This is a genomic window from Sphingomonas sp. SFZ2018-12, from assembly GCF_022496715.1.
In the GTDB taxonomy this organism is placed as follows: Bacteria; Pseudomonadota; Alphaproteobacteria; order Sphingomonadales; family Sphingomonadaceae; genus Sphingomonas.
In genome coordinates this window covers 342267-398337 of sequence record NZ_WTFM01000001.1, presented here as the reverse complement: position 1 = coordinate 398337, position 56071 = coordinate 342267, and the positions used below count along the sequence as shown (strand labels likewise).

The window sequence follows — 56071 nt, the reverse complement described above, 5'->3', positions numbered from 1 at the left end:
GTCCACTCATCCTCTGGAGTCCAATCCTCTGTTGGCTCACAGTCGGCTTCGATGTTGCGATAAACGTCGACCAAACATGGGTTCGCCTCGAAGCATGGCACCCCATCCTTGGGACGGATGTGCACGTTCAGCGGCCAACGGTCGCGCGTCCGCTCAAACAGTTTAATTTTCTCAAGTGCCATCGAAGCGAATGAACATCAAAATGCTTTGTCTGGAAAGGGGTCGCAAGCCGCCTCTCCGCTTTTGATCTACCGACGCCCAGAAGCGGCCATCAACCCGCCAACTCAGGCACCCCCTACCCCACCAGCCAGCGGCGCAGCACGAACGCCACCGCGCCCAGCACCGCGACGCTCGCCCCCCAGATCGCCGCGAGCCACGCCAGCCGCCGCCAAAGCGGCTGGCGGTCGGCGGGAAGCTCGGGCAGGCGGGGCATCTCAGTGATAGCCCTCGACGCCCACCTTGCCGCGGAACACCCAATAGGCCCAGCCGGTATAGGCCAGGATCAGCGGGATCAGCACGGCGGCGCCGACCAGCATGAACCACTGGCTGGCCGCGGGCGCGGCGGCGTCGACGATCGTGACGCTTTCGGGGATGATGTAGGGGAACATGCTGATGCCCAGCCCGATGAAGCTCATCAGGAACAGGGCGAGCGCGAGCAGAAAGGGCCGCACCTCACGCCGCTTCTTGAGCGAGCGATAGAGGGCGAAGGCGGTGATGCCGACCAGCAGCGGCACCTGCGACGTCGCCAGGATCGCCGGAAACTCCAGCCACTTGGCGCGATAGTCGTAATTGAGGCCCAGCGTCATCAGGCTGACCAGCGCGATCGCGACCAGGGTCAGCACGCCTGCCCGCCCCGCCAGCCGAAACGCATGATCCTGCGTCCCACCATCGGTTTTCCAGATGAGCCAGGTCGCCCCCAGCAGCGCATAGCCCGCGACCAGGCTTGCCCCCGTCAGCAGGCTGAACGGGCTGAGCCAGTCGAGCCAGCCGCCGGCATAGGCGCGGTCGGCGACCTTGATCCCCTGAAGCAACGCGCCCAGTGCCACGCCTTGCGAGAATGCCGCCATAATCGACCCGCCGGTGAACGCGGCGTCCCACGCCTTGCGGTGGGCCGGGTCACGCCAGCGGAACTCGAAGGCGACGCCGCGAAAAATGAGCGCGAGCAGCATCGCGATGATCGGCGGATAGAGCGCGGGCAGCACGATCGCATAGGCGAGCGGAAAGGCGGCGAACAGCCCGCCGCCGCCGAGCACCAGCCAGGTTTCGTTGCCGTCCCATACCGGCGCGATCGCGTTCATCGCCTTGTCGCGCTCATCGCCGACCTCGAACACCGGGAACAGGATGCCGATGCCCAGGTCGAAGCCGTCCATGACGACATAAGCGAACACGGCAAAGGCGATCAGGAACGCCCACACCATCGCCAGCGTCGGATCGACGGTCATTCCGCCGGCTCCAGCTGGCCGACCTGGCGCCCCTGGGCCGGGCCGGGGGTGATGCCGGCGGTGCGGATCGGCCCCTCCTCATCGATGCGGGGTTCGTGCAGCTGCACGCCCTTGCCCATCAGCTTCAGGATATACCAGGTGCCAAAGCCAAACACCGCGAAATAGACGATGACGAAGGCGACCAGCGACGCACCGACCGCGGGGGCAGCGAGCGGGGACGCGCTCTGCGCGGTCGTCAGGAAACCATAGACGGTATAGGGCTGGCGGCCGACCTCGGTTGTCACCCACCCCGCGATCACCGCGACGAAGCCCGACGGCCCCATCACGATCGCCGCGCGATGCAGCAGCGGCCAGTCGAACAGCTTGCCGCGTGCACGGGCGAGCAGGCTCCACAACCCGAGGCCAAGCATCGCGAAACCGATGCCGACCATGATGCGGAACGACCAGAACAGGATCGCCACCGGCGGCTCCTTGTCATCCGGCACCGTGTCCAGCCCGGCGAGCGGCGCATCGAGTTCGTGCTTGAGGATCAGCGACGATGCCTTGGGCACCTCGATCGCATAATCGATGCGCTTCTCGGCCGGATCGGGGATGCCGAACAGGATCAGCGGCGCGCCGTCTGGGTGGCTGTCATAATGCCCCTCCATCGCCATGATCTTCGCGGGCTGATGCTCCAGCGTGTTGAGGCCGTGCAGGTCGCCGGCGAAGATCTGGATCGGCGCGACGATCGCCGCCATCCACATCGCCATCGAGAACATGACGCGCGCCGCCTCGCGCGAGCGGGGCAGCTCGGGATGCTCACGCACCTCGACCGGATCGTCGCCATCGACGTCCGGCCTGTCCTCGCCCCGGCGCAGCTTGAGCAAATGCCACGCCCCGACCGCGCCCACCACGAGCGCGGTGGTGAGGTAGGCGGCAATGACCGTATGGACCAGCCGATAGGGAAAGCTGGGGTTGAAGATGATCTCGATCCAGCTGCCGGCGGGGACGAACTGGCCGACATCGTTGATCGCGAAGCCGGTGGGCGTGTGCATCCAGCTGTTGACGCTCAGGATCCAGAAGGCGGAGATGAAGGTCCCGATCGCGACCATGCAGGTGGCCGCGAAGTGCAGCTTGCGCCCGACCCGCTCCATGCCGAACAGCATGACGCCGAGGAATCCCGCCTCGAGGAAGAAGGCGGTGAGCACCTCATACGCCATCAACGGCCCGATCACCGGCCCGGCCTTGTCGGAAAACACCGACCAGTTGGTGCCGAACTGGTAGGACATGACGATGCCGGACACGACGCCCATCGCGAATGCGACGGCAAAGATCTTCACCCAGAATTTGAACAGGTCGAAATAGACCTGCCTGCCGGTGCGCAGCCACAGCCCCTCCAGCACCATCAGATAGCTGGCAAGCCCGATCGAAAAGGCCGGGAAGATGAAGTGGAAACTGACCGTGAACGCGAACTGGATTCGCGCCAGCACCACGGGATCGAAACCGTCAAACATCGCGCACTCCGCACGTCCAAACGGCGTTTCCGGCTCCTCTGCCGATCGGGCGTGACGACGCTGTCGGCCGCATCACCATGAACGGCATATAGGCACGCGCGGCCCTGATTGCGACGCCGACTTTAGGCCACGGTGCGCAACCGCCGCCATCCTGCTGTCGGTGGCCACACCCCACGCGCCTATCGCCGTCCGCCAGTCGCCGGCGCGCTCGATCATCGCCGTGATTGCCGCCGCGGCGGACCGGTCGATCACGCATTGCCGCGCTGCAGGCGCAGCCGCCCTCTCATCACGCGCAACGCATGGCCGATTTCCAGCAGCAGCGGATGGCGGACGATCCTGAGCGCCACGATCCACGCGAGCAGGGTCAAGAGCGCGATCTGGGCCAGTACCGCGAGCGGCACATCCGCGCGCCATCCGCTGATCGACATGATCGCGACCATGGGGATGAGCGTCCCCAACGCAATCAAGAGGTTGCGCCCGATCACCCGGCCGATCTCGGCTGCCGTCACGCCGGTCAGCCGGCACATGTGCGGCAGGTACAGCGCCGCCGCGACGGTGGATTCGATCGCACGCCCGAGCGCAGCAGCCTCCAGGCTGATCAGGCAACCCGCGGAAATCAGCACCAGCCCGAGCAGGGATCGAAACCCTTCATAGCGTGCCTGACGCGCGAGTTCGTCGCGAAGGGTGAACAGCTCATAGCTCATCGCGAACAACATCGTGACGGCCTGCGCGACCATCAGGATCGTCAGCACCGGTGCCGCGGCGAGCCAGCGCGGACCGAAGGCATGCTGGATGATGGGCCCCGCCAGCGCCGCGACCGTCAGCAGAAAAGGCCACATGATCGCCAGCAGCATGTCGAGGCCGCGCAGATAGGTCGCGCGAAGCTCGCCGGTCGAGCGGTTGTCATGCGCCAGCTTCGCGAACAGCACGCGTGCGGCAACGCCGAAGATGTTGCTGTAGATCGCGGTGTAGAGCGTGCTGGCGCGCGTGAAGATGCCCAGCGCCGCCAGCCCCATGACCCGGCCCATGACCAGCTCGGTCATCCGCATCGACAGGACCGAGACGCCGCCGATCGACATGACGCGAAGGCCGAAGGGCACGATCCGTCGCCAGTCGTGAAGCCCCGGCCGCATCATCAGATGGCCCGGCAGCGCCAGGTTCATGCCGACCGCACCGATCAGCGCATAGGCGATCGCACCATAGGCCGCGCTCAGATAGCTGGCGCCGAGCAACACCGAGACGATCGTGACCGTCGTCGACCCGATGGCGCGGAGCATCAGCACGATCGACACCGGCTTGAATCGCATTTCGCGCTGCAACAGGGCCGCTGGCAGGAATTCGAAGATGCCGATCAACGGCACGATCGCCAGCAGTTTGAGGACGTCGGCGACACCGGCCTCGGTGAACAGCGCCGCACCCGCGAAGCTGGCCAGATAGGTAACGACCGCCAGCAACAATGCGAGGAGCGCGTTGACCGTGAAGACCGACGACAGGGTCGGATCGGTCAGTTCGATCTCGCGGGTCACGAAATGGCCAAGACCAAAGGCGGCAACGATCTGAAGGATGCCGGTGGTCGCAAGTCCGACCGCATAAATCCCCATCTCACGCGGCGTCAGCGTCCGCGCGAGCACGACCATGGCCACGACCATCGCGATGACGGACAGCGACTGCCCGCACAGGGACCAGACCAGGGATCGTCGGACGGACATTGTCACCACTCAAAAAATGCGGGCGTCCAACCGGTGACGCTTTCGCCGCGACGGCATCGCGACCTGCCGTCGCGCATGACGGTCCTCGGGTCGCGGGCAAGTCGCCTCATCCGCCCTTAGATTGCGGGGGGTAAATGGACAAGGGCGCGTGGCCGATCGGCCCTGCGGTTGCCCGGCGCGGCACGCTCGTCTATGCGCCGCCCATCCCCGGCGCGCGGCCGCGCGCGCAGCACAGCCCCGGATCTCACCCGCGATGAATCCCGCCTCCCCCGCCCCCGCCGACCTGCCGAATGCAGGCGTCGACACGCCGTTTGCACGGTTGCTCGCGCGGTTGCCGCGACGGTTGCGCGGACCCGGCTATGCGCTGCTGCGTCGCCCGGCCCTGCGCGCGATCGCTGCCGACCGCTCGACCCGGCCCCTCGCGCTTCTCGCCACCCACGACCTGAGCCGCAGCGGCGCACCGCGCACCGTGCTGGAAATTGCCGCGCCGCTCCTCGAACAGGGATATCGCGTCATCGTGTTCAGCATGGCCGAAGGGCCGATGCGCGGGGCGTTCGAGGAACTGGGCATCCCGGTGCTGATCGATCCCACGCCGGGTGCGACATCGGCCTATCTGCGCGACCTGGCCGATCGCGCGACGATCGCACTGTGCAACACCGTCGTTACGGCGGGCTTCGTCGCCGCCTGGGGCGACCGCGTCCCGACGATCTGGTATCTGCACGAACTCAGCCTGCTCAAGGACCTGATCGATCGCGGCCGGCTGCGCCTGCCCTTCGCGCGTGCCGCGCGGGTCTGGTCCGGGAGCGAGATCAGCGCGGCGATCGCGCGTGCGGGCAGAGCCGATGTCAGCGTCTTCCCCTATGGCATGGCGCCGATCGGCGAAGCGCCGCCGCCGCGCACCGACGGACGGCTGAGGATCGGGGTGTTCGGATCGGTCGAAGCGCGCAAGGGCCAGGACCTGCTCGCCGACGGCCTCGAATTGCTGAACCCGGTGCAGCTTGCCGAGCTCGACGTCCGCGTCTTCGGCCGCGTGCTCGATCCCGCGTTCGCCCGGCCGGTGCTCGCGCGCGCCAAGGCACAGGGCCTGTTCGACTATGGTGGCGAGCTCGATGCCGCGAGCTGTCATCGCGCCATGCTCGACGTCGACGCGGTTCTGGTCTGCTCGCGTGAGGATACGCTGCCGCTCGTATCACTCGATGCGCTGGGCTGCGGCCGCGTGCTCATGCTGCTGCCCGGCGTCGGCACCCGCAACTGGATCACCGACAATGTCAGCGGATTGATCGCCGCGGATGCCAGCGGACCGGCGGTGGCCGAACTGCTTTCGCGCGCGCTCGCCACCCGCGCGCGGCTGCCCGAAATCGCCGCGGCCGGCCGCGACGTGTTCGACCGGCATTTTTCCCAGGCCGAGTTCCGGCAGCGGCTGCTCGCCGAGATCGCCGAGCTGACCGGCGGCGCCGGATCGGCCTAGCCGCCGATCAGGCCGTCGCGCGGGTCAGCGCACGCCCGGGGGCGGGCCGCCGGGACCGCCGGGGCCGCCCGGAATGCCCTGTTGCTGGAGCTGCTGCTGCATCTGCATCTGACGAACGACCGCCTCGGGCACGAAGTCGATCATCTCGACATCGAAGATCAGCAGCGAGTTGGCCGGCATGGCCTCGCGCCCGGTTTGCGGGTCGGTACGCGCCTCCGCGCCATAGGCCAGCTCGGGCTTGATCCAGAAGCGGAACTTGGCGCCCTTCGGCATCAGCTTCAGCCCCTCGCCGAAACCGGGAACGACCTGCGCCGGCGACATCGGGGTCGGCTGGCGGCTGGCGTCAAAGGTCTCGCCGTTGCGAAACGTGCCGGTGTAGTTGATCAGCGTCAGGTCGGTGTCGGTCGGGGTCGGCCCCTCGCCCGGCTCGATCACGCGATATTGCAGGCCGCTCGCGGTCTCGACGACGCCCGGTTGGCCACGATTCCACGCCAGGAACTGTTCGTTGGTGCCGCGCGTCGCGACCACACTCGCGGTCCCCTGCCACGCCAGCGCCACCCCCGACAGGATGGCGGCCGCGATGCCGATCCACAGCCAGACGAGATAGCGTCGCTTGGTCGGTGCGATGGGGACGGCAGTGATCGACATGGAGGTTTCCCGATTTGGTGACGGTGCGTCGCGGCGGGCAAATTGCGCGAATTGCCGCGAAGGGCAAGGGCGTCGACGCCCGACCGCATCAAAAACGCGCAAGAAAAAGGGAGCGACACGATGATCGTGCCCCTCCCTGTTTCGATACTCAGGTCATCGATCGATCGATTTGCGCGACATCTGTGCCGCGAAAACCGCAAATCCGATCAACGGACGCCGTCGCGCTCCGCACGCTTGCGGTCCATCTTGCGCGCCCGGCGGATCGCGGCCGCACGCTCGCGCGCGCGCTTCTCGCTCGGCTTCTCATAGTGACGACGGAGCTTCATCTCGCGATAAACGCCTTCACGCTGCAGCTTCTTCTTGAGCGCCCGCAGCGCCTGGTCGACGTTATTGTCGCGCACGATGATTTGCATAAAGCCGTCGGACTCCGAATTTGTTCTCAACAGAGAATCTGGTTCTCAATAGAATAGGGTTCGCCGGAACGCGGGTTCGCGACGTTATCGCCGCCCCTAACAGCGTTGCATGTCGATTTCAAGCGATTCCGCCCACAGGCGGCACGCCGATCAGCGGCGGCGCTCGACCACCCATTTCCGCTTGGCCAGACGGCGCATCGGCACCCCGCAATGGGCGCACCGGCTGACATACTGGTCGCCATCGGGGACGGCGCGCGCCGCATCGCGCTCATGACGGCCCTGAACGCAACCCACCAAACCGACAACGCGACTGATCATCACAACGACCGCTCGAACAATCTACAAGGTGGCGCCCGCTAGCCGATCGGCGCGCGCTTGCAAAGTGCATCGTTGCGCCGCCCGCCAAGTCGGGCCAGAAAGGGGCGCAATCCATGGTCACCCCCGTCGATCCCCCTGTCGCGCCGGCCGCACCTTCCGCCAGGCCGCGCTGGTGGCGACATCTTTACATCCAGGTATTGGTCGCGATCGCGGCCGGGGCGATCGTCGGCCATTTCTGGCCGGATTTCGGTACCGCGCTCAAGCCGCTGGGCGATGCGTTCATCAAGCTGGTCAAGATGATCATCGCACCCGTCATCTTCCTGACGCTGGTCACCGGCATAGCGGCGATCCGCGACCTGGCCGAAGTCGGGCGCGTCGCCGGCAAGGCATTTGCCTATTTCATCACCGTCTCGACGCTGGCGCTGGTCGTCGGGCTGATCGTCGCCAACACGGTCCGGCCCGGTGCCGGGCTGAACGTCGATCCCGCGACGCTCGATCCCGCCGCGACCGCCGACTATTCGGCCAAGGCGCACGAGACCACGCTGACCGGATTTCTGCTCGACATCATTCCGACCACGCTGGTCAGCCCGTTCACGGGCGGCAACATCCTCCAGGTCCTGCTGGTATCGATCCTGTTCGGCGTCGCGTTCGTGCTGGTCGGCGATCGCGGCCAGCCCGTGCTCGACCTGCTCGAGCGGTTGAGCGCGGTCGTATTCCGGATCGTCGGGTTGTTGATGCGGCTGGCACCGATCGGCGCATTCGGGGCGATCGCCTTCACCATCGGCCAGTACGGCCTTGAAAGCCTGGTCGGCCTGGGCAAGCTGGTCGCGACCTTCTATGCGACGTCCCTTCTGTTCGTGCTGCTGGTGCTGGGCGCGATCGCACGTGCGGCCGGTTTCTCGATCCTCCGGCTCATCCGCTATCTGCGCGCCGAGCTGCTGCTGGTGCTCGGCACCTCCTCGTCGGAGGCGGCGCTGCCGGCGCTGATCGGCAAGATGGAGGACGCCGGCTGCGCCAAGGCGGTCGTCGGCCTGGTCGTCCCGACCGGCTACTCCTTCAACCTCGACGGCACCAACATCTACATGACGCTGGCCGCGCTGTTCATCGCACAGGCGACCGGCGTCGAACTGAGCCTGGGCGACCAGCTGCTGCTGCTCGGCGTCGCGATGCTGAGTTCCAAGGGCGCGGCCGGCGTGACCGGGGCGGGCTTCATCACGCTCGCCGCCACGCTGTCGATCGTGCCGTCGGTGCCCGTCGCCGGCATGGCGCTGATCCTGGGCGTCGACCGCTTCATGAGCGAATGCCGCAGCCTGACCAACTTCATCGGCAACGCGGTCGCGACCGTCGTCGTCGCGCGCTGGGAGGGCCAGCTCGACCGGGCGCAGCTGGATCGCGCGCTTGCACGGTCGACATGAGCGGTGCGGCCCCGGCGCGGTCGACACGGCTACGTTCGATCATCGGCGGATCGGCGGGCAACCTCGTCGAATGGTATGACTGGTACGCCTATGCGGCGTTCACCCTTTACTTCGCGCCGCATTTCTTTCCCGCCGCCGATCCGACGGTGGAGCTGCTCCAGGCGGCCGGGGTTTTCGCGCTCGGTTTCCTAATGCGGCCGATCGGCGGCTGGCTGATGGGCGTCTATTCCGACCGCCACGGCCGCAAGGCCGGGCTGACCCTTTCGGTCACGCTGATGTGCGCCGGATCGCTGTTGATCGCGGTGACGCCGGGCTATGCAACGATCGGCATCGCGGCGCCCGCTTTGCTGCTGCTCGCGCGGCTGATGCAGGGGCTGTCGGTTGGCGGCGAATATGGCGCGAGCGCGACCTATCTGTCCGAGATGGCGGGCGAGAAGCGACGGGGATTCTTCGCCAGCTTCCAGTATGTCACCTTGATCGCGGGGCAGCTGCTCGCCTTGGGCGTGCTCCTGATCCTCCAGCGCGTCATGGCCGCCGACGCGCTCGAAGCCTGGGGCTGGCGCATCCCGTTTGCGATCGGCGGGCTGCTCGCGATCAGCGTGTTCTGGCTGCGGCGCGGACTGGCTGAAACCGAAAGCTTTCGCAATGCCGACCCCGCAGCGACACGGCGCTCGGGTTTCGTCGCCCTGCTGCGCGAACATCCGCGTGAGACGTCGACGGTGATGCTGCTGACGGCCGGCGGCACGCTCGCCTTCTACGCCTATTCGATCTACATGCAGAAATTCCTGGTCAACACGTCGGGCTTCTCGAAACCGACCGCATCGGCGATCAGCGCGGGCAGCCTCTTCGGCTTCATGCTGCTCCAGCCGATCGTCGGCGCGCTGTCGGACCGGGTCGGGCGCAAGCCGCTGATGGTGGCCTTCGGGGTGCTCGGCGTCGCCTTCACCTGGCCGATCTTCACCACGCTGGAAACGGTCCGCGATCCCTGGCTCGCCTTTGCGATCGTGATGGGCGCGCTCGTCATCGTCAGCGGTTACAGCGCGATCAGCGGCGTGGTGAAGGCGGAGATGTACCCGGCGCACATCCGCACGCTCGGCGTGGCGCTGCCCTATGCCGTGGCCAACGCGGTGTTCGGCGGGACTGCGGAATATTTCGCGCTATGGCTGAAGAACGCCGGGTGGGAGCGCGGCTTCTACCTCTATGTCACGGTGATGATCGGCGTCTCGCTGATCGTCTATCTGCGCATGCGCGACACCCGCCGCCACAGCCTGATCGTCGAGGACTAGAGCAGCATCCCGTCGCCGCCGCGCGTCGCGATGATCCGGCCGATCGCCTCGAACAGCGCATCCATCGCGACCGGCTTGAACAGCACCTCGTCGGCGCCGACCTCCAGGCAGCGTTCGCGCAGGTCGACCGCCGCATCCGCGGTCACCACGATCACCGGCACATGTGCCTTGGCGTCGGCGCGGGCGCGGATGCGGCGGATCGCCTCCATCCCGTCCATGCCGGGCATGCGCAGGTCGACGAGCACGACGTCGAACGCCTCCTCGTCGATGCGCTGCAGTCCTTCTTCGGCCAGCGACGCCTCGACCATCGTCGCACCCGCGACGTCGAGCATGTCGCGGACGACCCGCCGATTCATCGGATCGTCCTCAATGAACAAAATGTTCACGACCCTTGCTCCGATCGTGACGGCCAGGCGGTTTTGCGCTTCATCTTGCCTCTCCCCCTACGCCTCACGCCGCCTGCGGCACAAGGGGAGAAGGGGTCGCGTCGGTCGCTGCGCGCTCAAACAGCGCTGCGACGAGCGCGCGCGCCGCGATCGGTTTGGCGAGGAAAAGGTCGATCCCTGCCGCGTCGGCGGCGATACGATCCGCCTCATCCGGCGCCGCCCACAGGATCGCCGTGCGTGCACCCTGTGTCGAGGCGACGGACGCAAGACGTTGCATTGCCGGAACAACCTCACCCGACTGTGCCAGCGTCGCCTGATCGATCAGCACGAGCGCGAGACGGCGTGAGGCGAGCATGGCGAGGGCTTCGTCTGGATCGCTCGCCAGGATGACCGACCCTGCATGGGGCTCGAGCAGCGCCTTGAGCGTGTTGCGCGCGATCGGGTTGCGATCGACGATCAGGAGGCCGGAATCGCCGTCCGGCACGCTTGCGGTCGGGGCGACCGCATCGATTCGCGGCAGCCGCACGATGAAGGTCGAGCCCACTCCGGGCGTGCTTTCGACGTGGATCGACCCGCCGAGCGCGACCGCCAGGTTGCGGCAGATCGCCAGCCCCAGCCCGGTGCCGCCGAACCGCCGGGTCGTGCCCGCGTCGACCTGTCGGAACGATTCGAAGATCATCGCCTGCTTTTCGGCTGGAATACCGATCCCGGTGTCGCTGACGCGAATCTCGATCCAGCGTGCGTCGTCGGTATCGAGCTGCGCCACCGCCAGGGTGATGCCGCCCGCCTCGGTAAACTTGATCGCATTGGACAGGAGGTTGAACGCGATCTGGCGCAGGCGCGCTGGATCGGATTCGATCCAGCCCGGCGCCTCGGCAAGCGCGAGCGTGAAGTCCAGCCCCCGCGCCTCGGCCTGTTCGCGCCACATGCGAGACACGTCGGTCAGCGTCGCGACCAGGTCGACGGGCATTTGTTCGACCGTTAGGTTGCCGGTCTCCATCTTGGCGACATCCAGGATGTCGTCGACCAGCGCGCGCATCGTCACGCCGGCGCCATGGACCACGCCGATCCGGTCGCGCATTTCGTGGCCCAGCCGCGGATCGGCCAGCATCACCTGGGTCATACCGAGGATGCCGTTGAGCGGGGTGCGGATTTCGTGGCTGGTCGTCGCCAGGAACTCGGTCTTCGCCGCGAGGGCCTTTTCGAGCGCGAGATTGCTGGCGGCCAGCCCGGTGTTCGCGGCCCGGACCTCGTTGCGGCTGCGGCGAAGCTTGACGACGCCGAAGCTGAGCAACGCGATCACGACCGTGACGGCTGCGGCGATCGCGGCGAACAGGATCCATTGCAGCCGCGCGCGCGCACGCTCGAAATCGATGCTGCGCTTGAGTTCTTCCGCCTTGAGCTGAGCGATGCGCAGCTCCTGGTTCTGGAAATCGAAGCGTGCCGACATCAGCGCCGAGCCGGTCGATGCGGCGACGCGAGTCGCCTCGTCGTTCAGCCGCTTGGCGGCTTCGAGATGCTGGAGCGCCAAACGCGTCTCGCCCGCACGCGCAAAAATGTCATGCGCGAGCGCGTGCGCCTCCGCAAAAGGCGCGTCGGTCGCGGTGATGTCGACCCCGCTGAAGCTCTCCGCGATCAGGCGTCGCGCAACGCCGAGGTCGCCACGCGCCAGCGCGGCCTGGGCACGCAGCGCCAGCGAATTGTGGCTGGTCCCGCCGGTCAGGGCGACTTCTTCACGAATCACCTTTTCGGCGCGGGCGATCTCGCCCGATTCGAGCAGGTTGCGGGCAACGTTGCGCAATACCTGGGATTCGATGCCCACGCTGCCCAGCGTGCGCGCGAGCGCCAGTGCCGACTGATATTCGCGATCTGCTTCGGCGAACTTCTCGACCTGTCGTAGGACGTTGCCGCGGTTATTATGTGCGGCAATGCGAACCGCCGGGTCGCCGGCATAGATTTCGGCCGATTGCTGATAGTAGCGCGCCGCCCGGTCGAAATCCCGCGCCTCGCGATAGAGCCAGGCGATGCCCTGCAGGCTGATCGCCTGACTGCGTTTGTCGTCTATCGATCGGAAAACGGTGAAGGCCCGCTGATAGCTCTGCAAAGCTTCGGCCGGCTGCGAGCCGGCAATTTGAATGGCAGCGAGGGAAAGCAGCAGCTTGCCGCGAAGAGATAGGTCGAGGGGATTTTCATTGACCCTTTTCAAACCGCTCTCGATTCTAACGCGCGCCCTTTCCGTCTGGTCGAGGCGGATCAGGGCCTCGCCTTGCAGCCAATCGACAACGATCGCGATGCGCTCGTTCGACCCGCCCTTGCGTCCCAGGAACTTTCGCTCAATCCCACGCGCGATCTCAAGCGCTTTGGCCGGATCGGCAAACATCGCCGCTTCGGCCTCATGGACGGCGGCGTCGATTTCGGGAGGTGCTCCGCTGTGCTCCGCCGAGACTGGTGACGATAGCAGAGCGACCGACGCGCAAAGCCCCAGCCACCAGACCGGTTTGATAACTCGAAGGCTGAAAGCGTTCATCACCCCGGTGGTGCCAGAATGCGGTTAACCACTGGCTAAAATCGGCGGTATCAGGAACTGGAAAGCTTTCGGCGAAAGGTGGGTCGCGGGCGCTGGATCGGGGGCAGGTGGCGGTCCTCGCGCAGATAGGTGAGGAATGCCGCCATCTCGATCGGACGGCTGAGCAGATAGCCCTGGACCATGTCGCAACCCATCACCGACAGCAGTGCGAGCGTCGCCGACGTTTCGACCCCCTCGGCGGTGACTTCCATCTCGAGCGCATGCGCGAGGTCGATGGTCGAACGAACGATCAACGGGTCACGATTGCTGCTGGTCAGCTGCGTGATGAACAGCTTGTCGATCTTCAGCTCGCCTGCGGGCAGCCGCTTCAGATAGGCGAGCGACGACAATCCGGCCCCGTAATCGTCGATCGCCAGCGCCACGCCGATATCGGCAAAAAGCTTGAGGTGCGCGATCGCCGTGTCGGGATCGCGAATGACCGCCGTTTCGGTGATCTCGAAACCCAGCTTCGCATTCGACCCCCGGATCAGATCGCGGGCCTGATCGACGAAGCGACGGTCGCCCAGCAGCGTACCCGAGATGTTGACGAAGACCGGGATCGCGAATCCGGCGTCCGCCAGGACATGATACTCCCGGATTGCCTCTTCCAACGTCCACAAAGTCAACGCGGTGATCTGTCCGGCCTGCTCCGCGAGCGGAATGAAATCGCCCGGCAGGATCAGGCCCCGCAACGGATGGCGCCAGCGGATCAGCGCCTCGGCACTGACCACCTGCTCGCGCCGGACATTGATCTTCGGCTGGAATTGCAGGAACATTTCGCCGCGCCGGATTGCGGCGTTCAGATCATGGAGAAGCGCGAGCGGGTCCTCCTCCCCCTCCTGCCGGAGGTCGCGCAGCGCCACCATGCCGTCGCCCGCTTGCCGAATCGCAGCTTCGGCAAATTCGATCATTCGGATCGGATCGCTTGCGCCGCGTTCGGCCATCGCCGCGCCGACGCGCACCTGCACCGCACAGAGTTCATCGCCGACCAGGATCGGCGACGCCAGCTTCTGGCGAAGCCGGTCAAGCAGCGTCGCGACGTCCGCGTTGCTCGCCGCCGACCCCGTGACCTCGATGCAATCGCGCCCGAGCGTCCGGGCGCGCAGCGATGAACTGAACGCGGCGGCCTCCACCGCCAGCTGCTCGGCCACGCGTTCGGCGCGCATGACACCAATCGCGCGACGCAACATCGCGTAATCGGCAATGCGCACGATCGCATAGAATTGGATCGCCCCCTCGGGCGTGTCCGCACGGCTGTCCGCGCGCGCGATAGATTTCACCGACGCGGCGGAGCGCCGGGCGACGACGCGGTCGGCGCCGGGCGATGTCGACTTGCCAGGCTTCGGCTTTGCGCGGGCGTCGTTCGCCACGGCAAGGCTCTGGGCTTCGGCAGACGCCGTGCGCGCAAGGTCGGCAGCTTTGCTCATTCATCCTTGCCCTAGCGTCCCAGTCTTGAACGAACGGTTAAACTGGCCCGCATCCGTCCCGAAATCGGCCCGAATTACGTTTGTTCCATGCTTAATTTTTTGTTAAGAAAGACATGGCGCTTCACGCGCAAATCGGAGAATGACAATGTTCGCTTTCTTTTCACTCGCGTTCCGCGACACGTACGGCGAAGAAATTCGTCCGTTCTGACGAACGCAGTCCGGGTCGGGCTGACGAAGTGCCGACCCGGACGTTTCGGTGATGTTGACGGGGTGACGTCAAGGGCTCAAGCCTTTGAGCTACCGTTTCTTTTGCTTGAAAGCGGAGGCATGCGTCGGCGGCGGCTAAAGCAGATCTGCACGGCCGCGCAGCAATTCCTTCTTTCATGATCGGGGCGCCGGGGCCACCTGCTCGCATATGGCGCTTGTCGATCTCAAACTGGATTCCACGCCGGCGAATCGGCGCTTGACCCACCTCCAGCAGCTGGAGGCGGAGAGCATTCACATCCTGCGCGAAGTGGTTGCCGAGGCCGAACGGCCCGTGATGCTCTATTCGATCGGCAAGGATTCGGCGGTGATGCTGCATCTGGCGCGAAAGGCGTTCTATCCCGCGCCGCCGCCCTTCCCGCTCCTTCACGTCGACACCACCTGGAAATTCCGCGCGATGTACGCGCTGCGCGAAAAAGCGGCGGCGGACGCGGGGATGGAACTGCTCGTCCACCAGAATCCGGAGGCCAAGGCGCGCGGCATCAACCCGTTCGACCATGGCGGGCTGCACACCGACATGTGGAAGACGGAGGGGCTCAAACAGGCGCTGGTCAAATACGGCTTTGACGCGGCATTCGGCGGCGCGCGGCGCGACGAGGAGAAGAGCCGCGCCAAGGAACGCGTCTTCAGCTTTCGCACCGCCAACCACCGCTGGGACCCCAAGGCGCAGCGTCCTGAACTGTGGCGCCTCTATAATGCCCGCAAGGCGCGCGGCGAATCGATCCGCGTCTTCCCGCTGTCCAACTGGACCGAACTCGACATCTGGCAGTACATCCTGGCCGAGAATATCGAGATCGTGCCGCTCTACTTTGCCGCGCCGCGCCCGACAGTGGTTCGCGACGGCATGATCCTGATGGTCGACGACGACCGCTTCCGCCTCGCTCCCGGGGAAGTGCCGGTCGAACGCTCGGTCCGCTTCCGCACGCTCGGCTGCTACCCGCTGACCGGCGCGGTCGAAAGCACCGCCGATACGCTGACCGCCGTGATCCGCGAAACGCTGCTCGCCACGACGTCGGAACGTCAGGGCCGTGCGATCGACCATGACCAGGCCGCCAGCATGGAGAAGAAGAAGCAGGAGGGGTATTTCTGATGGCGACGGCCCCCGCCTACGCCCCCGACGCGATGATCGCGGAGGACATCGACGCCTATCTGGCCGCGCATCAGCAAAAGTCGCTGCTGCGTTTCATCACCTGCGGGTCGGTCGATGACGGCAAGTCGACGCTGATCGGCCGCCTGCTCTACGACAGCAAGATGATCTTCGACGACCAGCTCGCCGCGCTGGAAGCCGATTCCGCCCGGGTGGGCACGCAGGGCGCGAACATCGATTTCGCGCTGCTCGTCGACGGGCTGGCCGCCGAGCGCGAACAGGGCATCACCATCGATGTCGCCTATCGCTTCTTCACAACCGAACGCCGCAAATTCATCGTCGCCGATACGCCGGGGCACGAACAATATACCCGCAACATGGTGACGGGTGCGTCGACCGCGGACCTCGCCGTCATCCTGATCGATGCGCGCAAGGGCGTGCTCACCCAGACGCGGCGGCACAGCTTCCTCGCGCACCTGATCGGCATCCGCCACATCGTGCTGGCGGTGAACAAGATGGATCTGGTCGGCTACGATCCGTCGCGCTTCGACGCGATCGTTGCCGATTATCGGGCATTCGCAGCCTCCATCGGCATCGCCGATTTCACCGCGATCCCGATTTCCGGGCTGGCGGGCGACAATATCGCGGCGGCGTCGGACGCCATGCCTTGGTATCGCGGGCCGACGCTGATCGAGCATCTCGAGCAGGTGGAGGTCGACAGCGAAAGCGCCGCGGCCCGGCCGTTCCGGATGCCGGTGCAATGGGTCAATCGCCCCGATCTCGACTTTCGCGGCTTTGCCGGGATGATCGCCGGCGGCCGTGTGCGGCCCGGCGATCCGGTCCGCATCCTCCCTTCGGGACGCGAGACGCGGATCGCGCGCATCGTCGGCTTCGACGGCGACCTGGATATCGCGGTCACAGGCCAGTCGGTGACGCTGACGCTCGCCGACGAGGTCGATTGTTCGCGTGGCGACGTCATCGCCGCGGCCGATGATGCGCCCCAGCTGGCCGACCAGTTCATGACGCGGATCGTCTGGCTCGATGCCGAACCGCTGCTGCCCGGGCGGTCCTATTGGATGAAGATCGGCACGCGGATGCTGAGCGCCACCGTCCAGCCGCCGCGTGCGGTCATCGACGTGAACACCATGGCCGAGCTGTCGGCGGCGACGCTCAGCCTCAACGACATCGGCATCGCGGAGGTCTTTGTCGACCGCAACATCGCATTCGAGACCTATCGCGACAATCGCGACCTGGGCGGGTTCATTCTGATCGACCGGATCACCAACGCGACCGTCGCCGCCGGGATGATCGACTTCGCGCTGCGCCGCAGCCAGAATATCCACTGGCAGTCGATCGAGGTGACGGGCGAGGCGCGCGCCGCCATGAAGCACCAAAGCGCGCGCGTGCTGTGGTTCACCGGGCTGTCGGGTTCGGGCAAATCGACCATCGCCAACCTGGTCGAAAAGAAGCTCCACGCGCTCGGCAAGCACAGCTACCTGCTCGACGGCGACAATATCCGCCATGGGCTCAACCGCGACCTGGGCTTCACCGACGCAGACCGGATCGAGAATATCCGCCGCGTCGGCGAAGTCGCCAAGCTGATGGCCGATGCCGGGCTGATCGTGCTGACCGCCTTCATCTCGCCCTTCCGGGCCGAACGCGACCTGGTGCGCGCGATGCTGCCGGCCGGCGCGTTCATCGAAATCTTCGTCGACACGCCGATCGAGGTGGCAGAGGGCCGCGATCCCAAGGGGCTCTATCGCAAGGCGCGCGCGGGCGAGATTGCCCATTTCACCGGTATCGACAGCCCCTATGAAAGGCCCGAAGCGGCGGAGATCGTCATCGATACCACCCGCCAGAGCGCGGAGGAGGCCGCCCAGCAGATCGTCGATTCGATCATCGGCATCTGGAGCCCGGTGATTTGACCGCTGGCGCGCAAAGCGACGTCGCCCTTGCACGGGATATCGCCGAACGGGCGGGCGCACTGCTGATGGACCTGCGGCGGACGTCGGGACTGGCGGGTCCGGCGCTCGGCGCGGCGGGTGACCGCGCCGCCGACGACCTGATCCACCAGCTGCTCGCCGGCGCGCGCCCCGACGACGCGATCCTGTCGGAAGAACGCGTTTGCGATCGGTCCCGGCTCGACCGCAGCCGGGTCTGGATCGTCGATCCGCTCGACGGCACCCGCGAATATGCCGAGGGGCGCGACGATTGGGCGGTGCACGTCGCACTGGCGATCGAGGGTCGCCCCGCAATCGGCGCGGTGGCGCTCCCCGCGCTCGGCCGCGTCTTCGCCAGCGATCCGCCGTTTCCCCTGCCCGAACCCGCCCCGCGCCGCCGCATGGTCGTCAGCCGCACGCGTCCGGCCGATGCATGCGGCCCGCTGTGCCAGGCGCTCGATGCGGAGACGATCCCGATGGGATCGGCGGGAGCGAAGGCGATGGCGATCCTGATGGGCTCCGCCGATATCTATTTCCATTCGGGCGGGCAGTATGAATGGGACAATTGCGCCCCTGCCGCGGTCGCAATGGCGGCGGGTCTGCACGTCTCGCGCATCGACGGGTCGCCGATCCGCTACAATCAGCCCGAGCCGTCCGTCCCTGACTTCCTGATCTGTCATCGCGCGGATGCCGACCGGATTCTTCGCCTGATCGCCGCGTGATTGCGCGATCGAACTCGACAGGCGGTTGATCCGTTCATATCGCGCACGCCAAGGTGCGAAACGTCGGAGACATGAGATGAGCACACGCGCGATGACGACCCGGCTGGTCGAAAAGCCATGGGGACGCCACCGGCTCTGGCCCGGCTTTGCCGATCCGGCGCCCGACCGCGAACCGGTCGGCGAGGCCTGGTTTCAGGACCCCGAAGGGGGGAATTTCGAGCTTCTGGTCAAATATCTCTTCACCAGCGAACGGCTGTCGGTCCAGGTCCATCCCGACGACGATCGCGCCCGCCGCGCCGGCTATCCGCGCGGCAAGGACGAAGCGTGGCTCATCCTGGCCGCCGAGCCCGGCTCGACGATCGCGCTCGGCACGCGCGAGCCGCTTTCGCATGATGAACTGCGCACCGCGTCGCTCGACGGATCGATCGAAGGGCTGCTCGACTGGAAGCCGGTGCGCGCAGGCGACTATTTCTATTCGGCGGCGGGCACCGTCCACGCGATCGGCGCCGGCATCACGCTGATCGAGGTGCAGCAGAATGTCGACCTGACCTATCGCCTCTACGATTATGGCCGCCCGCGCGAGCTGCATCTGGAGGAAGGCGTCGCGGTTTCCGACGCGCGGCCCTTCGTCGCGCAGTCGACGCCGATCGCGCTCGGCGGGGGCCGTACCCTGCTTTCGCCCGGCCCCAAATTCGTGCTCGAACGCTGGTCGGCGGGCGACCGCACCCTCCACCTTCCGCCGGGACGTGAAGGATGGCTGGTCCCGATCACCGGCTCGGGCCAGGCGGACACGCTGGCCTGGCGAGCGGGCGAATGCCTGTTGCTTCAGGGGACGGCGCGGATCGACGCCGCCGACGGCGCCGACCTGTTGATCGCGTGTCCTGGCGACGCGCCATTGCACGTGACCTGAAGCGACCGGCCGGGCAAAGAACTGGCCCGGCCGTCACGTGGCCCTTGGCCTTTTCTTTCGCATCTGCGAAGGCGACGTCATGCTGTTGCAGATCTTCAAATTCGCGTTTGTGCTGGCCCTGGCGGCAGTCCTTTTTCTCGCGCTGACCGTCACGCCATGGGCGGGCATGGTCGAATCGGACACGGTCCGCCACGGCTTCGCCTTTCTGGTGCTGCCCGTGCTCGCGACGATCGGCTGGCCCCGCCTGTCGCCGTGGGGGCAATTTGCGATCTTTGCCGGGTTCGGGGCAGCGATCGAACTGGTCCAGGGCTATATGGCGATCGGCCGTGTCGCCAGCCTGGACGACTGGATCGTCGATCTGATCGCGCTTTCCGCCGCCCTGCTCGCGATGGAGATCCTGGCCCTGCGTCACCGCGTGATCGCGGTCGCCGCCCCGCGCCCGCGGCACGTTTGACCCTTTTCCCGACGCCGCCGAACGGGCATGTCGCGGGGTGAGCCACACCTTCCGCGGAGCCCCGATGTCGCAAGCCCTTACTGCCCGCTCGCTGTTGTTCGCGCCGGGCGACTCGGAGCGCAAGATCGCGCGCGCGGGCACGAGCGGCGCCGACCTGATCCTGATCGACCTGGAAGATTCGGTCGTCGAAGCCAACAAGCCCGCTGCGCGCGCCGCGGTGGCCGAACATCTTCGCGCCGGCCCCCGCCCCCAGCCGCAATGGGTGCGGATCAACCCGCTTGACGGCCCGCACGCGCTGGCGGACCTTGCGGCAGTGGTTGCGGCGCGGCCCGACGGCATCATGCTGCCCAAGGCGACGCGCGCCGACGCCGACCGGCTGCACCATTATCTCACCGCGCTCGAGGCCGCCGCCGGCCTGCCGCCGGGCGGCATCGCGGTGATCGCAATCGCGACGGAGACCGCACCCGCGCTGTTCGGCCTCGGCGACTATGCCGGCACGCCGCGGCTTGCCGCCCTCACCTGGGGTGCGGAGGACAGCGCGACCGCGCTCGGCGCGACGGGCAATCGTGACGAGACGGGCGAGTACGACTTTCCCTACCAGCTGTTCCGCGCGCTGTGCCTCGCGGGGGCGGCGGCGGCGGGCGTCGCCCCGATCGAGACGATCCACGCCGATTTTCGCGACCTCGACGGCCTGGCGCGGGTCGCCGCCCGGGCGCGCCGGGCCGGGTTTCGCGGCATGATGGCGATCCACCCCGACCAGGTGCCTGTGATCAATGCGGCATTCAGTCCCTCCCCCGCCGAAATCGAACAGGCGCAGCGGATCGTCGCCGCCTTTGCCGCCGCGCCGGGTGCGGGCACGATCGGGATCGACGGCGCGATGTTCGACCTGCCGCACCTGAAGCGCGCGCAGGCGGTGCTGGCCATGGCGTCGGTGCACGACGCGCCGGATGCTTGATCGGCGTGCATCCCGGTGCGCCTGCCTAATTGCTAGGCAATGGTGGCGCCTGCCCGGCGCGACGGCACCGCACGAAACTGCGCCTCGCATGGCTGGCACGCTTGTTGTAACATGGCTGCGCAGTCACCGGGGCAAGCACATCACGAGGGGTCAGCGCGTGAAGAAGATCGAGGCCGTCATCAAGCCGTTCAAGCTCGATGAGGTGAAGGAAGCGCTGCACGAAGTCGGCGTCAGCGGCATCACCGTCACCGAAGCCAAGGGCTTCGGGCGACAGAAGGGACATACCGAACTGTATCGCGGTGCCGAATATGTCGTCGACTTCCTGCCCAAGGTGAAGCTTGAGGTGGTGATCGAGGACGGGCTGGCCGACCGCGTGGTCGAGGCGATCGCAAACTCGGCGCAGACCGGCCGCATCGGCGACGGCAAGATCTTCGTGATTCCCGTCGAGACCGCGTTGCGCATCCGCACCGGCGAACGGGACAACGACGCGATTTGACGCGGCGCAGCATTCTTGTGAGACATATCGCGTCGGCCGCAATTTCATTGTGCGATTCGCGGCAAGCGGTTTTCCAGACGAAAGGGATGAATTGAGATGGCCAATAACGCCGGCACGATCCTGAAGATGATCAAGGACCAGGAAATCGAGTGGATCGACCTGCGTTTTACCGATCCCAAGGGCAAGTGGCAGCACCTGACCATGGTGGCCGGCGTGCTCGGCGAGGATGAGCTGACCGATGGCCTAATGTTCGACGGGTCGTCGATCGAAGGGTGGAAGGCGATCAATGAGTCGGACATGATCCTGCGCCCCGATCTCGACGCGGTCTATGTCGACCCCTTCTCGGCCACGCCGATGCTGGTGCTGTTCTGCGACATCGTCGAGCCGTCGACCGGCGAGCTGTATGCCCGCGACCCGCGCTCGACCGCGAAGCGGGCCGAGGCGTATCTGAAGAACACCGGGATCGGCGACACCGTCTATGTCGGGCCCGAGGCCGAGTTCTTCATGTTCGACGACGTCCAGTTCGAAACCGCCTACAACACCAGCTACTTCAAGATCGACGACATCGAGCTGCCGACCAATTCGGGCAAGGCGTATGAAGCCGGCAACCTGGCGCACCGTCCGCGGGCCAAGGGCGGCTATTTCCCCGTTGCGCCGGTCGACAGCGCGGTCGACATCCGTGCCGAGATGGTCTCGACCATGATCGAGATGGGCCTGCCCTGCGACAAGCACCACCACGAGGTCGCCGCGGCGCAGCACGAGCTGGGCCTGACCTTCGGGACGCTCACCACCACCGCCGACCGGATGCAGATCTACAAATATGTCGTGCACCAGGTCGCGCAGGCCTATGGCAAGACCGCGACCTTCATGCCCAAGCCGATCAAGGACGATAACGGGTCGGGCATGCACACCCATATGTCGATCTGGGACAAGGGCACGCCGCTGTTCGCCGGCAATGGCTATGCCGGTCTGTCGGACATGTGCCTGTATTTCATCGGCGGCGTCATCAAGCATGCGCGCGCATTGAACGCCTTCACCAACCCCACGACCAACAGCTACAAGCGGCTGGTGCCGGGGTTCGAGGCACCGGTGCTGCTCGCTTACTCCAGCCGCAACCGCTCGGCGTCATGCCGCATCCCCTATGGCACCGGGGCCAAGGCCAAGCGCGTCGAATTCCGCTTCCCCGATGCGCTCGCCAACCCCTATCTCGCCTATTCGGCGCTGCTGATGGCCGGCCTGGACGGCATCCAGAACAAAATTCATCCCGGCGAGGCGATGGACAAGAATCTCTATGACCTGCCGCCCGCCGAGCTGGTCAACGTGCCGACCGTCTGCGGTTCGCTGCGCGAGGCGCTGATTGCGCTGCAGGAGGATCATGATTTCCTGCTGAAGGGCGATGTATTCAGCAAGGACCAGATCGAAGCCTATGCCGAATTGAAGTGGAACGACGTCATCCGCTTCGAAACCACGCCAAGCCCGGTCGAATACGACATGTATTATTCCGGCTGATCGACGGATCGATATCCCGATCGACGGGCGTCCGGGATACCGGGCGCCCGTTTCTTTTTTGGCGGGTCACGGCACTGCAGCTTGCTATTTTGCCCGATCGCGCCCATATCGCGGGCGCTACAGTCGCAAATCGACGGTCTTTTGGAGCTTTGCGGCCCCTCATTCCTTCTTTCCCTGCCCCTTGCAGCGCGAGGTCGCTCGACGTCCGGGCGGCCGACAACATGAAGGAAATGAACATGAGCACCGTCGGAACCGTCAAGTTTTTCAACAGCGACAAAGGTTATGGCTTCATCGCCCCTGACAATGGTGGCCAGGACGCCTTTGTCCACATCACCGCGGTCGAGCGCGCCGGCATGGCGACGCTGAACCAGAACCAGCGCGTTTCGTACGAGCTGGAGCAGGACAAGCGCGGTCGCACCAGCGCGGTCAATCTGCAGGCTGCGGACTGATCCGGTCCCGGGCGCGTCGTCCGCGGCGCGTCCGGCCCCTCCGATCGAACCATCCGGTCTTTGGTGCGTTGTCACCATTGACCCTGCCCGCACTTTTCGCGCGCACCCAAGAAGGAGGGCCCGCATGACCGTTCTCACCTATCGCCAACAGGCCGAACGCGCGCGTACCGAAGCCGAGAACGCAACGCTCGCCAATGTCCGCGATCGCGCGCTGCGTGCCGAAGCCGCCTGGATCGGCATGGCCGAGCGCCAGGAACGCGTCGAAACCGCCCGCGCCGCGCGCGAAGCGCGCGATCAGGTCACCGCCTGACCCGCCTTTGCCGGTACCGGCATGCGGATAAGCGCTTGGGTTTGACCTGACAGCCCGGTAAAGCGGCGGCATCGCCCTTTGCCGGAGCCCATGTCTTGATCCTGCCCCTGCTCGCCGCCAGCACCGGCCATCTCCAATTCACCGATCTCGGGCTGGATCCGGTGGCGCTCGACCTCGGCTTCTTCCAGCTCAAATGGTATTCGCTGGCCTATATCGCCGGCATCCTGATCGGCTGGTGGTATCTGCTCAAGCTGCTCGACCAGCCGGGCGCGCCGATGGCGCGGCGTCATGCCGACGACCTCGTCTTCTACGCGACGCTCGGCATCATCCTGGGCGGGCGGCTTGGCTATGTCCTGTTCTACGCGCCCGACCTGTTCGCCAATCCGATCCGAATTCTGCGGCTGTGGGATGGCGGAATGTCCTTTCACGGCGGCGTCATCGGCACCTCGATCGGGATCATGCTGCTGGCGCGCAAGCACGGCCTCAACTGGCTGCGCGTCCATGACTATGTCGCATGCGTCGTCCCGTTCGGCCTGTTTTTCGGCCGTATCGCCAATTTCGTGAATGGCGAGCTGTGGGGCAAGCCGACCGACGTCGCCTGGGCGATCGTCTTTCCGCGCACCGTTGCGGGCGGGCTCGATCCCGCACGTCATCCGAGCCAGCTGTACGAGGCCGGGCTCGAGGGCATCGTGCTGTTCCTCGTCCTCGCCTTCTTCTTCTGGCGAACCCGTGCGCGCTACGAGCCCGGCCGGCTGGTCGGCATCTTTCTGCTCGGCTACGGCGTCGCCCGCTTCTTCGTCGAGTTCTTCCGCGAACCCGACCAGCAGTTCGAGGGCACGTTCTTTGCCACCACGATCCATATGGGCCAGCTGCTCTGTCTGCCGATGATCGCGGGCGGCGTGTTCCTGATCGCCACCGCCAGGTCGCGACGCCACCGCGTCGAGGCCGTCGCCGGCCAGGAAAGCATCGCCTGAAGGGCGCGCGGCCGTGTCGTCCGACGCCGAAGGCACGTTGCCCGAACGCCTGGCCCGCGCGATCACGCTGGCCGGTCCGATCCCGCTGTCGCAGTTCATGCAGGCGGCGAACGCCGAATATTATGCGACGCGCGATCCGCTGGGTGCGCGGGGCGACTTCACCACTGCACCCGAAGTCAGCCAGATGTTCGGCGAGCTGATCGGCCTCGCGCTCGCTGACCTGTGGGATCGCGCCGGGCGACCCGATCTGCGCTATGTCGAATATGGGCCCGGCCGCGGCACGCTCGCCGCCGACGCGCTGCGCGCGATGGCGACGGTCGGGCTGACCCCGCCGGTTCATTTCATCGAAACGAGCCCGGTCCTGCGCGCGGCACAGGCGGAACGCGTACCCGGTGCCGAATGGCATATCGACCTGTTCAGCGTCCCCGACGACCTGCCGCTGATCGTCGTCGCCAACGAATTTTTCGACGCGCTCCCGATCCGCCAGCTGATCCGCACCAGCGATGGCTGGCGCGAGCGGCTGGTCGCGTGCCAGGACACGCTTTTTCTGCCGATCACGGGCAGGGACAGCTTCGACGCGGTGGTGCCCCCCGCCTTTGGCGATGCGCAGCCCGGCGACATCCTCGAAACCTCGCCCGCCGCGGTCGCGACGATGCGCGGGCTCGCCCGTCGGCTGGTGGCGGGCGGCGGCGCGGCGATCATCCTCGACTATGGCTATTCAGGCCCGGCGATCGGCGATACGCTTCAGGCCGTGTCCGGCCACGCCTTTGCAAATCCGTTCGAGCAGCCGGGCAGTCGCGACCTGACCGCGCATGTCGATTTCGCGACGCTGGCGGAGGCGGCACGGGCCGAAGACGCGCTCGCCTACGGCCCGGTCGATCAGGGGCAGCTGCTCGTCGCGCTCGGCATCGACACGCGCGCCGCAGGGCTGGCCCGCACCGCGCCGGAGCGCGCGGACCAGATCGCCGCCGACCGCAATCGCCTGGTCGCGCCGGATCAGATGGGCGCGCTGTTCAAGGGGCTGGCGGTCACCGCGCCGGGCTGGCCCGCACCCGCGGGGTTTGCATGACGATCGTCTTTCGCGATGCGGTGGCCGAAGACGCCCCGGCGCTCGCCAGACTGGCGCGCGACAGCTTCACCGAAACCTTCGGCCACCTCTATCATCCCGACGACCTCGCGCTGTTCCTGGCCGGGCACAGCACGCCGCGCTGGCATGACGAGCTGACCGACCCCGCATTTCGCGTTCGGGTCGGCGAGGCGGAGGGTGCGGCGGTCGCCTATGCCAAGGTCGGCCCGCCCAGCCTGCCCTTCAAGCCGCGCGGTCCCTCGATCGAACTGCGCCAATTCTATATCCTCAAGCCCTGGCAGGGCTCGGGCGCTGCGGCCGAACTGATGGCGTGGGTGATCGATACCGCGCGGGCCGGCGGCGCGAGCGACCTCTATCTCTCGGTCTTCACCGACAATCACCGCGCCCGGCGCTTCTATGATCGCTACGGCTTCGAGGCAGTCGGCCCCTATGTCTTCAAGGTCGGCAACCATGAGGACGAGGACATCGTCATGCGGCTGGCGCTGTGAGTGTCGACGTGATCCGCGCGCCGGCGCTCGCGGGCATGCGCCACGGCTTTCTCGGCCGACGGGGAGGCGTGTCGACCGGCATCGTCGCCGGGCTGAATGTCGGGCTGGGCAGCGCGGATGATCCGGAGGCGATTGCCGAGAACCGACGCCGCGCCTTGACCGCGGTCGCGCCGGGGGCGGCGCTGGTCACGGTGTATCAGGTTCATTCCGCCGACGTGGTCACCATCGACGACGTACCCGCCGAACGCCCGCGCGCCGACGCGCTGGTCACCGCAACGCCGGGCCTCGCCCTCGGCATCCTCACCGCCGATTGCGCGCCGGTGCTGTTCGCCGATGTTGACGCGGGTGTGATCGGCGCCGCTCATGCCGGGTGGAAGGGCGCGATTGCCGGCGTCACCGATGCAACGATCGCGGCGATGGAGGCGCTGGGCGCGGATCGCGGCCGCATCGTCGCCGCGATCGGCCCGTGCATTGCGCGGGCGAGCTATGAGGTCGACGACGGCTTCGTCGCGCGGTTTTGCGATCAGGACCCGGCGAATGATCGCTTCTTTTCTCCCGGGCGGCCGGACCACGCGCAGTTCGACCTGGAAGCCTATGTCGCGCACCGGCTCGCCACCGCCGGCGTGCGGCGGGTCGAGCTGCTTGGGCTCGACACCTATGCGGACGACGACCGCTTCTACAGCTTTCGCCGCGCAACCCATCGCGACGAGCCCGATTATGGGCGGCAGATCAGCCTGATCGCGTTGTGACCCCCCTCCCCCACCCGGCAATCATCGGGTAGAGCCGGCGCATTGGCCCGCATCAGACGGGCGACCTGCTGCCGGAGTTTCTTCCCGATGACCAAACCCACCGAAGCCGAGCTGACCGGCGTCACCCCGCGCCGCCGCCCCAAGCCCGACATCGTCGAACTGGGCGGGCGCAAGCTCAAGCCCTCGACGCTGATGATGGGGCATGGCTTCGATCCCGCATTGTCGGAGGGCGCGCTGAAGCCGCCGATCTTCGCCACCTCGACTTTCGTGTTTCCGAACGCTGCCGCCGGCAAGCGCCATTTCGAGGGCGTGACCGGCAAGCGTCCCGGCGGGGCCGAGGGCCTCGTCTATTCGCGCTTCAACGGACCCAATCAGGAAATCCTGGAGGACCGGCTGGGCGTGTGGGAAGAAGCCGAGGATGCGCTCGCTTTCTCCTCCGGCATGTCGGCAATCGCGACTTTGTTCCTGTCGATGGTCCGCCCCGGCGACACCATCGTCCATTCCGGGCCGCTCTATGCCGCGACCGAGACGCTGATCGCGCGTATCCTGGGCCGCTTCGGCGTCCACTGGCTCGACTTCCCTGCCGGGGCGACGCGCGAGGAAATCGACGCGGTGCTGGGCAAGGCGGCGTCGGGCCGCGTCGCGCTGATCTACCTTGAAAGCCCGGCCAATCCGACCAACGCGCTGGTCGATGTCGAGGCGGTCGCCGCCAGCCGTGACGCGATCTTCGCCAATGCGGCCGAAAAGCCCCCGATTGCGATCGACAACACGTTCCTGGGGCCGCTGTGGCACCAGCCGCTGAAGCACGGCGCCGACATCGTCGTCTATTCGCTGACCAAATATGCCGGCGGCCATTCGGACCTGGTCGCGGGCGGCGTGCTTGGCAGCAAGGCGCACATCGACACCATCCGGCTGATGCGCAACACGATCGGCACGATCTGTGACCCCAACACCGCCTGGATGCTGCTGCGCAGCCTGGAGACGCTGGAACTGCGCATGAGCCGCGCGGGCGAGAATGCGGCAAAGGTCTGCGCGTTCCTGCGCGACCATCCGAAGGTCGAGCGCGTCGGCTATCTCGGTTTCCTCGAGGGCGGTGCGGATGCGCGCCAGGCCGACATCTATCGCCGCCACTGCACGGGCGCGGGCTCGACCTTTTCGCTCTACCTCAAGGGCGGCGAGGCGGAGGCGTTCGCCTTCCTCGACGCGCTCAAGATCGCCAAGCTGGCCGTGTCGCTGGGCGGGACGGAGACGCTGGCAAGCCACCCGGCCGGCATGACGCACCTGTCGGTGCCCGCCGAGCGCAAGCAGGCGCTGGGCATCACCGACAATCTCGTCCGCATCTCGATCGGGGTCGAGGATGCCGACGACCTGATCGCCGATTTCGACCAGGCGCTGACCGCGGTGTGAGCGGGCTGGGAGAGCCGCGCGGAGGCGTTTCGCGCGGAGCCGCGGCGAAATTGCGCGGGAACAGGCACGTCGCCCCGGCGCAGGCCGGGGCCGCTGGCAATGTTCGCGCAACGAACGATCTACGCTCTGGCGCGACAGGTTGAATTCGGCCAGCGGCCCCGGTCTGCGCCGGGGCGACGGCTTGGCATCTGTCCTGCTCCACCGCCATTTGACGCCCCCGCCGCGATGCAGCACAGTCGCTGCATGTCCGATCTCGACGCCTTCATCGCCGGCCTGCCAAAGGCCGAACTGCACCTGCACATCGAGGGGAGCCTCGAGCCCGAGCTGATGTTCGAACTCGCCGCGCGCAACGGTGTGGCAATCCCGTTCGCCAGCGTGGAGGAGGTGCGCGCCGCCTACAGCTTCACCCGGCTCCAGGACTTTCTCGACATCTATTACCAGGGCGCGGGCGTGCTGATCACCGAGCGTGATTTCCACGACCTGGCGATGGCCTATTTCGACCGGGTGGCGCGCGACGGCGTCGTGCATGCCGAGCTGATGTTCGATCCCCAGACGCACACCGCGCGCGGCATCGCGTTCGACACGGTGATTCGCGGGCTGCTGTCCGCCTGTGCCGAGGCGCAGGCAACGCACGGCATCACGTCACGCCTGATCCTGTGCTTCCTGCGCCATCTCGACGAGGCGGATGCGTTCGTGACGCTCGAACAGGCGAAGCCGTGGCTGTCGCACATCGCCGCCGTGGGCCTCGACTCGTCGGAGCTGGGTCACCCGCCGGAGAAGTTTGCGCGCGTCTTCGCCGCCGCCGCAGGACTCGGCCTCAAGCGCGTCGCCCATGCCGGCGAGGAAGGGCCACCCGATTATGTCCGCCAGGCGCTCGACCTGCTCCACATCGACCGGCTGGACCATGGCAATCGCAGCCTCGAGGACGCTGAACTGGTCGAGCGGCTGGCGCGCGACGGCATGACGCTGACCGTCTGTCCCTTGTCCAACCACAAGCTCTGCGTCGTCGACCGGCTGGAGGATCATCCGATCGACCGGATGCTCGCCGCGGGCCTCCGCGCCACGATCAATTCGGACGATCCGGCCTATTTCGGCGGCTATGTCGCCGATAACTACCGTGCGGTGGCCGAAGCGCGCGGGCTCGACCGTGCCGCGCTCGTCCAGCTCGCCCGCAACAGCTTCACCGGCAGCTTCCTCGACCCCGCGGACGTCGACCGCCATCTCGCCGCGATCGACGCCTATGCATCGGCGCACGCCTGATGCCCGTTTTTACGCCCATCCCGCATGACGAGTTCGCCGCGCTGGTCCGCACGCTGGCGAACGCGCTGATGGCGGGCGACTGGCGACCCGACTTCATCATCGGCATCGGCCGCGGCGGGCTCGCCCCCGGCGTCTATCTCAGCCACGCGACGGGCCTCGCCACGCTGTCAGTCGATTATTCGTCGAAGGTCGAGGATTTTTCCGAAGCCCCGCTCGACCGGCTGGCGGCACGCACCCGCGAGGGCGAGACGCTGCTGTTCCTCGACGACATCAATGATACGGGCGGGACGATCGCCCGGCTGCGCGCGCGGCTGGCCGCCAAGGGGGCGGTGATGGACCATGTGCGCTTCGCCACCCTGCTCGACAATATCCGCTCCGGCCAGCGCGTTGAATATGCCGCCCGCACCATCGACCGCGCGGTGACCAAGGACTGGTTCATCTTCCCGTGGGAGGCGATGGCCCCCGACAGCGTCATCGCCCAGGACGCCGCCGAAGTGCCGGAACGGACGGCGTAGGCCAGAAGGTCAATCGCGCGAAGGCGCGAAGGCGCGAACGGGAGGTTCACGCGGAGACGCGGAGGACGCGGAGACGGGGATCGCGCAAAGGCGTGGTCGAACGCATATCCATCTGCGTCGCACCGGCGTAGGCCGGGGCCTCTGGGTTATCCGGGATCGAACCTCACTGCCCGCGGGCGGGCGCATAAATGGCTAAAGGCCCCGGCCTACGCCGGGGCGACGCACGGAATTTCAGCGTCTCGGCGTCCTCTGCGCCTCCGCGAGAAAAACCCCTTCGCGCGTTTGCGCCTTCGCGCGATTACCCTTATCCGCCGGCCGGGCGTTCACCCATCGCCAACCCGCTCGATGTCCGCACCGACCGCCTGGAGCTTTTCCTCCAGCCGCTCATAGCCGCGGTCGAGGTGATAGACGCGGCTGACCTGGGTCTCACCCTCCGCCGCCAATCCCGCAAGGATCAGGCTCATCGACGCGCGCAAATCCGTCGCCATCACCGGCGCACCCACCAGCCGGTCGACGCCGCGCACCACCGCCGAGCGTCCCTTGACCGTGATGTCCGCGCCCATCCGCGCCAGCTCGGGCACGTGCATGTAGCGGTTCTCGAAAATCGTTTCGGTCAGCACGCTGGCACCCTTGCCCTTGCAAAGCATCGCCATGAACTGCGCCTGCATGTCGGTGGCGAACCCCGGATAGGGCGCGGTCGACAGCGTCAGCGGCCCGATGCCGTTGCTGGCGGCGACATGCAACGCATCGCCGCGCGGCTCCACCGTCACGCCCGCCTCGACCAGCGCGGCGATGGTTGCGCGCATGTCCGCCGGCTCGGCGCCCACCAGGTCGAGCGCGCCGCCGGTGATTGCAGCGGCACAGGCATAGCTGCCCGCTTCGATCCGGTCGGGCATGACGCGATAGGTCGCACCGTGCAGCCGGTCGCGCCCCTCGATCTCCAGCGTCTCCGTCCCGATGCCGCTGATCGACGCGCCCATCGCGACCAGGCAGCGGCACAGGTCGACGATTTCGGGTTCGCGCGCCGCATTCTCGATCACCGACCCGCCATGCGCGGTCACGGCGGCCATCAGCGCATTCTCGGTCGCGCCGACCGACACGATCGGAAAGGTCACTCGCCCGCCCGGCAGTCGCCCGCCCGGCGCGGTCGCCTTCACATAGCCCGCGGCCAGCTCGATTTCCGCGCCCAGCGCCTCCAGCGCCTTCAGGTGCAGGTCGATCGGACGGTTGCCGATCGCGCAGCCGCCGGGCAGCGACACCGTCGCCTCCCCCGCACGTCCGACCAGCGGCCCCAGCACCAGGATCGACGCGCGCATCTTGCGCACGATGTCGTAGGGCGCGACGGTCGATGTCAGCCGCGCCGCGCGCATCGTCATCACACGCCCGAAATCGGTCGGGTGCGCGCCCTCGACCATGGTCGACACGCCCAGCTGGTTGAGCAGGTGGCCGAAACCGTCGACGTCGGCGAGCCGCGGCAGGTTGCGCAGCGTCAGCGGCTCGTCGGTCAGCAGCGCGCAGGGCATCAGCGTGAGCGCCGCGTTCTTTGCGCCTGAAATGGCGATTCGGCCGGTCAGGCGGTTACCGCCGCGGATGAGGATACGGTCCATCGCGGGGTTACTAAAGAATGTGCGGGACGACACAAGAGCACGGTCGATCTTGTCACATTCGCGACGGGCGTCTGGCGATTAACCCACTTTAATGCGACGATCGCGAACCAATGCTTTTGCGAAGCGAGAAGAGGGGGCGTTTGTGACGGCTTCGGGGAGTTGTTTCGCGGAAGTGCTGGGAAATCTCGTCGCACTCACGCCGGGCGAGCGCACCGCGCTCGAGCGGCTGGAGGAGCATCGTCGCGACATCCGGCGCGGCGCGTTCGTGCAGCGCGAGAACGAGCCGAGCGCCGAGATGTTCGTGCTGCGCAAGGGGCTGATGATGAGCTACGCCCTGATGTCGGACGGCAGCCGCCAGATCCTGCGCTTCTTCTTTCCGGGCGACGTGCTCGGCGTGTCGGCGATGATCTATGACACCGCGCCGGAAAGCATCTGCGCACTCTCCGACTGCGTCGTCTGCCCGTTCGAGCGGGCGGCGCTGTCGGCTTTGGTCGCCTCGCATCCCCGGCTCGCCGCGCTCCTGCTCGTCGTCAACCAGGTCGAGCGCGTCGCGCTGACCGACCGACTGGCGATGCTCGGCCGCACCTCGGCCAAGGCACGGGTCGGCGCGCTCCTGCTCGAATGGCGCAATCGGATGCGCACAACCGATTCGTCGATCGGCGACAGCTTCACGCTCGCCTTGACCCAGGAGGAGATCGGCGACGCGACCGGGCTGACCTCGGTTCACGTCAACCGGATGCTGCGTCAGCTGGAGCGCGAGGGGTTGATCGCGCGCGAGGGCAGTCGCGTCACCTTGCGTGATGCCGCCGCACTGGCCGATGCGTCGGATTATGTCGACCGGTACCAGGGCCTGCGGCTCGACTGGCTGCCCGACCCGAACTGAAGGTCAGCCGATCAGGCCTTTTCGAGCGTGCACTGCAGCGGGTGCTGGTTCTGTCGGGCGAAATCGATCACCTGGCTGACCTTGGTCTCGGCGACTTCGTAGCTGAACACGCCGCACACCCCGACGCCGCGCTGGTGAACGTGGAGCATCACGCGGGTCGCCTCCTCCATGTCCATGCGGAAGAACCGCTGGAGGACGAGGACGACAAACTCCATCGGCGTATAATCGTCGTTGAGCATCAGGACGCGATAGGGTGTCGGCTTCTTGGTCTTGGCGCGCGTACGCGTGGCGACACCCAATGAGTTGCCGCCGCCCTCATCGTCCTTGTCTTCGGCCATCGAAATGGGGGTCGGGAGATGCTCTGCCATCGTTGGCACAAAATATGGCATCGACCGGGCCAAGGGCAAGGGGCAAGCGCCGCCGAAAAAGGCCGGCCGGGGCAAGAAACGGGCATGCGCGCCGGGATTCGTCCAATGCCAGGCCCGCCGTGCAGCACCTAAATCATCGCCGCCTCGAAATCGCCGCCTCGAAACTGCGGATATCTGCCTGGTCCGCATCCAGAGCACCGCGGTTCGCATCCAGACCGATTCGTCCGCCTCTACGCGCGACTTTGCGCGGAGGCGGCCAGCGCGATGGCGCGAACCATCGCTGAGGCGTGACGGAGCCGGCGATCGAACAGAATGCCACCCGCAAGGCTTTGGACAAAGGGTCGAGCCTGTGCGCGGCGCCGACAATCACCGCGCCATTCTAAAAGAATGCCCGACCGCGCCTCGGCTATGCCCTCGCCATGATGCGAACGCGCCTTCTGACCCTCGCGGCCCTCGCCACCCTGTCCTGCGCCACCTCGCCCCGGCCGGCGACGGCTCAGGCGCGCGTCGTCGATGATGCGGGCCGGCATCACCTGTCGGTCATCGCGGGCGCGACGATCCTCGACGAAGACGAAAGCGACAGCGCCTTCACGCTGGGGCTCGATTACGAATATCGGGTAAGCGAGCGCATCGGGCTGGGTGCGGTGGCGGAGCGTGCCTTCGGGCCACTCGATTCGACCACATTGCTCGCGACCGCCGACATCCATCTGTGGCGGGGGCTGGCCATCCAGACCGGTCCCGGCGTCGAATTCGCCGAGGGCGCGACGGCGTTCGTCGTCCGGCTCGGCGCGCTCTACGAATTCGAACTGGGCGGCGGTTTCACCCTGTCACCGCAGGCGCATTATGACTTTTCGGACGCCGAGGATGCGGTGGTGCTGGGGGTCGCAGTCGGACACGCCTTTTAGGGCGATCCGCCCGGCCGGGCGCGGGATGCCGCGCATCATGCACGCCGCCAAAAAAAGGGGCGGCCGCATCGCGCGACCGCCCCTCATTTTACGCTACACTTTCGCGCGAAAGATCAGGCCGCGACCTTGATCTTCTCGGCGGCGACCGCAACGCGGCTCGAGATCGGCTGGGCGGCGTCGCCGGCCAGCTTCAGCATCGCTTCGGTGTGCTTCGACGCTTCGGCGACATAGGTGTCGAACGAGGTGCGGAAGAAGTCGCTCTGGACCTTCATGAATTCGGTCGGCGACTTGGCGGCGGCCAGCGACTTCATCATCGCGCTCGCCTGCTCGAACGACTTGCGGCTGAACTCGGCGGCTTCCTGGCCCAGCGTTTCCATGCCCTTGGCGGCGATGCGGGTCGATTCGACGACCGCTTCGACATTGCCCTTGGCCAGCTCGTTCATTTCCTCGACCAGCTTGGCGTTCTTTTCCATCGCCTGCTTGGCGCGGTCGTTCATGTCGGTGAACATGGTCTGGGTCTTGTGCATGGTGTTTTCGATGGTGGTCATGATGGTGCGTTCCTTCTCAACGGACTTTTCGGGGGTGGCGGTTTCCGCCGGATGATCTGATGTGCCGACCGCAATCGCCGGAATCGACGCCGAGGCCGCAGCCTCGACCGGCGGGTTGACGACCGGAGCCGGCGACGCTGCCTTGGGCAGCGCCGTCGGGGTGACGGGCTTCGCGGACACGGGCGCCTTGACCGGCGCCTCGATCTTGGCCGCGGCGACCGGCGGCACCGGCTTGGCGGCAACAGGCGCAGGCTTGGCGACCTTGGCCATCGGCGCGGGCGCCGGAGCCTTCGGCGCCGCGGGCGCGACCGGAGTTGACGCGACCGGCGTTGACGCGACCGCGGGCGGGGCCTTTGCCGGGTTAGCCGGCGCCGTCGTCTTCACCGCGCTCGCCACCGGCTTGCCGGCACCGGCAGCCGGCTTCTGACTGGCGGACTTCTTGCCACCCTGGTCTGGACCCTTGCTCGCCATCTCGACTCCTGAAAGTTACGGACACACGTCGCTGCGGCGCAGCATATAGCGTGGCACTTCCGGCTTCGCAAGGGTTTATTGTGCAGTGCAACAAAGTTAAATTGCTGCAATCTAACCTGTTGGGATCATCTAGCTTTCACGTACATCCCCGGCGCGTCGTCGAGTGCGGGCAGGCGTCCCTTGCCGGGTATGCGCGCCTTTGCCACCGCAACATGATTCGGCGCTTGGGCGGCGATCCATTCGATCCAGTCGGGCCACCAGCTCCCCTTGGTCTCGACCGCGCCGGCGACGAAATCGTCGAGCGTTTCGGTCGGGTTCGGGTTGAGCCAGTACTGGTATTTGCCCGAAGCAGGCGGGTTGACCACGCCGGCGATGTGCCCCGATCCCGCCAGCACGAAACGGACCGGACCCTTCAGGTGCGTCTGCAGCTTCCACACGCTGGCGGCGGGTGCGATATGGTCCTCGCGACCCGCCTGGATATAGGTCGGCGTCGCGATCCGCGATAGGTCGATCGGCGTGCCATTGATCTCCAGCGCGCCCGGCACCACCAGCCGGTTGTCGCGATACAGGTCGGTCAGATAGCTGAGGTGCCAGCGCGCCGGCAGGTTGGTGACGTCGGCGTTCCAGTGCAGCAGGTCGAAGGGCGGATAGTCGTCGCCGAGCAGATAATTGTTGGTGACATAGTTCCAGATCAACTCGCGCCCGCGCAGCAGGTTAAACGTCGCGGCCAGATAGCGCCCGTCCAGATAGCCGTCCGTCGCCGCCGACTGGATCATCCGCAATTGCTCGTCATCGACGAACAGGCTCAGCTCGCCGGCTTCGCTGAAATCGACCTGCGCGGTGAAATAGGTTGCGGACCTGACCTTCTCCGCCTCGCCGCGCGCGGCCAGCACCGCGAGCGTCGCCGCCAGCGTCGTACCCGCCACGCAATAACCGATGGTGTGGACGCCCGGCACGCCCAGCAGTTCGCGCACCGTGTCGATCGCGTCGATCTGCCCCTGCTCGACATAATCGGCCCAAGTCACATCCTTCATCGACGCGTCGGCCGACTTCCACGACACGACGAACACCGTCAGCCCCTGGTCGACCGCCCATTTGATGAAGCTCTTTTCGGGCGTGAGGTCGAGGATGTAGTAGCGGTTGATCCACGGCGGAAAGATGACGAGCGGCGTCTCGAACACCGTTTCGGTGGTGGGCGAATACTGGATGAGCTCATAGAGCGGCGTGCGCTTCACGACCTTGCCCGGGGTGACCGCGATGTTGCGGCCAAGCTCGAACGCGGTCGCGTCAGTATGCGTCACCTGCCCGCGCGCCAGGTCGGCGAGCATGTTGCCGAGCCCCTTCAGCAGGTTCTCGCCGCGCGTCTCGATGATCCGCTCGATCACCACCGGGTTGGTCGCGGGAAAGTTGGTCGGGCTGATCGCGTCGATCAGGCCCTTGGTGGCAAAACGCACCTGCTCCTTCTGCTTCCCCTCGATGCCCGGCAGCGCCTCGACATTCTTGAGCAGGTGGTCGGCGATCAGGAAATAGCTCTGGCGCAGAAAGTCGAACAGCGGGTCCTCGCGCCATTGCGGTGCCTTGAACCGCTTGTCGCGCGCCTGTTCCGGTGTCTCCTCGAACGCAGGCGCGCGGCCGGGGTCGAGGAAACGTTGCCACAGCCGCATCGAATCCGCCCAGAAATCGGCGCTGGCGCGCGCGAACGCGGTCGGATCGGTCATCGCGGACAGCGGCGTCGTGCTCATCGTGTAATGCCCATGCTCCAGCATCATCTGCTGCGCGCGGCCGAGCACATAGGTCCAGTGCTGCAGGTCCTCCAGCGTGGTGCTGGTCTTGGGTTCGTTGTCCGCCATCGGCCTTGCCTCTCACGCTTTTTTGCCACCTTACCCCGTCGGATCCGTTTCGTCAGCCATTGCGCGCGTCAGGATATTTCGCATTTCCGGCCAATTGCGTTCAAAGATGATTCCACGCGCCGGCACGATCGCGTAAAGCGACGATCCGTATCCCGAAGCAGAGCAGGATGATGTCCGACGAATTCTACCGCATGAAGCGCCTTCCGCCCTATGTCATCGCCGAAGTGAATGCGATGCGGGCAGCGGCGCGCGCAGGCGGTGAGGACATCATCGACCTGGGCATGGGCAACCCCGACCTGCCGCCGCCTGCCCACGTCATCGACAAGCTGATCGAGGTCGCGCAGAAGCCCGACGCGCACGGCTATTCGCAGTCGAAGGGCATCCCCGGACTTCGCCGTGCTCAGGCCAATTATTACGGCCGCCGCTTCGGGGTCGAGCTCGACCCCGAGCGCGAGGTCGTGGTGACGATGGGGTCGAAGGAGGGGCTGGCGAGCCTCGCCACCGCGATCACCGCGCCGGGCGACGTCGTGCTGGCGCCCAACCCCAGCTATCCCATCCATACCTTCGGCTTCATCCTGGCCGGTGCCACGATCCGCGCGGTGCCGACCACGCCCGACGAACGCTATTTTGAAAGCCTGGAACGCGCGATGGCGTTCACCGTGCCGCGGCCGAGCGTGCTGGTGGTCAATTATCCTTCCAACCCGACCGCCGAAACGGTCGACCTCGCCTTTTACGAGCGGCTGGTCGCGTTCGCGAAGGACCAGGGGCTGTGGATCCTCTCCGACCTGGCCTATTCCGAGCTTTACTATGACGGCCATCCAACCCCGTCGATCCTGCAGGTCAAGGGCGGCAAGGATGTCGCGGTCGAATTCACGTCACTCAGCAAAACCTATAGCATGGCCGGCTGGCGGATCGGTTTCGCGGTCGGCAATGCCCGGCTGATCGCGGCGATGACGCGGGTGAAATCCTATCTGGATTATGGTGCGTTCACGCCGATCCAGGCGGCGGCGTGCGCCGCGCTCAATGGCCCGCAGGACATCGTCGAGGCCAACCGCCTGCTCTATCACAAGCGCCGCGACGTGCTGGTCGAATGTTTTGCGCGCGCCGGCTGGGACATTCCGCAGCCGCGCGCGTCGATGTTCGCCTGGGCCCCGCTGCCGCCGGCGCTTGCCCATCTCGGCAGCCTGGAATTTTCCAAGCAATTGCTTACCCATGCCAAGGTCGCGGTCGCGCCGGGCGTCGGCTATGGCGAAAATGGCGAGGGCCATGTCCGCATCGCGATGGTCGAGAACGAACAGCGGCTGCGCCAGGCGGCGCGCAACGTGCGCAAATATCTCCAGTCGATGGGGGTCAACACCCCGGCCGCCAACGCGGGATGAGACGCGGCGCGTATCGGCCAAAGGTCCCGGCCTTCGCCGGGACGACGGGGCTTGGCGTCGCCCCGGCGGAGGCCGGGGCCTCTCACCATTCTGGGTGCCCCTTGCCTCCCCGGCCAAGCTGCGCCACTGCCGCGCACCATGACCCGTCCCGGCTTCGCCTTCTCCACCCGCTTTCGCGTCCGTTATGCCGAGATCGACGGGCAGAGGATCGTCTTCAACTCGCGCTACCTCGAATATGCCGATGTCGCGGTCACCGAGTTCTGGCGCTGGAGCGGCATGGACGCGCTCGGGCCGGTCTGGACCGAGGCCGAGTTCAACGTCGTGCAGGCGACCGTCCAGTACAAAGCGCCCTTCCGCTACGACGACATGATCGAGGCGTGGGTGCGCATCGACCGCATCGGCAATTCCAGCATGACGACGCGCGTCGAGCTGGTCCACGCCGATACGGGTGCGCTGCATACGGTGATCGAGATCGTCAGCGCGCATGTCGATCTGGCCGCCGGCCGCGCAACGCCGATCCCGGACGAAGTGCGTGCGGCGCTGATGGCGTTGGACACCCGGGTGGCTTGAGCGATCTGCGTTTCTCGACTTCGCTCGAAACGAGCGGGGGAGTGCACCTAAAGGCTTGTAACGGCTCACTCGCCACCGACCGTTCGTTTCGAGCGAAGTCGAGAAACGGAGCTCCTAAAGCCCGCCCCGCCCGTTCACGTCGTCGGGAAGCGCCCAGAGCAGATCTTCCTTGCTGAGCACCCGGCCGTCATGCGCGTGGACTGCGACCGGTGCGATCGGCTTCATGTCCCGGCTGTCGACCAGGATCGGCGTCGCGGGCGTGCCGGTTTCCCACCGCTCACCCCATTGCCGCAGCGCGACCATGGTCGGCAGCAGCGCAAAGCCCTTTTCGGTCAGGCAATAGGCGATCTTGCGCCGGTCCTCGGGCAGCGCGTGGCGCTCGAGAATGCCGTGACCGACCAGCCGGGCCAGCCGGTTGGCCAGGATGTTGCGGGCGATACCCAGTTCCGACTGATATTCCTCGAAATGATGCAGGCCGTTGAAGGCCGCGCGCAGGATCAGGAACGACCAGCGTTCACCCATCGCTTCAAGCGCCGCCGGCAGGCTGCAGTTATTGGCGAGCTCGCGGAGCGGCTCGCGCAATCCGGAATGACCCATAGCCCTCTATTCTATCCGCTTTTGGCGCGGGATGAAAACAACAAAGACACTGCATCGCAGCAAAAGTTTCTACTTGCAACTTATATCGCGAGGCTTTAACGACATCGTTGTAAGTAGCGAATCGAAACTTTCTTCCCCAGCCGTCGATGGAGGTCCTCATGCGTCATCTGCTCGCTCTCACGCTTGCCGGTTCGGCCCTGGTGCTCGGCGCCACCCCGGCGCTCGCCAAGTCCTATTACACCGCCACTCCCGCCGTCGCGCCGACGGAGGCGAGCTTCGTCACCCGCTCGGTTGTGTGGAAGTGCGACGGTGCGACCTGCGCCGCGCCGAAGGCCGGCAATCGTGACCAGGTCATGTGCGAACTGGCGGCCAAGGAAATGGGCCAGCTCGCCAGCTTCACCGCCAACGGCTCGGCGTTCGACGCCGCCGCGATGGAAAAGTGCAACGCGCGCGCCAAGTAATTCGCGCGGCGGCCACGCAACCGCAAAAACAAATATTGCAAAGCAGCGGCACCCGGCCAATCTTGGCCGGGTGTTGCGCCAATATGAACTGGTCGAACGGGTAAAGGGCTATGATCCGTCTGCGGACGAGGCCCTGCTCAACCGCGCCTATGTCTTTTCGATGCAGGCGCATGGCAGCCAGAAGCGCGCCAGCGGCGATCCCTATTTCAGCCATCCGATCGAGGTGGCGGGCATCCTGACCGATCTTCATCTCGATGACGAGACGATCGCGACCGCGATCCTGCACGACACCATCGAGGACACGGTCGCCACGCCGGAAGAGATTCTGAGCAAGTTCGGCCCCGCCGTCGCGCGCATGGTCGACGGCGTGACCAAGCTCAGCAAGATCGAGGCGCAGACCGAAAGCGAGCGCGCGGCCGAGAATCTGCGCAAGTTCCTGCTCGCCATGTCGGACGACATCCGCGTGCTGCTGGTCAAGCTCGCCGACCGGCTGCACAACATGCGCACGCTCCATCACATCAAGAACGAGGAAAAGCGCCGCCGCATCGCGCGTGAGACGATGGACATCTATGCCCCGCTCGCCGAGCGGATCGGCATGTACGAGTTCATGAAGGAGATGCAGACGCTCGCCTTTCAGCAGCTCGAACCCGAAGCGTATGAGTCGGTCACCCGCCGGCTCGAATCGCTCAAGCAGGACGGCGGCGACAAGATCGCGAAGATCGCGAGCGGCCTCGGGTCGCTGCTGTCGCGCGGCGGCATCGAGGCGGAGGTGTCGGGACGCGAGAAGCACCCCTATTCGATCTGGCGCAAGATGTCCGAGCGTCACATCAGCCTCGAGCAGCTGTCCGATATCATGGCGTTCCGCGCGATCGTGGCGACCGAGGAGGAATGCTATCGCGCGCTCGGCGTCATCCACCGCCGCTGGCCGATGGTGCCCGGCCGGTTCAAGGACTATATCTCGACGCCCAAGCGAAACGGCTACCGGTCACTCCATTCCAGCATCATCCATGCCGGCGACACGCGGATCGAGGTGCAGATCCGCACGCGCGAGATGCACGCCCAGGCCGAATACGGGCTGGCCGCGCACTGGGCGTACAAGCAGGACGCGGTCCGCCCCGATACCCAGGTCCGCTGGATCCGCGACCTCATCGAGATTCTTGAGAATGCCGAAAGCCCGGAAGAGCTGATCGAGCATACCAAGATGGCGATGTACCAGGATCGCATCTTCGCCTTCACGCCGAAGGGCGAGCTGATCCAGCTGCCCAAGGGCGCGACCCCGATCGATTTCGCCTATGCCGTCCATACCGACCTTGGCGACCAGGCGGTGGGGGCCAAGATCAACGGCCGCGTCGTGCCGCTGCGCGAGGAGATCGCCAATGGCGACCAGGTCCAGATCCTGCGGTCGAAGGCGCAGCGCCCGCGGGAGAACTGGCTGAACTTCGCGATCACCGGCAAGGCGCGCGCCGCGATCCGCCGGCACCTGCGGCACAAGGAACGCGACGAGCGGGTCGCGCTCGGCCGCAAGCTCTACGACGACATCGTCGACCGCCTGCCCGCCAAGCTCGGCGACGATGCGCTGGCGGATGCGCTCAGGCGGCTCAAGGTCGCCGACGACACCGCGTTGATGGAGGCCATCGCCCGCCAGAAATGGGATGACGCGACCATCATGGAGGCGCTGATGCCCGGTTCGGCGAGCGGTGCCGATGCCGGCGTCCCGCCGCAGCGCCACGCGATCATCATCAAGGGGCTGACGCCGGGCGTCGCCTTCAACCTTGCCGACTGCTGCCGCCCGGTGCCCGGCGACCGCATCGTCGGCATCCGCCGCCCCGGCGAGGGGATCGAGGTCCATGCCATCGACTGCCATGTGCTGAGCGACATGAGCGACGCCGACTGGGTCGACCTGAACTGGGGCGACAAGGCGGAAGGCGGCGTGGCGCGGATCAACGTGACGCTGAAGAACGAACCCGGCGCGCTGGGGACGGTGGCGACCATCATCGGCCAGCACAAGGCCAACATCCTCGGCCTGCGCATGGACAATCGCGATACCACCTTCCACACCAACACGATCGACGTGGAGGTCCGCGATTCGACGCATCTGATGCGGCTGATCGCCGGGCTGCGCGCGGTCGACGCGGTCAGCGAGGTCGAACGGAGCTGATTTCCCGCTAACCCGATTGACACCTTTGTCCGGCAGGGTCATGCCATGGACATGCCCGAAATTGCGGTTCCCCACCGGCACAGCGTCTCGATCGCCCCCGGCGACATCGACCATATGGGTCATGTCAACAACGCGGTGTATCTGAGCTGGGTGCAGGACGCGGTCGTCGCCTATTGGGAAAAGGTCGCGCCGGCGGAGGAAGTGGCCCGCCACCTCTGGGTCGCGCTCAAGCACGAAATCACCTATCGCCGCCCGGCTTTCCTCGAAGACGACGTGATCGCCACCGTGATCGCCGAGCGGGTCGAGGGCGCACGCGCCTTCTTCACCACGGTCATTCGCCGCGGCGAAGAGGTGCTCGCCGAAGTGCAGAGCAGCTGGTGCGCGCTCGACGCCTCGACCCGCCGTCCGATCCGCGTCGCCAAGGACATCGTCCGCCGCTTCATCGCGGAGTGACGGGCCCCGTGCGGGCGCATGCCCGGCCGGACGAGGACGCGAACGCCCGATATGCCCCTGCGACCGCTTGAACCGCGGCGCGCTTTGCCCGAAAGCGGCGACGGGGACGGGTCGGAGGATCGAATGTCGCGCTGCTATGCCTGGATCGTTGCGGGGGCATTATGCCTGGCGGGGCTGTTCGCCGCGCCGCCGGCGCGCGCCGACGACATCTCCGCGGCGGGGCGCGGGGTGGTGCGCATCGTCACGATCGCGGTCATGGACGACGAAGTCGTCGGCTTCGGTCACGGCAGCGGCTTTGCCGTCGCGCCCAATCGCATCGTCACCAACGCCCATGTCGTGGAGGCCGCCGCGCGCTATCCCGGCAATGTCGTCATCGGCGTGGTGCCGTCGGAAGGCGACAAGTCGTTCCAGGGCCGGCTGATCGCGGTCGATCCGGAGCGCGACCTGGCGCTGATCGAATTCGACGGCCCCGGACTGCCCCCGCTTACCCTGTTCACCGGCCCGCCCGGCGACGGCAGCGAGGCGGTGGCGCTCGGCTATCCGGGCAATGTCGACCTTGCCACCGCCCGGTCGGCGGCCGACTTCATCACGCCGGTCAGTCCGGTGCGGACCCAGGGCAATTTTTCCGGGCTGCGCACGCTCGCGGGGACGATGGTGATCCTGCACACCGCGAACATCGCGCGCGGCAATTCGGGGGGCCCGCTGCTCGACCGCTGCGGCCGGGTGCTGGGCGTCAACTCGGCGCTGACCCGCGCCGACGATGGCGATGCCGGTTTCGGCTTCGCCGTCGCCAACAGCGAGCTTACCGGATTCCTGCGCGGCGCGGGGCAGAAGGTGGCGACCGTGGCGAGCACGTGCGTCGGCATCGAGGAGCAGCTGGCCCAGACCCGCGACGCCGATGCGCGCGCCGCCGCCGAGGCGATCGCGGCCGAGCGCGCGCGCCTGTCGCGCGCCGCGTCGGAGCGCGAGGCGGCCATCGAGGAAGCGCGCGCCAGCAACGAGGAAGTGCGCGAGAACTTCATCGCGGGCGCGGCGGTGCTGCTCGTGCTGGGCGCGATGGCGGTCGGCGGTGCCGGCCTGCTCGAGACGCGCGGCCGCCGCCGCCCGGCGATCTGGAGCGCGGCGGGCGGCGGCGTGCTGATGATCGGCGCGGTCGCGCTGTTCCTGCTTCGCCCCGATTTCGACGCGTCGGCCGCGGTGCCCGAGCCGGCGGAACCCGCGCCGGCCCCCGTCGCGGCGACGCCGCAGGGACGGCTGATCTGCACGCTCCAGCCCGAACGCAGCCGGGTGACCGTCTCGACCAGCGGCGACGTCGAGCTCGACTGGCGCGAGGATGGCTGCGTCAACGGCCGCACCCAGTATGTCCGCGCCGGCACCGGCTGGCAGCGGGTGCTGGTACCCGATGAGGAGCAGACCGTCTCGGTGCTCGATTTCACCCCGGCAAGCGGCGTCTATGTCAACACCCGCTATCTGCTGAGCGCGGCACAGATGGCGGAGGCGCGTCGGCTGCGCGGCGCGCGCGACGGCCGGCAATGCGACGGCGATGCCGGTGCGCAGTCCGCGCTCGCCGATTCGCAAAACGCGATCCGCGCCGCGCTGCCGCCGTTGCCCAACGAAAAACTGGTCTATACCTGCAAGCCTGCACCGGCAGGCGCGCGCTGAACCCGGGCGTCAGCCGCGCTCGCGTTCGAGCAGCGTTTCCTTGCGCTTGAGGCCATAGGCATAGCCGCCCAGCGTCCCGTCGCTGCGCAGCGCGCGATGGCACGGGATAAGCACCGCGACCTGATTGGCCCCACAGGCTGATCCTGCGGCACGCACCGCGTTGGGATTGCCGGCGGCGGCAGCGATCTGGGCATAGGTGCGCGTCTCGCCCGGCGGCACGTCGCGCAGCGCCTGCCACACCGCTTCCTGAAACGCGGTGCCGCGAACGTCGATCGGCAGGTCGATGTGCCGGCCGGGCTGTTCGACCATCGCGACCACGCGAGTGACCAGCTCCGCCAGCGCCTGACCGCCGGGCACCAGTTCGGCATTCGGGAAACGCGCCGCGAGTGCGGTGCCGTCCTCGTCGAACGACACGCGACAGATGCCGCGATCGGTCGCGGCGACCAGCAACGGCCCCAGGCTCGTCGGCGCCACCGTCCAGCGGATGGTGACGCCCGCGCCGCCGCGCTTCCATGCGCTCGGCGTCATGCCCAGCCGCGCCTGCGCGGTCTCGTAGAAGCGGCTGGGCGCGGAATAGCCCGCCTCGTAGATGGCGTCGGTCACGCGGTCCTCCTCGGCAAGTGCGGCGGTCATGCGGCGCGCGCGAAGCCCGCGGGCATAGGCCGCGGGCGTCACGCCGGTCGCGCGTTTGAACACGCGGTGGAAATGGTGGGGCGCATAGCCGACCCGCCCCGCCAGCGCGTCGAGCGACAGCGCGTCCTCCGCCGCCTCGATCAGGTCGATGGCGCGGGCGACCGCGACGCGCTCGCGCCCGACCTCGTCGGGTTTGCAGCGCAGACAGGCACGGAAACCGGCGGCTCGCGCGGCATCGGCATCGGGATACAGCCGGACATGCTCGCGGCGCGGGTGGCGCGCCGGGCAACTCGGCTTGCAATAGATGCCGGTCGTGGTGACCGCGATGATGACGCGGCCGTCCCAGGCGCGGTCGCGCCGTTCGAACGCGGCCATCGCCTGATCGGAATCGGGAAGGATCGTGGACATGCAGGCCTGATATAGCGCCGCACCGGCCCCGCCGTCCCGCCAATTGCGATCAAAGCGATTTGGCGCGCAGCGATGCCGCGTCGCGCCGCCCGGGACGGCGTCGGCACGCCGCCAGCGCCCCGCTTGCATCGCGGCGAACCCGATGCTAACCGCGCCGCGACCCATTAGAGGGCGCCCGACCGGCGCCCCCTTTCCCCATGGGACCAACCCGATCCCTTAAGAGGAACCCGCGACCCGTGGATATTTCCGGCGGTATTCAGGCAACGATCAGCGGACGTTACGCCATCGCACTGTTCGAGCTTGCGCGCGAGGCGAAGGCGATCGACGCGGTCGAATCCGACCTGGATCGGGTGCGTCAGGGGCTGCACGAATCGGATATGCTGCGCCGACTGGTCACCAGCCCGGTGGTCGGGCGCACCGAAGCCGGCCGCGCGATCGCGGCGGCCGCCGACGCGCTGGCGCTCGGCGAGATCACGCGCAACCTGCTGGGCGTGCTCGCCCAGAACCGCCGCCTCGGCGAGCTGGAGCGGGTCGTGCGCGACTTCCGCATGCTGGCCGCGCGCCATCGCGGCGAGACGACGGCCGAAGTCGTCTCCGCCCACCCCCTTGCCCCGGCCCAGGTCGACGCGCTGAAGCAGCAGCTGCGCGCCCGCACCGGCCGCGACGTCACCGTCGACCTGTCGGTCGACCCCGCGCTGCTCGGCGGCCTGGTCGTCCGCATCGGCAGCCAGATGATCGACAGCTCGATCCGCACCCGTTTGAACGCACTCGCGCACGCGATGAAAGGTTAAGGCACTCGCAATGGATATCCGCGCCGCAGAAATCTCGAAGGTCATCAAGGACCAGATCGCCAGCTTCGGCACCGAAGCCCAGGTTTCCGAAACCGGTCAGGTGCTGTCGGTCGGCGACGGCATCGCCCGCATCCACGGGCTGGACAATGTCCAGGCCGGCGAGATGGTCGAGTTCGCCAACGGTATCCAGGGCATGGCGCTCAACCTCGAAGCCGACAATGTCGGCGTCGTGATCTTCGGCTCGGACAGCGAGATCAAGGAAGGCGACGTCGTCAAGCGTACCGGAACGATCGTCGACGTGCCGGTCGGTCGCGGCCTGCTCGGCCGCGTCGTCGACGCGCTCGGCAACCCGATCGACGGCAAGGGCCCGATCGTCGCCGACCAGCGCAGCCGCGTCGAGGTCAAGGCGCCGGGCATCATCCCGCGCACCTCGGTGCACGAGCCGATGCAGACCGGCCTCAAGGCGCTGGATGCGCTCGTCCCCGTCGGCCGCGGCCAGCGCGAGCTGATCATCGGCGACCGCCAGACGGGCAAGACCGCCGTCGCCATCGACACCTTCATCAACCAGAAGGAAGCGAACAAGGGCGACGACGAATCCAAGAAGCTCTACTGCATCTATGTCGCGATCGGCCAGAAGCGTTCGACCGTCGCGCAGATCGTCCGCCAGCTCGAGGAATCGGGCGCGATGGAATATTCGATCGTCGTCGCCGCGACCGCGTCGGAGCCCGCGCCGCTCCAGTTCCTCGCGCCCTATACCGGCTGCGCGATGGGCGAGTTCTTCCGCGACAACGGCATGCACGCGGTCATCGTCTATGACGATCTGTCCAAGCAGGCGGTCGCCTATCGCCAGATGTCGCTGCTGCTGCGCCGCCCGCCGGGCCGCGAAGCCTATCCCGGCGACGTGTTCTACCTGCACAGCCGCCTGCTCGAGCGTGCGGCCAAGATGGGCAAGGACCATGGCTCGGGTTCGCTGACCGCGCTGCCGATCATCGAAACCCAGGCGGGTGACGTGTCGGCGTACATTCCGACCAACGTGATCTCGATCACCGACGGCCAGATCTTCCTCGAAACCGACCTGTTCTTCGCGGGCATCCGCCCCGCGATCAACGTCGGCCTGTCGGTCAGCCGGGTGGGATCGGCCGCGCAGACCAAGGCGATGAAGAAGGTCGCCGGCTCGATCAAGCTGGAGCTCGCCCAGTATCGCGAAATGGCGGCGTTCGCCCAGTTCGGCTCCGACCTCGACGCCTCGACCCAGAAGCTGCTCAACCGCGGCGCGCGCCTGACCGAGCTGCTCAAGCAGGCGCAGTTCAATCCGATGCCGTTCGAGGAACAGGTCGTTTCGATCTTCGCCGGCACCCAGGGGTTCCTCGATACGGTCGCGGTGCAGGACGTGGTCCGTTACGAAGCCGCGATGCTGAGCGCGATGCGCTCGCAATACGCCGACGTGCTCGGCGCGATCCGCGACAGCAAGGACCTGTCGGACGACACCAAGGCGAAGCTGAAGGACGCGCTGACTGCGTTCGGCAAGACGTTCGCGTGATTTGAAAGCCCTCTTCCCCACGGGGAGAGGGTTGGGAGAGGGGCCGCCACAGGCACCACCCTCTCCAACTTCGACTAGCCGGCACGCCGGCAAGTCTTCGTATCCTCCCCCTCCAGGGGGAGGGAGGAAAAGGGTAACATGGCCTCGCTCAAGGCACTGAAAATGCGGATCGGGTCGGTCAAGTCGACCCAGAAGATCACCAAGGCGATGAAGATGGTCGCCGCCGCCAAGCTGCGCCGTGCGCAGGACGCGGCCGAGGCCGGGCGTCCCTATGCCCAGCGGCTGGAAGCCGTCGTCGCCTCGCTCGCCGCCCGCGTCGGCCGCAAGGATGGCGGGCCGCTGCTGCTGTCGGGCACCGGGCGTGACCAGGTGCACCTGTTCGTCGTCGCGACCAGCGACAAGGGGCTGGCGGGTGCGTTCAACACCAACATCGCGCGCCTCGCGCGCCGCCGTGCCGAAGAGCTGGTCGCCCAAGGCAAGACGGTCAAGTTCTACACCATCGGCCGCAAGGGCCGCGCGGTGCTGGCGCGCAGCTTCCGCGACCAGATGGTGCATTCGATCGAGCCGGGCGATCTCGGCAAGCTGCGCTTCGCCGATGCCAAGGGTTATGCCGACGACCTGATCGCGCGTTTCCACGCCGGCGAGTTCGACGTCGCGCACCTGTTCTATTCGACCTTCAAGTCGGTGCTGACCCAGGAACCGACCGAGCAGCAGATCCTGCCCGTCGCGATCCCCGCAGCGGCCGAGGGCGCGCCGGCGACCGATGGCGGCGCAGTGGTCGAATATGAGCCCGACGAGGAATCGATCCTCGCCGACCTGCTGCCGCGCAACGTCGCGATCCAGCTGTTCCGCGCGATGCGCGAGAATGCGGCGTCCGAGCAGGGCAGCAAGATGACCGCCATGGACAATGCGACCCGCAACGCCGGCGACCTGATCAAGCGGCTCAACATCGAATATAACCGCACGCGCCAGGCGGCGATCACCACCGAGCTGGTCGAGATCATTTCGGGAGCGGAGGCGCTCTGATGCGGCCGGCGCTGGCGATCCTGCTGGTGGCGACGGTGCTGGGCGGCTGCAATTCGCAGCCGGCCGAGCCGACCGTGCGCGAGCAGGAAGCCGAGCTGGTCAATTCGACCGCCGACCTCAAGCAATGGGACCGCGTGTTCGGCGTGCCGTCGGACACCGTCGCCGCGCTCAACCAGTTCGGCTTCCGCCTCGCCGACTATGGCCAGGCCGGCGAGGGTGCCGCGACCAGGGGCGAGCCGATCATCCTGTCGCAATCGGATCGCCCCGCCCCGAACGAAGGCACGGTCGAGGTGAGCGGCGCGACGACGGCGCGGATCGACCGCATCGACTTCACCCTCGCGCTGACCGATCCCGACTATGCCGACACCGCCAAGGGCCGCTTCGCCAAAGTGATCGGCGATTTCCTGTTCCAGTTCGACCTCGAACCCGGCGACGCGCTGGCCGCCGTCGCTGGCGAAGCCGATGCCGAAACCCGCATCGCCGGCACGCCGGTGCGGATCGATACGACCGAAGGTGAGGACGGCGTGCGCCGCATCACCGTGACTTTCACGCGTCCGGACGCTAAGGCGCCGGACAATCAGCCAGACCAAGGACAAGCAGATGGCAACCGCGCCTGAAATGACCCGCGCCGCCGGGACCACCAACAATGTCGGCCGTATCGCCCAGGTGATCGGCGCCGTCGTCGACGTGCAGTTCGACGGCACGCTGCCCGCGATCCTGTCGGCGCTCGAAACCGACAATAACGGCAACCGGCTGGTGCTCGAAGTCGCGCAGCATCTGGGCGAGAACACCGTTCGCACGATCGCGATGGATTCGACCGAGGGCCTGACCCGCGGCCAGACCGTCACCGACACCGGTGCGCAGATCCGTGTGCCCGTCGGCCCCAAGACGCTGGGCCGCATCATGAACGTCGTCGGCGAACCGATTGACGAGCGCGGCCCGATCGGCGCGGAAACCACCGCCCCCATCCATGCCAAGGCGCCCGAGTTCGTCGACCAGTCGACCGAAGCCAGCATCCTCGTCACCGGCATCAAGGTCATTGACCTGCTCGCGCCCTATGCCAAGGGCGGCAAGATCGGCCTGTTCGGCGGCGCGGGCGTGGGCAAGACCGTGCTAATCCAGGAACTGATCAACAACATCGCCAAGGGGCATGGCGGCACGTCGGTGTTCGCCGGCGTGGGTGAGCGCACCCGCGAGGGCAACGACCTCTATCACGAATTCCTCGACGCGGGCGTCATCGCCAAGAACGAGGCGGGCGAGGCGATCAGCGAAGGATCGAAGGTCGCGCTGGTCTATGGCCAGATGAACGAGCCCCCCGGGGCACGCGCGCGCGTGGCCCTTTCCGGCCTGACCATCGCCGAATATTTCCGCGATGTCGAAGGCCAGGACGTGCTGTTCTTCGTCGACAACATCTTCCGCTTCACCCAGGCCGGTTCGGAAGTGTCGGCGCTGCTCGGCCGCATCCCGTCGGCGGTGGGTTACCAGCCGACGCTGTCGACCGACATGGGCGCGCTGCAGGAGCGCATCACCTCGACCAACAAGGGGTCGATTACCTCGGTGCAGGCGATCTACGTGCCCGCCGACGACTTGACCGACCCCGCGCCGGCCACCTCGTTCGCCCACCTGGATGCGACGACCGTGCTCAACCGGGCGATTTCGGAACTGGGCATCTATCCCGCCGTCGATCCGCTCGATTCGACCAGCCGCGTGCTTGAACCGCGCGTCGTCGGCCAGGAGCATTACGAAACCGCCCGCGCCGTCCAGTCGACGCTGCAGAAGTACAAGTCGCTTCAGGACATCATTGCCATCCTGGGCATGGACGAGCTGTCGGAAGAGGACAAGCTGACGGTCAGCCGCGCGCGCAAGATCCAGCGCTTCCTGAGCCAGCCGTTCCACGTCGCAGAAGTCTTCACCGGCATCCCGGGCAAGTTCGTTCAGCTGGAAGACACCATCAAGTCGTTCAAGGCGGTGGTGAACGGCGAATATGACCATTTGCCGGAGAGCGCCTTCTACATGGTCGGCGGCATCGACGAAGCGATCGCCAAGGCCGCCAAGATGGCCAGCGAGGCGTAAACGAACATCGCCCTCTCCCCGTTGGGGAGAGGGTTGGGAGAGGGGAAGGCCAAACGCCCGACGCCGCCTCTTCCAGCACCCCCTCTCCCCGAACCTCTCCCCACGGGGGAGAGGGAGAAGGACCGACAAATGCTCCACTTCGAACTCGTCACGCCCGAAAAGCTCGTTCGCTCCGAATCGGTGCATATGGTTGTCGTGCCCGGCACCGACGGCGATTTCGGCGTGCTGGAGGGCCATGCACCGCTGATGTCGACGATCCGCGACGGCGCGCTCGCCATCTATCGTACCGAGCGTGGCGAACCCGAAACGATCCGCATCGAAGGCGGCTTTGCGGAGGTTAACGCGCGCGGCCTGACCGTGCTCGCCGAGCGCGCCGAGGCCTGATCCGCGCCGCCGGACCGACGGTTTCGCGACGTGGTTAGGCAATTGTAAAAGGTTCGCGCCTATCGCTGGGGTCAATAGTTTTGGCCGGGCGAGAGACAGACGTGAACGCATTCGGGCGACGCAGTGGCGTAAATGGTGCGGGCGGCGGGCGCCCTTCGTTCGGCGTGGCGCGCCCGATGCAGGGCGGTCCGGCCCGCCCCGGCGAACCCGATGTCGCAACGCAGTTCCCGCAGATCCCCGTCCCCGGTGCCAGCCCCAGCGAAGAGATCAGCCCGCTGGTCAGCGCCCAGGGGCTCGACGCGATGGCGAGGCTCGACGAACGCCAGCAGGCGTCGGGCGACGCCGCGAACAGCCGGGTCGAGGGCTTTGAGAGCTCGATCCACCGCATCAAGGAACAGGTGCTGCCGCGCCTGCTCGAACGCGTCGATCCCGAAGCCGCCGCCACGCTCAACAAGGACGAGCTGGCCGAGGAGTTTCGCCCGATCATCGGCGAAGTGCTCGCCGAGCTGAAGCTCACCCTCAACCGCCGCGAGCAGTTCGCGCTGGAAAAGGTGCTGGTCGACGAGCTGCTCGGGCTGGGGCCGCTCGAGGAATTGCTCTCCGACCCCGCGATCAGCGACATCATGGTCAACGGGCCGGACCAGACCTTTGTCGAGCGCAAGGGCAAGCTCGAGATCGCCAACATCCAGTTCCGCGACGAGGAGCATCTGTTCCAGATCGCCCAGCGTATCGTCAACCAGGTCGGCCGCCGCGTCGACCAGACGACGCCGCTCGCCGACGCCCGCCTGAAGGACGGCAGCCGCGTCAACGTGATCGTGCCGCCCTTGAGCCTCAAGGGCACCGCGATCTCGATCCGTAAGTTTTCCGCCAAGCCGATCACGCTCGACATGATGGCCAAGGGCGGATCGATGTCGGAGAAGATGGCGACCGCGCTCAAGGTCGCGGGCGCGAGCCGCTTCAACATCGTCATCTCGGGCGGTACTGGTTCGGGCAAGACGACGATGCTCAACGCCTTGTCCAAGATGATCGACCCGGGCGAGCGCGTGCTGACGATCGAGGACGCGGCCGAACTCCGGCTGCAGCAGCCGCACTGGCTGCCGCTCGAAACCCGCCCGCCAAATCTGGAGGGCCAGGGCGAGATCACGATCCGCGATCTGGTCAAGAACGCGCTGCGTATGCGTCCCGACCGCATCATCCTGGGCGAAATTCGTGGCAGCGAGTGTTTCGACCTGCTCGCCGCGATGAACACCGGCCACGACGGCTCGATGGCGACGCTCCACTCCAATTCCCCACGCGAATGCCTGGCGCGTATGGAGAACATGGTGATGATGTCGGACATCAAGGTGCCCAAGGAAGCGATCAGCCGCCAGATCGCTGACTCGGTCGACCTGATCGTTCAGGTCAAGCGCCTGCGCGACGGCTCGCGCCGCGTCACCAACATCACCGAAGTGATCGGCATGGAAGGTCCCGTGATCGTGACGCAGGAGCTTTTCAAGTTCGAGTATCTGGACGAAAGCGCCGACGGCAAGATCATCGGCGAATATCGCGCGATGGGCCTGCGTCCCTACACGCTTGAAAAGGCCAAGCAGTTCGGCTTCGACCAGGCACTGCTCGAAGCCTGCCTCTGATCCTCGCGGGTAATTCGGAAGTGGCGAGCGACGTTCGCGCGCGCTAGGCTGTGCCGCGAATGCGGTGCTGCGTCCTGATGATTCCCGCCACGCTGCTGGCGTCGGCGGTTCCGGCAAGCCGGGCCGAACCGGTCCAGCGCCGGGCGAAGGCGGTCGAGGCCGCCACGCCTGTTCCCGTCGCCGTCACGCTCGCCCCCGATGCGGAGGCGCGCTGGGTGGCGTTTCAGACGACACCGGGCAACCAGCTGCTGTTCGACGTCGAGATCAACGGTGTCGCCGGCCGCGCGATCCTCGACACCGGGGTCAGTCACACCGTCGTGTCGACCGAATTCGCCGGCCGTGCGGGTCTGGCCCCCGCCGGGGAAGGTCGCGCCATCGCGATCGGCGGCCAGATCAACCTGCGCTGGGGCCAGGCGCGGCAGGTCCGCATCGGCGGACTGACGCGAACCGGCGGCCGGGTCGGCATCCTGCCGCTCGCCGCGGCCGCCACCGCGACCGCGTCGCCGATCGACGCGCTGGTCGGGGCGGACATCCTGTCCTGCTGCGCGCTGGACATCGATTATGATGCGCGCCGCTTTCGCCTGCTGCCCAGCGGTCGCCTGCCCTATACCGGCGCGCGCGCGCCGCTGCGGCTGTCCGCCGACCGCCAGGTCTATGTCAGCGAGCTGATGCTGGGCGCACAAACCGTGCGACCGGTGCTGATCGATACCGGCGACGGCTCGTCGGTCACCGTCACCCGGCCCGTCTGGCAGCGCGCGCGGGTTGCCACGCCCGGCCTCACCACCACGCTCGCCTACGGGCTGGGCGGCCCCGTGGTGTCCCAGATGGCGATCGTCCCCGAGTTGCGCGTCGCCACGCTTGCTGCGCACAATGTCGAGGTCCGCATCGAACCGCAGAGCGGCTTTGCGGCGAGCACGGGCACGACCGGGCGGATCGGCTCGGGCTTTCTGATGCGCTACCGCGTGCTGCTCGACCCCATGGCGGGCCACATGATCTTCGTGCCCGGCGCTCGTGCGCTCGACGTACCCAAACGCTCGACTAGCGGCTTGCTGCTCGGCCAGCAGACCGGGCGGCTGAAGGTGCTGCACGTCATGGCGAACAGCCCGGCCGCAAAGGCGGGGTGGCACGTCGACGACCTGATCTGCGCGGTCGACGGCAAGGATGTGACCCCCGGCCCGACGGGCAGCACCGACGTGACCTGGCTGACCGACACGCCCGGCCGGGTGGTGACGCTCGCCCTGTGCGACGGCCGCGTCCGCGAGCTGACGCTCCGTCGCTTCTATTAGGCTCGATTTCCGGTCGCCCGCCCCCGGCGCGGCACGATCATCGCGGCCGGCTGGTGTAATCGATGCGGATGGCGACCCATTCGCCATATTTCAGCCGCCCGCCCAGACGCGGCGGGCGCACGCGGAATTGCCACGCGGCCGCCAGCACCGCGCGCGCGATGTTCGATCCCTCCGGCCCCTCGCCCAGCGCATAGCAGTCCTCGACGCGATAGTCGGGGACGGTGCGGCACGCGATCAGCCCCCAGCCCGGCCCCTTGGCCGTCGACAGGTATCCGCTCAGTTCGTCGTCATAGGGCTCGCGATACCAGGACGCGGCATAAAGCGGCTCGCCATTGGGGCCGCTGCCCGCGACGCGCGGCGTGTCGTTGGACGGCGGTCGATTGTCGGGCGGGCCATAGACGCGGCGCGGAGCCGGTGGTCCGGCCGTCGGGGGCGCGGCGGGGGCGCGCGCGATGTCGGCCGCGGCGAGCTGGTCGCGCGGCAGCAGGATCATCGGTGGCGTCGGCGTGGCCGGTGCGGGCGCGACGCTGGGTTGGGTGGCCGGCACGGGCGGCGATTGCGTTTCCGGAAGCGGAGACGGCGGGGGTGCCGCCGTGGGCGGTGCCGATGCTGGTGCCTCGGCCTTCGGCTCAGCTTGCGCCGCCTCGCTCGCCTCCGGTGTCGAATCGGGCGTGGTGTCGATGGTGAAGGTCGCCATCGGCACCAGCTTGGGCGGCACCAGCGGCGGGGCCAGGCCCAGCAGAACCAGCAGCAGCAACACCTCGACCGCCAGTGCGAACAGGATCGCGATGGCGCGCGGGCCGAGCCGCGATCGCCAGCGTCCGCGCCAACCCCGATCGGGCGGTGCGGCGGTCAGGCGATGAACTGGATCGACCGGCTGAAACACGCGAAACGAGCCCTGGGGTGAAGCGGATGCGCGCGGCGCGGCGCATTGCCGTCCTTTTCGCCGAAATCCGCGGGCATTGCGACCGAAACCTTGCCACCGCCGCTCACGGCAGCCCGCCGGTGATCGCCAGCGCCGCCAGCACCACGGCGGCGAGGAGCGCCATCACCTGGATCAGGTTCCACGGCATGAAACCGGCGCGGTCGGGATCGCGGCGGTTGAACCGGCGGCGCTCCGCCACGCCCGCCACGACGGCCAGCGCCAGCGAAAGCGCGGCGGCGATCCAGAGTCCGACTTGCATCGCGACCGCCCCTATCCCATCACTGCCGCACGACAAGACCCCCCGTAGCTGAGGAGCCGTTATGCGCACCCGTTTCGTCCTGATCGCCGCCCTTGCGTCCTGCGTCGGCATTGCCGGCGCGGCCGGCATCGCCGTCGCCAATCATCATGAGGAAAGCCCGATCGCCGCGGCGGTCAAGGCGCCGACCCGCACGCCCGCCAATATGGCGCGCGACAAATATCGCCACCCGGTCGAGACGCTGACCTTTTTCGGCGTCAAGCCGACCGACACCGTGGTCGAGCTGTGGCCCGGCGGCGGCTGGTATACGGAGATCCTGGCGCCGCTGACCAAGGGCAAGGGCACGCTCTATGCCGCCGCACCGATGCCCAACGGTTTTCGCGGGCTGAACGCGCTCAAGGAAAAGGACGCCGCGACCTATGGCGCAGTCAAGATGGCGGCGTTTCCGGCCAAGGACGGCGAACCGACCGTGCCCGATAACAGCGCCGACGTGGTGCTGACCTTCCGCAACGTCCATAACTGGCGCTTCGGCGGCACCGATCAGACCCAGGCCGCGTTCAACGCGATCTTCAAGATGCTGAAGCCGGGCGGGACGCTGGGCGTCGTCGAACACCGCCTGCCCGAAAGCCGCGACGGCGCGGCCGAGGAAAAGAGCGGCTATATGAAGACCAGTTCGGTCCTCGCCTATGCCAAGGCGGCGGGGTTCGAGCTGGTCGGCCAGTCGGAGGTCAACGCGAACCCGAAGGACACCGCGGACTATCCCCAGGGCGTGTGGACGCTGCCCCCCAACTTCGCCGAGAAGGACAAGGATCGCGCCAAGTACGAGGCGATCGGCGAAAGCGACCGCATGACGATCAAGTTCCGCAAGCCGGCCTGACCAGCACGGCGTCATGCCAACAATTGAGGGGCGCTGCCGGCCGGCAGCGCCCCTTTTCTTTCGCCCGAAAGCTGACCGGCAAAGGACACGGGAGGCAGGCCGCGACCGGCGTCGCGTCGTCAACCCGACCTCGTGCCGGACTCCACCGGGCCGCATTGGCAACTCCGGGGCTTCCGCTCGCCCGG

56 protein-coding genes (1 of these 56 running past the window's edge) are annotated in these 56071 nt (G+C 66.9%); 37 read left to right on the top strand and 19 right to left on the bottom strand.

The window, feature by feature from the left end; genetic code table 11:
• The 5 genes from GO308_RS01845 to GO308_RS01825 all read right to left on the bottom strand — a co-directional run.
• A protein-coding gene (locus GO308_RS01845) for a hypothetical protein (RefSeq protein WP_240883638.1) crosses the window boundary here: on the bottom strand, positions 1 to 182 show its 5' portion. Its footprint begins 178 nt before the window's first position; the window shows 182 of its 360 coding nt (coding positions 1–182); its start codon is at positions 180 to 182; the stop codon falls past the left edge of the window.
• Between the two features lie 113 nt (positions 183 to 295).
• Positions 296 to 433 carry a DUF2474 domain-containing protein gene (locus tag GO308_RS01840; protein WP_082731729.1) on the bottom strand — a complete coding sequence of 46 codons (138 nt, stop codon included), beginning with the start codon at positions 431 to 433 and terminating at the stop codon, positions 296 to 298.
• Position 434: 1 nt separating this feature from the next.
• On the bottom strand, positions 435 to 1442 hold the full coding sequence (cydB, locus tag GO308_RS01835) for a cytochrome d ubiquinol oxidase subunit II (protein ID WP_240883637.1): 1008 nt from the start codon (positions 1440 to 1442) through the stop codon (positions 435 to 437).
• A complete protein-coding gene (locus tag GO308_RS01830; protein WP_066480522.1) occupies positions 1439 to 2935 on the bottom strand; it encodes a cytochrome ubiquinol oxidase subunit I in 1497 nt (498 codons plus the stop codon). Before GO308_RS01830 ends, cydB begins: the two co-directional genes overlap by 4 nt.
• 248 nt (positions 2936 to 3183) lie before the next feature.
• Complete coding sequence (locus tag GO308_RS01825; RefSeq protein ID WP_240885188.1) at positions 3184 to 4644, bottom strand: oligosaccharide flippase family protein; 1461 nt, start codon at positions 4642 to 4644, stop codon at positions 3184 to 3186.
• Positions 4645 to 4897: 253 nt separating this feature from the next.
• Here GO308_RS01825 and GO308_RS01820 point away from each other — a divergent pair, with 253 nt between their 5' ends.
• Positions 4898 to 6112 carry a glycosyltransferase family 4 protein gene (locus GO308_RS01820; RefSeq protein ID WP_240883636.1) on the top strand — a complete coding sequence of 405 codons (1215 nt, stop codon included), beginning with the start codon at positions 4898 to 4900 and terminating at the stop codon, positions 6110 to 6112.
• A gap of 24 nt (positions 6113 to 6136) precedes the next feature.
• On the opposite strand, the gene GO308_RS01815 is transcribed toward GO308_RS01820, so the two are convergent.
• The 3 genes from GO308_RS01815 to GO308_RS01805 all read right to left on the bottom strand — a co-directional run bounded on the left by GO308_RS01815 (position 6137) and on the right by GO308_RS01805 (position 7491).
• The gene (locus tag GO308_RS01815) at positions 6137 to 6760 is read right to left on the bottom strand and encodes an FKBP-type peptidyl-prolyl cis-trans isomerase (RefSeq protein ID WP_066549111.1); all 624 of its coding nucleotides are present in this window, start codon (positions 6758 to 6760) and stop codon (positions 6137 to 6139) included.
• Positions 6761 to 6966: 206 nt separating this feature from the next.
• Positions 6967 to 7173, bottom strand: a complete 207-nt coding sequence (gene rpsU / locus GO308_RS01810; protein ID WP_066480517.1) for a 30S ribosomal protein S21 — start codon at positions 7171 to 7173, stop codon at positions 6967 to 6969.
• Positions 7174 to 7323: 150 nt separating this feature from the next.
• Complete coding sequence (locus GO308_RS01805; protein WP_156437758.1) at positions 7324 to 7491, bottom strand: hypothetical protein; 168 nt, start codon at positions 7489 to 7491, stop codon at positions 7324 to 7326.
• Between the two features lie 113 nt (positions 7492 to 7604).
• Between GO308_RS01805 and GO308_RS01800 the strand changes: the two genes are divergently transcribed.
• Positions 7605 to 8906, top strand: a complete 1302-nt coding sequence (locus tag GO308_RS01800) for a dicarboxylate/amino acid:cation symporter (protein WP_240883635.1) — start codon at positions 7605 to 7607, stop codon at positions 8904 to 8906.
• A complete protein-coding gene (locus GO308_RS01795) occupies positions 8903 to 10192 on the top strand; it encodes an MFS transporter (protein WP_240883634.1) in 1290 nt (429 codons plus the stop codon). The genes GO308_RS01800 and GO308_RS01795 overlap by 4 nt, the downstream gene beginning before the upstream one ends.
• Here the strand turns inward: GO308_RS01795 and GO308_RS01790 are convergent.
• The 3 genes from GO308_RS01790 to GO308_RS01780 all read right to left on the bottom strand — a co-directional run bounded on the left by GO308_RS01790 (position 10189) and on the right by GO308_RS01780 (position 14571).
• The gene (locus GO308_RS01790; protein ID WP_066480513.1) at positions 10189 to 10578 is read right to left on the bottom strand and encodes a response regulator; all 390 of its coding nucleotides are present in this window, start codon (positions 10576 to 10578) and stop codon (positions 10189 to 10191) included. The genes GO308_RS01795 and GO308_RS01790 overlap by 4 nt on opposite strands.
• Positions 10579 to 10642: 64 nt before the next feature.
• Positions 10643 to 12958: an ATP-binding protein gene (locus GO308_RS01785; RefSeq protein WP_240883633.1), complete on the bottom strand. Its 2316-nt coding sequence runs from the start codon at positions 12956 to 12958 to the stop codon at positions 10643 to 10645.
• Positions 12959 to 13155: 197 nt separating this feature from the next.
• A complete protein-coding gene (locus GO308_RS01780) occupies positions 13156 to 14571 on the bottom strand; it encodes a GGDEF domain-containing phosphodiesterase (RefSeq protein ID WP_231727485.1) in 1416 nt (471 codons plus the stop codon).
• Positions 14572 to 14986: 415 nt separating this feature from the next.
• On the opposite strand from GO308_RS01780, the gene cysD reads away from it, so the two are divergent.
• The 17 genes from cysD to GO308_RS01695 all read left to right on the top strand — a co-directional run bounded on the left by cysD (position 14987) and on the right by GO308_RS01695 (position 30147).
• Positions 14987 to 15925 carry a sulfate adenylyltransferase subunit CysD gene (gene cysD, locus GO308_RS01775; RefSeq protein ID WP_240883632.1) on the top strand — a complete coding sequence of 313 codons (939 nt, stop codon included), beginning with the start codon at positions 14987 to 14989 and terminating at the stop codon, positions 15923 to 15925.
• Positions 15925 to 17847, top strand: a complete 1923-nt coding sequence (cysN, locus tag GO308_RS01770; protein WP_240883631.1) for a sulfate adenylyltransferase subunit CysN — start codon at positions 15925 to 15927, stop codon at positions 17845 to 17847. The genes cysD and cysN overlap by 1 nt, the downstream gene beginning before the upstream one ends.
• On the top strand, positions 17844 to 18584 hold the full coding sequence (locus tag GO308_RS01765; RefSeq protein WP_066549099.1) for a 3'(2'),5'-bisphosphate nucleotidase CysQ: 741 nt from the start codon (positions 17844 to 17846) through the stop codon (positions 18582 to 18584). The genes cysN and GO308_RS01765 overlap by 4 nt, the downstream gene beginning before the upstream one ends.
• A gap of 76 nt (positions 18585 to 18660) precedes the next feature.
• On the top strand, positions 18661 to 19494 hold the full coding sequence (locus GO308_RS01760; RefSeq protein WP_240883630.1) for a class I mannose-6-phosphate isomerase: 834 nt from the start codon (positions 18661 to 18663) through the stop codon (positions 19492 to 19494).
• 79 nt (positions 19495 to 19573) lie between these two features.
• Positions 19574 to 19948 carry a hypothetical protein gene (locus GO308_RS01755; protein ID WP_240883629.1) on the top strand — a complete coding sequence of 125 codons (375 nt, stop codon included), beginning with the start codon at positions 19574 to 19576 and terminating at the stop codon, positions 19946 to 19948.
• A 64-nt stretch (positions 19949 to 20012) separates the two neighbouring features.
• Positions 20013 to 20903, top strand: coding sequence for a CoA ester lyase (locus GO308_RS01750; protein ID WP_240883628.1), 891 nt, complete (start codon positions 20013 to 20015; stop codon positions 20901 to 20903).
• Positions 20904 to 21060: 157 nt separating this feature from the next.
• Complete coding sequence (locus GO308_RS01745; RefSeq protein ID WP_066480505.1) at positions 21061 to 21399, top strand: P-II family nitrogen regulator; 339 nt, start codon at positions 21061 to 21063, stop codon at positions 21397 to 21399.
• Between the two features lie 96 nt (positions 21400 to 21495).
• Complete coding sequence (gene glnA, locus GO308_RS01740) at positions 21496 to 22908, top strand: type I glutamate--ammonia ligase (RefSeq protein WP_066480503.1); 1413 nt, start codon at positions 21496 to 21498, stop codon at positions 22906 to 22908.
• Positions 22909 to 23144: 236 nt separating this feature from the next.
• A complete protein-coding gene (locus tag GO308_RS01735; protein WP_066480633.1) occupies positions 23145 to 23357 on the top strand; it encodes a cold-shock protein in 213 nt (70 codons plus the stop codon).
• 124 nt (positions 23358 to 23481) lie between these two features.
• Positions 23482 to 23667: a hypothetical protein gene (locus GO308_RS01730; protein WP_066480502.1), complete on the top strand. Its 186-nt coding sequence runs from the start codon at positions 23482 to 23484 to the stop codon at positions 23665 to 23667.
• A gap of 95 nt (positions 23668 to 23762) precedes the next feature.
• Positions 23763 to 24641 carry a prolipoprotein diacylglyceryl transferase gene (lgt, locus tag GO308_RS01725; RefSeq protein ID WP_066480501.1) on the top strand — a complete coding sequence of 293 codons (879 nt, stop codon included), beginning with the start codon at positions 23763 to 23765 and terminating at the stop codon, positions 24639 to 24641.
• A gap of 97 nt (positions 24642 to 24738) precedes the next feature.
• A complete protein-coding gene (locus tag GO308_RS01720; RefSeq protein WP_240885187.1) occupies positions 24739 to 25710 on the top strand; it encodes an SAM-dependent methyltransferase in 972 nt (323 codons plus the stop codon).
• Positions 25707 to 26216 (top strand): GNAT family N-acetyltransferase, encoded by a 510-nt coding sequence (locus GO308_RS01715; protein ID WP_240883627.1) that lies wholly within the window; start codon positions 25707 to 25709, stop codon positions 26214 to 26216. Before GO308_RS01720 ends, GO308_RS01715 begins: the two co-directional genes overlap by 4 nt.
• A gap of 35 nt (positions 26217 to 26251) precedes the next feature.
• Positions 26252 to 26965, top strand: a complete 714-nt coding sequence (pgeF, locus tag GO308_RS01710; protein WP_240885186.1) for a peptidoglycan editing factor PgeF — start codon at positions 26252 to 26254, stop codon at positions 26963 to 26965.
• Between the two features lie 87 nt (positions 26966 to 27052).
• The gene (locus tag GO308_RS01705; protein WP_066480496.1) at positions 27053 to 28372 is read left to right on the top strand and encodes a cystathionine gamma-synthase family protein; all 1320 of its coding nucleotides are present in this window, start codon (positions 27053 to 27055) and stop codon (positions 28370 to 28372) included.
• A 243-nt stretch (positions 28373 to 28615) separates the two neighbouring features.
• The gene (locus GO308_RS01700; protein ID WP_066480493.1) at positions 28616 to 29632 is read left to right on the top strand and encodes an adenosine deaminase; all 1017 of its coding nucleotides are present in this window, start codon (positions 28616 to 28618) and stop codon (positions 29630 to 29632) included.
• Positions 29632 to 30147 (top strand): phosphoribosyltransferase family protein, encoded by a 516-nt coding sequence (locus GO308_RS01695; RefSeq protein ID WP_066549092.1) that lies wholly within the window; start codon positions 29632 to 29634, stop codon positions 30145 to 30147. Before GO308_RS01700 ends, GO308_RS01695 begins: the two co-directional genes overlap by 1 nt.
• A gap of 323 nt (positions 30148 to 30470) precedes the next feature.
• On the opposite strand, the gene murA is transcribed toward GO308_RS01695, so the two are convergent.
• A complete protein-coding gene (gene murA / locus GO308_RS01690) occupies positions 30471 to 31754 on the bottom strand; it encodes a UDP-N-acetylglucosamine 1-carboxyvinyltransferase (protein ID WP_066549091.1) in 1284 nt (427 codons plus the stop codon).
• Positions 31755 to 31929: 175 nt separating this feature from the next.
• Here murA and GO308_RS01685 point away from each other — a divergent pair, with 175 nt between their 5' ends.
• On the top strand, positions 31930 to 32637 hold the full coding sequence (locus GO308_RS01685) for a Crp/Fnr family transcriptional regulator (RefSeq protein WP_231726513.1): 708 nt from the start codon (positions 31930 to 31932) through the stop codon (positions 32635 to 32637).
• 11 nt (positions 32638 to 32648) lie between these two features.
• Here GO308_RS01685 and clpS read toward each other — a convergent pair whose 3' ends face one another.
• Positions 32649 to 33005, bottom strand: coding sequence for an ATP-dependent Clp protease adapter ClpS (gene clpS, locus GO308_RS01680; RefSeq protein WP_066480632.1), 357 nt, complete (start codon positions 33003 to 33005; stop codon positions 32649 to 32651).
• Between the two features lie 422 nt (positions 33006 to 33427).
• Between clpS and GO308_RS01675 the strand changes: the two genes are divergently transcribed.
• The gene (locus GO308_RS01675) at positions 33428 to 33910 is read left to right on the top strand and encodes a hypothetical protein (RefSeq protein ID WP_156437757.1); all 483 of its coding nucleotides are present in this window, start codon (positions 33428 to 33430) and stop codon (positions 33908 to 33910) included.
• Positions 33911 to 34023: 113 nt separating this feature from the next.
• Here GO308_RS01675 and phaP read toward each other — a convergent pair whose 3' ends face one another.
• Positions 34024 to 34929: a TIGR01841 family phasin gene (gene phaP, locus GO308_RS01670; RefSeq protein ID WP_240883626.1), complete on the bottom strand. Its 906-nt coding sequence runs from the start codon at positions 34927 to 34929 to the stop codon at positions 34024 to 34026.
• Positions 34930 to 35054: 125 nt separating this feature from the next.
• Positions 35055 to 36779 carry a class I poly(R)-hydroxyalkanoic acid synthase gene (phaC, locus tag GO308_RS01665; protein ID WP_066480485.1) on the bottom strand — a complete coding sequence of 575 codons (1725 nt, stop codon included), beginning with the start codon at positions 36777 to 36779 and terminating at the stop codon, positions 35055 to 35057.
• Positions 36780 to 36949: 170 nt separating this feature from the next.
• Between phaC and GO308_RS01660 the strand changes: the two genes are divergently transcribed.
• Together GO308_RS01660 and GO308_RS01655 are read left to right on the top strand one after the other, a co-directional pair.
• Entirely contained in the window at positions 36950 to 38158 is a 1209-nt protein-coding gene (locus GO308_RS01660; RefSeq protein ID WP_240883625.1) for an LL-diaminopimelate aminotransferase, read from the top strand.
• A gap of 138 nt (positions 38159 to 38296) precedes the next feature.
• Positions 38297 to 38728, top strand: a complete 432-nt coding sequence (locus GO308_RS01655; protein ID WP_066480484.1) for a thioesterase family protein — start codon at positions 38297 to 38299, stop codon at positions 38726 to 38728.
• 114 nt (positions 38729 to 38842) lie between these two features.
• On the opposite strand, the gene GO308_RS01650 is transcribed toward GO308_RS01655, so the two are convergent.
• A complete protein-coding gene (locus tag GO308_RS01650; protein ID WP_066480483.1) occupies positions 38843 to 39325 on the bottom strand; it encodes a helix-turn-helix domain-containing protein in 483 nt (160 codons plus the stop codon).
• A 158-nt stretch (positions 39326 to 39483) separates the two neighbouring features.
• Between GO308_RS01650 and GO308_RS01645 the strand changes: the two genes are divergently transcribed.
• The 4 genes from GO308_RS01645 to GO308_RS01630 all read left to right on the top strand — a co-directional run bounded on the left by GO308_RS01645 (position 39484) and on the right by GO308_RS01630 (position 44059).
• Positions 39484 to 39786, top strand: coding sequence for a hypothetical protein (locus GO308_RS01645; RefSeq protein ID WP_082730969.1), 303 nt, complete (start codon positions 39484 to 39486; stop codon positions 39784 to 39786).
• A 70-nt stretch (positions 39787 to 39856) separates the two neighbouring features.
• Positions 39857 to 41944: a bifunctional (p)ppGpp synthetase/guanosine-3',5'-bis(diphosphate) 3'-pyrophosphohydrolase gene (locus GO308_RS01640; protein WP_066480480.1), complete on the top strand. Its 2088-nt coding sequence runs from the start codon at positions 39857 to 39859 to the stop codon at positions 41942 to 41944.
• A 51-nt stretch (positions 41945 to 41995) separates the two neighbouring features.
• Positions 41996 to 42397, top strand: coding sequence for a thioesterase family protein (locus GO308_RS01635; protein ID WP_066480628.1), 402 nt, complete (start codon positions 41996 to 41998; stop codon positions 42395 to 42397).
• 123 nt (positions 42398 to 42520) lie between these two features.
• On the top strand, positions 42521 to 44059 hold the full coding sequence (locus GO308_RS01630) for a trypsin-like peptidase domain-containing protein (RefSeq protein WP_240883624.1): 1539 nt from the start codon (positions 42521 to 42523) through the stop codon (positions 44057 to 44059).
• A gap of 9 nt (positions 44060 to 44068) precedes the next feature.
• On the opposite strand, the gene ada is transcribed toward GO308_RS01630, so the two are convergent.
• Positions 44069 to 45100 carry a bifunctional DNA-binding transcriptional regulator/O6-methylguanine-DNA methyltransferase Ada gene (ada, locus tag GO308_RS01625; RefSeq protein WP_240883623.1) on the bottom strand — a complete coding sequence of 344 codons (1032 nt, stop codon included), beginning with the start codon at positions 45098 to 45100 and terminating at the stop codon, positions 44069 to 44071.
• A gap of 236 nt (positions 45101 to 45336) precedes the next feature.
• Between ada and GO308_RS01620 the strand changes: the two genes are divergently transcribed.
• The 8 genes from GO308_RS01620 (at position 45337) to GO308_RS01585 (ending at position 53828) form a co-directional block, all read left to right on the top strand.
• The gene (locus GO308_RS01620; RefSeq protein WP_240883622.1) at positions 45337 to 45891 is read left to right on the top strand and encodes a F0F1 ATP synthase subunit delta; all 555 of its coding nucleotides are present in this window, start codon (positions 45337 to 45339) and stop codon (positions 45889 to 45891) included.
• A 10-nt stretch (positions 45892 to 45901) separates the two neighbouring features.
• Positions 45902 to 47431: a F0F1 ATP synthase subunit alpha gene (gene atpA / locus GO308_RS01615; protein WP_240883621.1), complete on the top strand. Its 1530-nt coding sequence runs from the start codon at positions 45902 to 45904 to the stop codon at positions 47429 to 47431.
• A gap of 138 nt (positions 47432 to 47569) precedes the next feature.
• Positions 47570 to 48457 carry a F0F1 ATP synthase subunit gamma gene (locus GO308_RS01610; RefSeq protein WP_066480476.1) on the top strand — a complete coding sequence of 296 codons (888 nt, stop codon included), beginning with the start codon at positions 47570 to 47572 and terminating at the stop codon, positions 48455 to 48457.
• Positions 48457 to 49074, top strand: a complete 618-nt coding sequence (locus tag GO308_RS01605; RefSeq protein ID WP_240883620.1) for a hypothetical protein — start codon at positions 48457 to 48459, stop codon at positions 49072 to 49074. The genes GO308_RS01610 and GO308_RS01605 overlap by 1 nt, the downstream gene beginning before the upstream one ends.
• A complete protein-coding gene (atpD, locus tag GO308_RS01600) occupies positions 49058 to 50530 on the top strand; it encodes a F0F1 ATP synthase subunit beta (RefSeq protein WP_066480474.1) in 1473 nt (490 codons plus the stop codon). Before GO308_RS01605 ends, atpD begins: the two co-directional genes overlap by 17 nt.
• 129 nt (positions 50531 to 50659) lie before the next feature.
• Positions 50660 to 50914, top strand: a complete 255-nt coding sequence (locus tag GO308_RS01595; protein ID WP_066480473.1) for an ATP synthase F1 subunit epsilon — start codon at positions 50660 to 50662, stop codon at positions 50912 to 50914.
• 101 nt (positions 50915 to 51015) lie between these two features.
• Positions 51016 to 52542, top strand: a complete 1527-nt coding sequence (locus GO308_RS01590) for a CpaF family protein (RefSeq protein ID WP_197417143.1) — start codon at positions 51016 to 51018, stop codon at positions 52540 to 52542.
• A gap of 77 nt (positions 52543 to 52619) precedes the next feature.
• Positions 52620 to 53828, top strand: a complete 1209-nt coding sequence (locus GO308_RS01585; RefSeq protein ID WP_240883619.1) for an aspartyl protease family protein — start codon at positions 52620 to 52622, stop codon at positions 53826 to 53828.
• Positions 53829 to 53865: 37 nt separating this feature from the next.
• On the opposite strand, the gene GO308_RS01580 is transcribed toward GO308_RS01585, so the two are convergent.
• Positions 53866 to 54714, bottom strand: coding sequence for a hypothetical protein (locus GO308_RS01580; RefSeq protein ID WP_240883618.1), 849 nt, complete (start codon positions 54712 to 54714; stop codon positions 53866 to 53868).
• 103 nt (positions 54715 to 54817) lie between these two features.
• A complete protein-coding gene (locus tag GO308_RS01575) occupies positions 54818 to 55012 on the bottom strand; it encodes a hypothetical protein (protein ID WP_066544159.1) in 195 nt (64 codons plus the stop codon).
• A gap of 61 nt (positions 55013 to 55073) precedes the next feature.
• Between GO308_RS01575 and GO308_RS01570 the strand changes: the two genes are divergently transcribed.
• Positions 55074 to 55886, top strand: a complete 813-nt coding sequence (locus tag GO308_RS01570; RefSeq protein WP_082731020.1) for a methyltransferase domain-containing protein — start codon at positions 55074 to 55076, stop codon at positions 55884 to 55886.
• Positions 55887 to 56071: the final 185 nt, after the last annotated feature.

Bases quoted from the DNA above. Each gene is read 5' to 3' on its own strand.
- GO308_RS01705 (WP_066480496.1), top strand. From the start codon at position 27,053: ATGACCAAACCCACCGAAGCCGAGCTGACCGGCGTCACCCCGCGCCGC.
- GO308_RS01735 (WP_066480633.1), top strand. From the start codon at position 23,145: ATGAGCACCGTCGGAACCGTCAAGTTTTTCAACAGCGACAAAGGTTAT.
- GO308_RS01755 (WP_240883629.1), top strand. From the start codon at position 19,574: ATGCTGTTGCAGATCTTCAAATTCGCGTTTGTGCTGGCCCTGGCGGCA.
- pgeF (WP_240885186.1), top strand. From the start codon at position 26,252: ATGCGCCACGGCTTTCTCGGCCGACGGGGAGGCGTGTCGACCGGCATC.
- GO308_RS01645 (WP_082730969.1), top strand. From the start codon at position 39,484: ATGCGTCATCTGCTCGCTCTCACGCTTGCCGGTTCGGCCCTGGTGCTC.
- GO308_RS01660 (WP_240883625.1), top strand. From the start codon at position 36,950: ATGTCCGACGAATTCTACCGCATGAAGCGCCTTCCGCCCTATGTCATC.
- phaP (WP_240883626.1), bottom strand. From the start codon at position 34,929: ATGGCGAGCAAGGGTCCAGACCAGGGTGGCAAGAAGTCCGCCAGTCAG.
- GO308_RS01595 (WP_066480473.1), top strand. From the start codon at position 50,660: ATGCTCCACTTCGAACTCGTCACGCCCGAAAAGCTCGTTCGCTCCGAA.
- GO308_RS01840 (WP_082731729.1), bottom strand. From the start codon at position 433: ATGCCCCGCCTGCCCGAGCTTCCCGCCGACCGCCAGCCGCTTTGGCGG.
- GO308_RS01750 (WP_240883628.1), top strand. From the start codon at position 20,013: ATGTCGCAAGCCCTTACTGCCCGCTCGCTGTTGTTCGCGCCGGGCGAC.
- GO308_RS01720 (WP_240885187.1), top strand. From the start codon at position 24,739: ATGCAGGCGGCGAACGCCGAATATTATGCGACGCGCGATCCGCTGGGT.
- GO308_RS01655 (WP_066480484.1), top strand. From the start codon at position 38,297: ATGACCCGTCCCGGCTTCGCCTTCTCCACCCGCTTTCGCGTCCGTTAT.
- GO308_RS01730 (WP_066480502.1), top strand. From the start codon at position 23,482: ATGACCGTTCTCACCTATCGCCAACAGGCCGAACGCGCGCGTACCGAA.
- cysD (WP_240883632.1), top strand. From the start codon at position 14,987: ATGGCGCTTGTCGATCTCAAACTGGATTCCACGCCGGCGAATCGGCGC.
- GO308_RS01715 (WP_240883627.1), top strand. From the start codon at position 25,707: ATGACGATCGTCTTTCGCGATGCGGTGGCCGAAGACGCCCCGGCGCTC.
- GO308_RS01675 (WP_156437757.1), top strand. From the start codon at position 33,428: ATGCGAACGCGCCTTCTGACCCTCGCGGCCCTCGCCACCCTGTCCTGC.
- atpD (WP_066480474.1), top strand. From the start codon at position 49,058: ATGGCAACCGCGCCTGAAATGACCCGCGCCGCCGGGACCACCAACAAT.
- GO308_RS01650 (WP_066480483.1), bottom strand. From the start codon at position 39,325: ATGGGTCATTCCGGATTGCGCGAGCCGCTCCGCGAGCTCGCCAATAAC.
- GO308_RS01820 (WP_240883636.1), top strand. From the start codon at position 4,898: ATGAATCCCGCCTCCCCCGCCCCCGCCGACCTGCCGAATGCAGGCGTC.
- GO308_RS01630 (WP_240883624.1), top strand. From the start codon at position 42,521: ATGTCGCGCTGCTATGCCTGGATCGTTGCGGGGGCATTATGCCTGGCG.
- GO308_RS01830 (WP_066480522.1), bottom strand. From the start codon at position 2,935: ATGTTTGACGGTTTCGATCCCGTGGTGCTGGCGCGAATCCAGTTCGCG.
- GO308_RS01585 (WP_240883619.1), top strand. From the start codon at position 52,620: ATGATTCCCGCCACGCTGCTGGCGTCGGCGGTTCCGGCAAGCCGGGCC.
- rpsU (WP_066480517.1), bottom strand. From the start codon at position 7,173: ATGCAAATCATCGTGCGCGACAATAACGTCGACCAGGCGCTGCGGGCG.
- cydB (WP_240883637.1), bottom strand. From the start codon at position 1,442: ATGACCGTCGATCCGACGCTGGCGATGGTGTGGGCGTTCCTGATCGCC.
- clpS (WP_066480632.1), bottom strand. From the start codon at position 33,005: ATGGCAGAGCATCTCCCGACCCCCATTTCGATGGCCGAAGACAAGGAC.
- GO308_RS01575 (WP_066544159.1), bottom strand. From the start codon at position 55,012: ATGCAAGTCGGACTCTGGATCGCCGCCGCGCTTTCGCTGGCGCTGGCC.
- GO308_RS01695 (WP_066549092.1), top strand. From the start codon at position 29,632: ATGCCCGTTTTTACGCCCATCCCGCATGACGAGTTCGCCGCGCTGGTC.
- atpA (WP_240883621.1), top strand. From the start codon at position 45,902: ATGGATATCCGCGCCGCAGAAATCTCGAAGGTCATCAAGGACCAGATC.
- ada (WP_240883623.1), bottom strand. From the start codon at position 45,100: ATGTCCACGATCCTTCCCGATTCCGATCAGGCGATGGCCGCGTTCGAA.
- GO308_RS01605 (WP_240883620.1), top strand. From the start codon at position 48,457: ATGCGGCCGGCGCTGGCGATCCTGCTGGTGGCGACGGTGCTGGGCGGC.
- GO308_RS01805 (WP_156437758.1), bottom strand. From the start codon at position 7,491: ATGATCAGTCGCGTTGTCGGTTTGGTGGGTTGCGTTCAGGGCCGTCAT.
- phaC (WP_066480485.1), bottom strand. From the start codon at position 36,779: ATGGCGGACAACGAACCCAAGACCAGCACCACGCTGGAGGACCTGCAG.
- GO308_RS01825 (WP_240885188.1), bottom strand. From the start codon at position 4,644: ATGTCCGTCCGACGATCCCTGGTCTGGTCCCTGTGCGGGCAGTCGCTG.
- GO308_RS01760 (WP_240883630.1), top strand. From the start codon at position 18,661: ATGAGCACACGCGCGATGACGACCCGGCTGGTCGAAAAGCCATGGGGA.
- GO308_RS01815 (WP_066549111.1), bottom strand. From the start codon at position 6,760: ATGTCGATCACTGCCGTCCCCATCGCACCGACCAAGCGACGCTATCTC.
- GO308_RS01635 (WP_066480628.1), top strand. From the start codon at position 41,996: ATGCCCGAAATTGCGGTTCCCCACCGGCACAGCGTCTCGATCGCCCCC.
- GO308_RS01780 (WP_231727485.1), bottom strand. From the start codon at position 14,571: ATGAGCAAAGCTGCCGACCTTGCGCGCACGGCGTCTGCCGAAGCCCAG.
- GO308_RS01570 (WP_082731020.1), top strand. From the start codon at position 55,074: ATGCGCACCCGTTTCGTCCTGATCGCCGCCCTTGCGTCCTGCGTCGGC.
- cysN (WP_240883631.1), top strand. From the start codon at position 15,925: ATGGCGACGGCCCCCGCCTACGCCCCCGACGCGATGATCGCGGAGGAC.
- GO308_RS01800 (WP_240883635.1), top strand. From the start codon at position 7,605: ATGGTCACCCCCGTCGATCCCCCTGTCGCGCCGGCCGCACCTTCCGCC.
- murA (WP_066549091.1), bottom strand. From the start codon at position 31,754: ATGGACCGTATCCTCATCCGCGGCGGTAACCGCCTGACCGGCCGAATC.
- GO308_RS01700 (WP_066480493.1), top strand. From the start codon at position 28,616: ATGTCCGATCTCGACGCCTTCATCGCCGGCCTGCCAAAGGCCGAACTG.
- GO308_RS01795 (WP_240883634.1), top strand. From the start codon at position 8,903: ATGAGCGGTGCGGCCCCGGCGCGGTCGACACGGCTACGTTCGATCATC.
- GO308_RS01785 (WP_240883633.1), bottom strand. From the start codon at position 12,958: ATGTTTGCCGATCCGGCCAAAGCGCTTGAGATCGCGCGTGGGATTGAG.
- glnA (WP_066480503.1), top strand. From the start codon at position 21,496: ATGGCCAATAACGCCGGCACGATCCTGAAGATGATCAAGGACCAGGAA.
- GO308_RS01610 (WP_066480476.1), top strand. From the start codon at position 47,570: ATGGCCTCGCTCAAGGCACTGAAAATGCGGATCGGGTCGGTCAAGTCG.